This is a genomic window from Mesorhizobium sp. ZC-5 (assembly GCF_025753855.1).
Classification (GTDB): Bacteria; Pseudomonadota; Alphaproteobacteria; order Rhizobiales; family Rhizobiaceae; genus Neomesorhizobium.
On record NZ_JAOWPT010000013.1, the window covers coordinates 1 to 57671 of the forward strand.

The 57671-nt window shown below is 61.7% G+C and carries 46 protein-coding genes and 2 pseudogenes (1 of these 48 running past the window's edge); 23 read left to right on the forward strand and 25 right to left on the reverse strand.

The window, feature by feature from the left end:
* Window positions 1–96 (forward strand): annotated as a pseudogene (locus tag OHD58_RS24960) (IS110 family transposase); the annotation flags it as partial.
* Between the two features lie 184 nt (window positions 97–280).
* A complete protein-coding gene (locus tag OHD58_RS24965) occupies window positions 281–1132 on the forward strand; it encodes a sugar phosphate isomerase/epimerase family protein (RefSeq protein ID WP_263806360.1) in 852 nt (283 codons plus the stop codon).
* Between the two features lie 217 nt (window positions 1133–1349).
* Here the strand turns inward: OHD58_RS24965 and OHD58_RS24970 are convergent, their stop codons facing one another.
* The 6 genes from OHD58_RS24970 to OHD58_RS24995 all read right to left on the reverse strand — a co-directional run bounded on the left by OHD58_RS24970 (window position 1350) and on the right by OHD58_RS24995 (window position 8714).
* Window positions 1350–1637, reverse strand: coding sequence for a formate dehydrogenase subunit delta (locus tag OHD58_RS24970; protein ID WP_263806361.1), 288 nt, complete (start codon window positions 1635–1637; stop codon window positions 1350–1352).
* A complete protein-coding gene (gene fdhD / locus OHD58_RS24975; protein ID WP_263806363.1) occupies window positions 1627–2451 on the reverse strand; it encodes a formate dehydrogenase accessory sulfurtransferase FdhD in 825 nt (274 codons plus the stop codon). The genes OHD58_RS24970 and fdhD overlap by 11 nt, the downstream gene beginning before the upstream one ends.
* 159 nt (window positions 2452–2610) lie before the next feature.
* Window positions 2611–5487, reverse strand: a complete 2877-nt coding sequence (gene fdhF / locus OHD58_RS24980; protein ID WP_263806365.1) for a formate dehydrogenase subunit alpha — start codon at window positions 5485–5487, stop codon at window positions 2611–2613.
* Between the two features lie 23 nt (window positions 5488–5510).
* Entirely contained in the window at window positions 5511–7073 is a 1563-nt protein-coding gene (locus OHD58_RS24985) for a formate dehydrogenase beta subunit (protein ID WP_263806366.1), read from the reverse strand.
* A 148-nt stretch (window positions 7074–7221) separates the two neighbouring features.
* Entirely contained in the window at window positions 7222–7701 is a 480-nt protein-coding gene (locus OHD58_RS24990) for a formate dehydrogenase subunit gamma (protein ID WP_263806367.1), read from the reverse strand.
* A 113-nt stretch (window positions 7702–7814) separates the two neighbouring features.
* A complete protein-coding gene (locus OHD58_RS24995; RefSeq protein WP_263806369.1) occupies window positions 7815–8714 on the reverse strand; it encodes a LysR family transcriptional regulator in 900 nt (299 codons plus the stop codon).
* Window positions 8715–8909: 195 nt separating this feature from the next.
* Here OHD58_RS24995 and OHD58_RS25000 point away from each other — a divergent pair, with 195 nt between their 5' ends.
* The 4 genes from OHD58_RS25000 to paaG all read left to right on the forward strand — a co-directional run bounded on the left by OHD58_RS25000 (window position 8910) and on the right by paaG (window position 12814).
* Entirely contained in the window at window positions 8910–9554 is a 645-nt protein-coding gene (locus OHD58_RS25000) for a DUF47 domain-containing protein (protein WP_263806370.1), read from the forward strand.
* On the forward strand, window positions 9554–10558 hold the full coding sequence (locus OHD58_RS25005; protein WP_263806372.1) for an inorganic phosphate transporter: 1005 nt from the start codon (window positions 9554–9556) through the stop codon (window positions 10556–10558). Before OHD58_RS25000 ends, OHD58_RS25005 begins: the two co-directional genes overlap by 1 nt.
* 97 nt (window positions 10559–10655) lie before the next feature.
* On the forward strand, window positions 10656–11849 hold the full coding sequence (locus OHD58_RS25010; protein ID WP_263806373.1) for an Mrp/NBP35 family ATP-binding protein: 1194 nt from the start codon (window positions 10656–10658) through the stop codon (window positions 11847–11849).
* A 161-nt stretch (window positions 11850–12010) separates the two neighbouring features.
* Complete coding sequence (gene paaG / locus OHD58_RS25015; protein ID WP_263806374.1) at window positions 12011–12814, forward strand: 2-(1,2-epoxy-1,2-dihydrophenyl)acetyl-CoA isomerase PaaG; 804 nt, start codon at window positions 12011–12013, stop codon at window positions 12812–12814.
* 83 nt (window positions 12815–12897) lie between these two features.
* Here the strand turns inward: paaG and OHD58_RS25020 are convergent, their stop codons facing one another.
* A complete protein-coding gene (locus OHD58_RS25020) occupies window positions 12898–13347 on the reverse strand; it encodes an SRPBCC family protein (RefSeq protein ID WP_263806375.1) in 450 nt (149 codons plus the stop codon).
* Between the two features lie 88 nt (window positions 13348–13435).
* Complete coding sequence (locus OHD58_RS25025; RefSeq protein WP_263806376.1) at window positions 13436–14239, reverse strand: potassium channel family protein; 804 nt, start codon at window positions 14237–14239, stop codon at window positions 13436–13438.
* 832 nt (window positions 14240–15071) lie between these two features.
* Here OHD58_RS25025 and OHD58_RS25030 point away from each other — a divergent pair.
* The 3 genes from OHD58_RS25030 to OHD58_RS25040 all read left to right on the forward strand — a co-directional run bounded on the left by OHD58_RS25030 (window position 15072) and on the right by OHD58_RS25040 (window position 18035).
* The gene (locus OHD58_RS25030; protein WP_263806377.1) at window positions 15072–16877 is read left to right on the forward strand and encodes an IlvD/Edd family dehydratase; all 1806 of its coding nucleotides are present in this window, start codon (window positions 15072–15074) and stop codon (window positions 16875–16877) included.
* 171 nt (window positions 16878–17048) lie between these two features.
* A complete protein-coding gene (locus OHD58_RS25035; RefSeq protein WP_263806378.1) occupies window positions 17049–17456 on the forward strand; it encodes a hypothetical protein in 408 nt (135 codons plus the stop codon).
* A 78-nt stretch (window positions 17457–17534) separates the two neighbouring features.
* Complete coding sequence (locus tag OHD58_RS25040) at window positions 17535–18035, forward strand: GyrI-like domain-containing protein (protein WP_263806379.1); 501 nt, start codon at window positions 17535–17537, stop codon at window positions 18033–18035.
* 15 nt (window positions 18036–18050) lie between these two features.
* On the opposite strand, the gene OHD58_RS25045 is transcribed toward OHD58_RS25040, so the two are convergent.
* Window positions 18051–19640, reverse strand: a complete 1590-nt coding sequence (locus tag OHD58_RS25045; protein WP_263806381.1) for a trimethylamine methyltransferase family protein — start codon at window positions 19638–19640, stop codon at window positions 18051–18053.
* Between the two features lie 187 nt (window positions 19641–19827).
* A complete protein-coding gene (locus tag OHD58_RS25050) occupies window positions 19828–21321 on the reverse strand; it encodes a PLP-dependent aminotransferase family protein (protein ID WP_263806382.1) in 1494 nt (497 codons plus the stop codon).
* Window positions 21322–21552: 231 nt separating this feature from the next.
* On the opposite strand from OHD58_RS25050, the gene pgi reads away from it, so the two are divergent.
* Both pgi and OHD58_RS25060 read left to right on the forward strand, forming a co-directional pair.
* A complete protein-coding gene (gene pgi, locus OHD58_RS25055) occupies window positions 21553–23196 on the forward strand; it encodes a glucose-6-phosphate isomerase (RefSeq protein WP_263806383.1) in 1644 nt (547 codons plus the stop codon).
* Between the two features lie 4 nt (window positions 23197–23200).
* Window positions 23201–23908: an HAD family hydrolase gene (locus OHD58_RS25060; protein ID WP_263806384.1), complete on the forward strand. Its 708-nt coding sequence runs from the start codon at window positions 23201–23203 to the stop codon at window positions 23906–23908.
* Between the two features lie 45 nt (window positions 23909–23953).
* Here OHD58_RS25060 and OHD58_RS25065 read toward each other — a convergent pair whose 3' ends face one another.
* Complete coding sequence (locus tag OHD58_RS25065; RefSeq protein WP_263806385.1) at window positions 23954–25171, reverse strand: MFS transporter; 1218 nt, start codon at window positions 25169–25171, stop codon at window positions 23954–23956.
* 71 nt (window positions 25172–25242) lie between these two features.
* Here OHD58_RS25065 and OHD58_RS25070 point away from each other — a divergent pair, with 71 nt between their 5' ends.
* Together OHD58_RS25070 and OHD58_RS25075 are read left to right on the forward strand one after the other, a co-directional pair.
* Complete coding sequence (locus OHD58_RS25070; protein ID WP_263806388.1) at window positions 25243–26250, forward strand: AraC family transcriptional regulator; 1008 nt, start codon at window positions 25243–25245, stop codon at window positions 26248–26250.
* Window positions 26251–26452: 202 nt separating this feature from the next.
* Window positions 26453–27016, forward strand: a complete 564-nt coding sequence (locus tag OHD58_RS25075; protein WP_263806390.1) for a hypothetical protein — start codon at window positions 26453–26455, stop codon at window positions 27014–27016.
* Between the two features lie 51 nt (window positions 27017–27067).
* Here the strand turns inward: OHD58_RS25075 and OHD58_RS25080 are convergent, their stop codons facing one another.
* Window positions 27068–29146, reverse strand: coding sequence for a long-chain fatty acid--CoA ligase (locus tag OHD58_RS25080; RefSeq protein WP_263806391.1), 2079 nt, complete (start codon window positions 29144–29146; stop codon window positions 27068–27070).
* A gap of 194 nt (window positions 29147–29340) precedes the next feature.
* Window positions 29341–29892 (reverse strand): DUF924 family protein, encoded by a 552-nt coding sequence (locus OHD58_RS25085; protein ID WP_263806393.1) that lies wholly within the window; start codon window positions 29890–29892, stop codon window positions 29341–29343.
* A gap of 281 nt (window positions 29893–30173) precedes the next feature.
* Here OHD58_RS25085 and OHD58_RS25090 point away from each other — a divergent pair, with 281 nt between their 5' ends.
* The 8 genes from OHD58_RS25090 (at window position 30174) to OHD58_RS25125 (ending at window position 40999) form a co-directional block, all read left to right on the forward strand.
* On the forward strand, window positions 30174–31769 hold the full coding sequence (locus tag OHD58_RS25090) for an ABC transporter substrate-binding protein (protein WP_263806394.1): 1596 nt from the start codon (window positions 30174–30176) through the stop codon (window positions 31767–31769).
* A 107-nt stretch (window positions 31770–31876) separates the two neighbouring features.
* A complete protein-coding gene (locus OHD58_RS25095; RefSeq protein ID WP_263806395.1) occupies window positions 31877–32881 on the forward strand; it encodes an ABC transporter permease subunit in 1005 nt (334 codons plus the stop codon).
* Window positions 32882–32890: 9 nt separating this feature from the next.
* Window positions 32891–33814, forward strand: a complete 924-nt coding sequence (locus OHD58_RS25100) for an ABC transporter permease subunit (RefSeq protein WP_263806397.1) — start codon at window positions 32891–32893, stop codon at window positions 33812–33814.
* Between the two features lie 2 nt (window positions 33815–33816).
* On the forward strand, window positions 33817–34671 hold the full coding sequence (locus OHD58_RS25105) for an ABC transporter ATP-binding protein (RefSeq protein WP_263806398.1): 855 nt from the start codon (window positions 33817–33819) through the stop codon (window positions 34669–34671).
* Complete coding sequence (locus OHD58_RS25110) at window positions 34668–35498, forward strand: ABC transporter ATP-binding protein (RefSeq protein ID WP_263806399.1); 831 nt, start codon at window positions 34668–34670, stop codon at window positions 35496–35498. The genes OHD58_RS25105 and OHD58_RS25110 overlap by 4 nt, the downstream gene beginning before the upstream one ends.
* 114 nt (window positions 35499–35612) lie before the next feature.
* Window positions 35613–37004 (forward strand): sigma-54-dependent transcriptional regulator, encoded by a 1392-nt coding sequence (locus tag OHD58_RS25115; protein WP_263806400.1) that lies wholly within the window; start codon window positions 35613–35615, stop codon window positions 37002–37004.
* Entirely contained in the window at window positions 36997–39066 is a 2070-nt protein-coding gene (locus OHD58_RS25120) for a HAMP domain-containing sensor histidine kinase (protein ID WP_263806401.1), read from the forward strand. Before OHD58_RS25115 ends, OHD58_RS25120 begins: the two co-directional genes overlap by 8 nt.
* A gap of 280 nt (window positions 39067–39346) precedes the next feature.
* Window positions 39347–40999, forward strand: coding sequence for an OFA family MFS transporter (locus tag OHD58_RS25125; protein ID WP_263806403.1), 1653 nt, complete (start codon window positions 39347–39349; stop codon window positions 40997–40999).
* Window positions 41000–41083: 84 nt separating this feature from the next.
* Here the strand turns inward: OHD58_RS25125 and OHD58_RS25130 are convergent, their stop codons facing one another.
* The 4 genes from OHD58_RS25130 to modA form a co-directional block, all read right to left on the reverse strand.
* A complete protein-coding gene (locus OHD58_RS25130; protein WP_263806404.1) occupies window positions 41084–41425 on the reverse strand; it encodes a winged helix-turn-helix domain-containing protein in 342 nt (113 codons plus the stop codon).
* Window positions 41426–41497: 72 nt separating this feature from the next.
* Window positions 41498–42610 (reverse strand): molybdenum ABC transporter ATP-binding protein, encoded by a 1113-nt coding sequence (gene modC, locus OHD58_RS25135; RefSeq protein ID WP_263806406.1) that lies wholly within the window; start codon window positions 42608–42610, stop codon window positions 41498–41500.
* The gene (gene modB / locus OHD58_RS25140) at window positions 42607–43311 is read right to left on the reverse strand and encodes a molybdate ABC transporter permease subunit (protein WP_263806407.1); all 705 of its coding nucleotides are present in this window, start codon (window positions 43309–43311) and stop codon (window positions 42607–42609) included. The genes modC and modB overlap by 4 nt, the downstream gene beginning before the upstream one ends.
* A gap of 48 nt (window positions 43312–43359) precedes the next feature.
* Window positions 43360–44154 carry a molybdate ABC transporter substrate-binding protein gene (gene modA / locus OHD58_RS25145; RefSeq protein ID WP_263806409.1) on the reverse strand — a complete coding sequence of 265 codons (795 nt, stop codon included), beginning with the start codon at window positions 44152–44154 and terminating at the stop codon, window positions 43360–43362.
* Between the two features lie 332 nt (window positions 44155–44486).
* On the opposite strand from modA, the gene OHD58_RS25150 reads away from it, so the two are divergent.
* Together OHD58_RS25150 and OHD58_RS25155 are read left to right on the forward strand one after the other, a co-directional pair.
* A complete protein-coding gene (locus tag OHD58_RS25150; protein ID WP_263806411.1) occupies window positions 44487–45134 on the forward strand; it encodes a glutathione S-transferase family protein in 648 nt (215 codons plus the stop codon).
* A 975-nt stretch (window positions 45135–46109) separates the two neighbouring features.
* Window positions 46110–46316, forward strand: a pseudogene (locus OHD58_RS25155) (transposase); the annotation flags it as partial.
* A 190-nt stretch (window positions 46317–46506) separates the two neighbouring features.
* Here OHD58_RS25155 and OHD58_RS25160 read toward each other — a convergent pair.
* From OHD58_RS25160 to OHD58_RS25195, 8 genes are all read right to left on the reverse strand, one after another.
* A complete protein-coding gene (locus tag OHD58_RS25160) occupies window positions 46507–46800 on the reverse strand; it encodes a DUF982 domain-containing protein (protein WP_263806537.1) in 294 nt (97 codons plus the stop codon).
* 1448 nt (window positions 46801–48248) lie between these two features.
* On the reverse strand, window positions 48249–48986 hold the full coding sequence (locus OHD58_RS25165) for a M48 family metallopeptidase (RefSeq protein WP_263806412.1): 738 nt from the start codon (window positions 48984–48986) through the stop codon (window positions 48249–48251).
* Entirely contained in the window at window positions 48983–52186 is a 3204-nt protein-coding gene (locus OHD58_RS25170) for a type I restriction endonuclease subunit R (protein ID WP_263806413.1), read from the reverse strand. Before OHD58_RS25170 ends, OHD58_RS25165 begins: the two co-directional genes overlap by 4 nt.
* 3 nt (window positions 52187–52189) lie before the next feature.
* On the reverse strand, window positions 52190–53272 hold the full coding sequence (locus OHD58_RS25175; RefSeq protein WP_263806414.1) for a DUF4917 family protein: 1083 nt from the start codon (window positions 53270–53272) through the stop codon (window positions 52190–52192).
* Window positions 53269–54918, reverse strand: a complete 1650-nt coding sequence (locus OHD58_RS25180) for a DUF6119 family protein (RefSeq protein ID WP_263806415.1) — start codon at window positions 54916–54918, stop codon at window positions 53269–53271. The genes OHD58_RS25175 and OHD58_RS25180 overlap by 4 nt, the downstream gene beginning before the upstream one ends.
* Window positions 54915–56120, reverse strand: a complete 1206-nt coding sequence (locus OHD58_RS25185) for a restriction endonuclease subunit S (protein ID WP_263806416.1) — start codon at window positions 56118–56120, stop codon at window positions 54915–54917. The genes OHD58_RS25180 and OHD58_RS25185 overlap by 4 nt, the downstream gene beginning before the upstream one ends.
* Window positions 56117–57079, reverse strand: a complete 963-nt coding sequence (locus OHD58_RS25190; RefSeq protein ID WP_263806417.1) for a GIY-YIG nuclease family protein — start codon at window positions 57077–57079, stop codon at window positions 56117–56119. The genes OHD58_RS25185 and OHD58_RS25190 overlap by 4 nt, the downstream gene beginning before the upstream one ends.
* A protein-coding gene (locus OHD58_RS25195; RefSeq protein WP_263806418.1) for a type I restriction-modification system subunit M crosses the window boundary here: on the reverse strand, window positions 57072–57671 show its 3' end. It continues 969 nt past the right edge of the window; only the last 600 of its 1569 coding nucleotides appear in the window; its start codon lies off the right edge, out of view; the stop codon is at window positions 57072–57074. Before OHD58_RS25195 ends, OHD58_RS25190 begins: the two co-directional genes overlap by 8 nt.

Consider the following 57671-nt stretch of genomic DNA (forward strand, 5'->3'; position numbering starts at 1 on the left):
AAACCAAAAATCGTCGCTATCGTCGCAACCGCGCGCAAACTGCTCACCATCCTCAACGCAATAATCCGAGACCAAAAACCATGGCAAAACGCTTGACCGCCAAGACAGTCGCTCTCCCCTTGTGGGAGAGGTCGGATTGCTCCGAGCCGCGTAGCGGCGAGGTTGGCAATCCGGGTGAGGGGTAACGGCATCAACCTTGGCCAGATTCCGCAATCCCCATCTGGTCCTACCAGATTTTCCGCGCTAGTGTCCGCCCCGACAAAATCGGGGAGGGCACTTCATGAAAATCGGCTTCTGCATGTTCCTGTGGACCACCAGCGTCTCGAAAAAACACGAGGCGCTGCTCAGGGATTTGCGCGCGACCGGCTATGACGGCGTCGAGATACCGATTTTCGAAGGCATGCCCGACGATTACAAAAGGCTCGGCGCCATGCTCGACCGCATCGGTCTCGAGCGCACCGCGGTTTCGGCGATGGGCGATCCGAAGATGAACCTGATCGCGCCGGATGCTGCCACCCGCAAAGCCGGCATCGATTACATGAAATGGGCGATCGACTGTTCGGAAGCGCTCGGCGCGAAATTTCTGTCAGGTCCGCTTCACTCGACGCTCGGCCAATTCTCTGGCGTTGGTCCGACCAGCGCCGAGAAAAAGCGTTCGGTCTCCTCGCAGCGGACCATCGGCGACCATGCCGGCAAGCACGGCGTCACCATCGGGCTCGAGGCGCTGAACCGCTTCGAATGTTATCTCGTGAACACCATGGCCGACCTGTCGGGACATATCGATGAAATCGGCCACCCCAACATCAGGGCCATGTACGACACCTTCCATGCCAACATCGAGGAGGCTGACCCGATCAAGGCCTATACGAAGCACAGGAAGAATGTCGTCCACATCCACATTTCGGAAAACGACCGCGGCGTGCCGGGGCGCGGCAACATCCCCTGGCCGGAAACCTTCGCGGCGATCAGGAAGAGCGGCTACGACGGCTGGTTGACCATCGAATCCTTCGGCCGGGGCCTGAAGGACCTGGCCGCGGCGACAAAGGTGTGGCGCGATTTCGCAGAGAGCCCGGAAGCCGTGTACAAGGACGGCTACAAGCACATCCGGAATGGTTGGAAGAAGGCGGGGTAGGTCAGCGCTCCACCTCCGTTGTGGGGGTCTGGTGGCGGGCCAAACGATTCCATTGATCGTGCGCCCTTCGAGGCTCGCCGATCCCAGACTGCATGAAATCTCAAGCGACCGTGCGGGCTCGCACCTCAGGATGAGGACCGTTGGCGCAAACCTTCCTCATCCTGAGGTGCGAGCGCAGCGAGCCTCGAAGGACGCACCTTGCTCGCAGCAGCCTTGCTCAGCCGCTGACGTCGGCTTCGGCAGCCTGGGCACGCGTCATGTGCTCGTTCGGTCGCCTGATCTTCGCGGTCGCCTCCATCACGATCGGCAACAATCCTTCGCCGCCTGCATCGACGATCTCGAAGAATTGCCGCCGCATGCGCGGCTCCCAGAACTTGTTGATATGCTCGGCGGTGCCGGCAACGCCTTCGTCATGCGGCTTCGACATGAAGAACGTGCCGATCTGGTTGGCCATGCGCACCAGCTTTTCCTCGGTGCTCGATGTGTGCATTTCGTCATGCGACATTTTTGGCAACTCCGCTGGTCACCCGGTCGGGACCGGTGAAAATATCGAAATCCTCGCCGCGCACCAGGGCGACGAGCGTCATGCCGCTCTCGTCGGCCGTGCGGATGGCAAGTGCCGTCGGCGCCGACACCGCGATGATGAAGGAGGCGCCGATCGACGCCGTCTTCTGCACCATCTCGACGGACACCCGCGACGTCACCACCACCGCGCCACTGGCGCCGTCGATGCCCGCCCTGGCAAGCGCGCCGGCGAGCTTGTCGAGCGCATTGTGCCGGCCGACATCCTCGCGCGCCGCCACGATGCCCTTGCCTGGCACGCAAAACCCCGCCGCATGCACCGCCCCGGTTTCCGCGTGCAGCGGCTGCTGTCTTGAAAGCAGCTTCACTGCCTGCACGATGTCGTTGGCCGAAAGCGTAAGCGATGACTGACGGACGTCATCGACCGAGCGCATTGCCTCCTCAATGGATTCGATGCCGCAGAGGCCGCAGCCGACCGGGCCGGCAAGCCGCCGCCGCCGCGCCTCGAAGCGCGTGTTGGCCTTGTCCTTGAGCCGGATCTGGATGTCGATGCCGGCGCCGAGGTCCTCGACCTCGATCGCCTCGATCTCGTCAGGGGAGGCAACGATGCCTTCAGTCAGCGAGAAGCCGAGCGCGAAATCCTCGAAGTCGGCGGGCGACGCCATCATCACCGCGTGTGTCGTGCCTGCATAGGAAAACGCCACCGGCGTCTCTTCCGGCACCATGCGGGCGGCGGCCGTCGTTCCACTCGGACGGCGCGCGATGCGACTGGTCTGGGTGATGGCGGGGCGGGTCATGGCTTGGAAGCGCCCCCTCCACCGCCTTCGGCGGTCACCCTCCCCCGTAAACGGTGGAGGATCCAGGTCGTGCCGGCGATGCCGCTACCGATCCTCCCCTGCGAAGCGGGGGAGGGGGACCATGCGAAGCATGGTGGAGGGGGCGTCAGTTCGGCCAAACTATTCCGCCGCCTCGAGCCTGCCTTCGATCCGCCGGCTCTTCCGCGACAGTTCCTCGTATTCTTCCTGCCAGTCGCTCGGCCCGTTGGACGGGCTCACCTGCACCGCGGTCACCTTGTATTCCGGACAGTTGGTCGCCCAGTCGGAGAAGTCGGTGGTGATGACATTCGCCTGCGTGTCGGGGTGGTGGAAGGTGGTGTAGACGACGCCCGGTGCGACGCGCTCGGTGATCAGTGCGCGCAGCGTCGTCTCGCCGGCGCGGGATGCCAGCCGCACCCAGTCGCCGTCGCGCAGACCGCGGTTCTCGGCGTCGTGCGGATGGATCTCCAGCCGGTCCTCGTCGTGCCACATCACATTGTGCGTGCGCCTTGTCTGCGCGCCGACATTATACTGGCTGAGGATGCGCCCGGTGGTGAGCAGCAGCGGGAAGCGCGGCCCCGTCTTCTCGTCGGTGGCCACGTATTCGGTGCGGATGAACTTGCCCTTGCCGCGCACGAAGCCGTCGATATGCATGATCGGGGTGCCGGCGGGCGCCTTTTCGTTGCATGGCCACTGCACCGAGCCCATCTCCTCGAGCTTGGCGAAGGAGACGCCGGCGAAGCTCGGCGTGGTCGCCGCGATCTCGTCGAGGATTTCCGACGGATGCGTGTAGTTCCAGTCGAGCCCGATCGCCCGAGCGAGCAGCTGCGTGGCTTCCCAGTCGGCGTAGGTGGCCTTGGGTTCCAGCACCTTGCGCACAAGGTTCATGCGGCGCTCGGCATTGGTGAAGGTGCCGTCCTTCTCGAGGAAGGTCGAGCCGGGCAGGAAGACATGGGCGTAGCGCGCGGTCTCGTTGAGGAAGAGGTCGTGCACGACGACGCACTCCATCGCGGCAAGACCTGCCGAGACATGCTTGGTGTCGGGGTCGGACTGCAGGATGTCCTCGCCCTGGATGTAGATGCCCTTGAATGAGCCGTCGACGGCGGCGTCCAGCATGTTCGGGATGCGCAGGCCGGGCTCGTTGTCGAGCTTGACGCCCCACAGGCTTTCATAGATGTCGCGCACCGCATCGCCCGAAATGTGCCGGTAGCCCGGCAGTTCGTGCGGGAAAGAGCCCATGTCGCAGGAGCCCTGCACGTTGTTCTGGCCGCGCAGCGGGTTCACGCCGACGCCCGGCCGGCCGATATTGCCGGTTGCCATGGCCAGGTTGGCGATGGCGATGACGGCGGTCGAGCCCTGGCTGTGCTCGGTGACGCCGAGGCCGTAGTAGATCGCGCCGTTGCCGCCGCGTGCGTAGAGCCGGGCTGCGCCGCGGATTTCCTCCGGGTTGACGCCGGCGTAGCCGCCGACCGTCTCCGGACTGTTCTCGGGCAGCGCCACGAACGACGCCCAGTCCTGGAACTCGGCCCAGTCGCAGCGCTCGCGGATGAACGCTTCGTTGAACAGGCCCTCGGTGACGATGACATGCGCGAGCGCGGTCAGCATCGCGACATTGGTACCGGGCTTCAGCGGCAGGTGATGCGCCGCCTCGATGTGCGGCGAGCGCACCATCTCGGTCCGCCGGGGATCGATGACGATCAGCTTGGCGCCCTGGCGCAGCCGCTTCTTGAGGCGCGATGCGAACACGGGGTGCGCCGAGACCGGATTGGCGCCGATGACCACCACGACGTCGGTATGCTCGACCGAATCGAAATCCTGCGTGCCGGCCGAGGTGCCGAAGGTCTGGCCAAGCCCGTAGCCGGTCGGCGAATGGCAGACGCGCGCGCAGGTGTCGACATTGTTGTTGAGGAAGCCCTGCCGGACCATCTTCTGGACGAGATAGGTTTCCTCGTTGGTGCAGCGCGAGGAGGTTATGCCGCCGACCGCGCCACGCCCGTATTGATACTGGATGCGGCGGAACTCGCTGGCGGTATAGGCAATCGCCTCCTCCCACGAGACCTCGCGCCAGGGATCGGTGATCTTCTCGCGGAGCATCGGCTTGAGAATGCGGTCTTCGTGGGTCGCGTAGCCGTAGGCGAACCGCCCCTTGACGCAGGAATGGCCGTGATTTGCCTTGCCGCCCTTGTAGGGCATCATGCGGACGACCTCGTCGCCCTTGACCTCGGCCTTGAACGAGCAGCCGACGCCGCAATAGGCGCAGGTGGTGACCACCGAACGCTCCGGCAGCCCCTTTTCCAGCACCGTCTTTTCACGCAGCGCATCGGTCGGGCAGGCCTGCACGCAGGCGCCGCAGGAAACGCATTCGCTCTCGAGGAAGGACTGGTGCATGCCGGCCGACACGCGGCTCTCGAAGCCGCGGCCTTCGATGGTCAGCGCGAACGTGCCCTGCACCTCCTCGCAGGCGCGCACGCAGCGCGAGCAGACGATGCATTGCGCCGGGTCATAGGTGAAATAGGGGTTCGATTCGTCGCGCACCATGTAGTCGATGGTGAGCGAGCCGTTGCCCGGCGCCACATGGTTGCGGCCCTCGGTGCCGTAACGGTTCTCGGTGAGCCCGATCTCGGCTGCGACCTTGTCGAACTCGCTGGCGCCGGTTCCTGGGGTCTCGTTCCAGGCGCTCGGATGGTCGGAAACATAGAGTTCCATCACGCCGCGCCGGATCGCATTCAGCCGGTCCGTCTGCGTGTGCACCACCATGCCTTCGCCGACCGGCGTCGTGCAGGATGCCGGCGTGCCGCCGCGTCCGTCGATCTCGACCAGGCAGACCCGGCACGAACCGAAGGCGTCGACCATGTCGGTGGCGCACAGCTTCGGGATCTCGACGCCTGCCTCCATCGAGGCCCGCATGATCGACGTGCCCTCCGGCACGGTGATCGTCTTGCCGTCGACGGTGAGCGTCACCTGTTTCTCGGAGGTGGAAGCGGGGGTGCCGAAATCGATTTCGCGAACGAGATCCATGCTGCTTCTCCTACCAGGGGCCATCACTCCGCCGCCTCCTTCATCGGATGCGGCCCGAAATCCTCGGGGAAATGATTGATCGCGCTCATCACCGGATAGGGCGTGAAGCCGCCAAGCGCGCACAGTGAGCCGAATTTCATCGTGTTGCAGAGATCGGCGACCAGCGCGAGATTCTTGTCGCGCTCGACACCCTGCGCCACCTTGTCCAGCGTCTCGATGCCGCGAACCGAGCCGATGCGGCAGGGCGTGCACTTGCCGCAGCTTTCGACGGCGCAGAATTCCATGGCGAAACGCGCCTGCTTCAGCATGTCGGCGCTTTCGTCGAACACCGTGATGCCGGCGTGCCCGATCAGCCCGTCCTTCGCCGCGAAGGCTTCGTAGTCGAACGGCGTGTCGAACAATGCACGCGGGAAGTAGGCGCCCAGCGGTCCGCCCACCTGCGCCGCCTTCACCGGCCGGCCGGTCGCGGTGCCGCCGCCGATGTCGTCGATGATCTCGCCGAGCGACAGGCCGAAGGCTGCCTCGAACAGGCCGCCATGCTTGACGTTGCCGGCGATCTGGATCGGAATGGTGCCGCGCGAACGGCCCATGCCGAAATCTTTGTAGTGCTCGGCGCCCTTGTCCATGATGATCGGCACCGAAGCCAGGCTGATGACGTTGTTGATGACCGTCGGCTTGCCGAACAGCCCCTGGATCGCAGGCAGCGGCGGTTTGGCCCGCACCACGCCGCGCTTGCCCTCCAGGCTGTTGAGCAGCGAGGTTTCCTCGCCGCAGACATAGGCGCCGGCGCCGACCCGCACTTCCATGTCGAAGGCGTTGGGGGAGCCGAGCACATTGACGCCCAGCACGCCGGCCTGGCGCGCGATGCCGATCGCCGCATTCATCGTGGCGACGGCGTGCGGATATTCCAAGCGGATATAGATGTAACCCTTGGTCGCGCCGGTCGCGACGCCGGCGATCGCCATGCCTTCGATCAACACGAAGGGATCGCCCTCCATGATCATGCGGTCGGCAAAAGTGGCGCTGTCGCCCTCGTCGGCATTGCAGACGATGTATTTGCGGTCGTCGGTCTGGTCGAGCACCGTCTTCCATTTGATGCCGGTCGGGAAGCCGGCGCCGCCGCGGCCGCGCAGGCCGGACTCGGTGACCTGCTTGACGATGTCGGCAGGCGCCATCGCGACGGCGTTTTCGAGCCCTTTGAGGCCGCCGTGCGCCCGGTAGTCGTCTAGCGACAGCGGATCGGTGATGCCGCAGCGGGCGAAGGTGAGGCGGGTCTGTTTTGCCAGGAACGGGATTTTTTCGGGATCGCCGAGGAACAGCGGATGCGCGCTGTGCGTGGTGAGCCCAAGCCCGGCCTCGAACAGCGACGCCACGTCCTTGGCCTTGACCGGCCCGTAGGCGACACGGCCGGCGGGCGTCTCGACCTCGACCATCGGCTCCAGCCAGTAAAGGCCGCGCGAGCCGTTGCGCACGATTTTTGCGTCGAGACCGCGTTCGGAAATCTCGGTCTCGACCGCTTTGGCCACCTTTTCGGCGCCGAGCGCCAAAGCGCCGGAATCGCGGGGGATGTAGATGGTCACCGTCATGCGAGCACCTCGGCACTAGTGCCTTGCCCCTCACCCTTACCCTCTCCCCGCCAGCGGGGAGAGGGGGGCTTCGACGTTGGCGACCCCCTCTCCCCGTTCTTCACGGGGAGAGGGTAAGGGTGAGGGGCAGTCTGACGCACGAAGCAGCTCACCGCCGCACCTCCTCGACGATCTCGTCGATCTTTTCCGCGTCCAGCCGGCCGATCACCTCGCCGTCCAGCATGGCCGACGGCGAGCAGGCGCAGAGGCCGAGGCAATAGACCGGCTCCAGCGTCACCGAATTGTCCTTGGTGGTCTCGTGAAAGCCGATGCCCAGCCGCTGCTGGATCTGCGCGGCGATCGCATCGCCTCCCATCGACTGGCAGGCCTCGGCGCGGCAGACTTTCAGCACGTGGCGGCCGGCCGGATGAGCGCGGTAGTCGTGATAGAAGGTGACGACGCCGTGCACTTCCGCGTTGGAGATATTGAGCGCCTCGGCGATGACCGGCAGCGATTCCGCCGGCACATGGCCGAATTCTTCCTGGATTTCATGCAAAATGGGGAGAAGGGCTCCTTCGAGACCCTTGAGTTCCTCGATGATCGCCGTCGTTCGTGACGCGACCTGGGTACCTGCCGGCTGCATTGTCATGCAGCGCCCTCCCTATAACGGTCTTCAATTGAGCCGGCAGAAAATCAAACGAAACACCCGGAATCAATAAAGCTGTTTCGTCAGTTGATAGATTTTTTCTATCAATCGAGGGCTTAGCGGCCAGACTTGAAATCGTTCGCCAGCGCCATCGCCTCGTCAAGAAGCGCCTTGACGAGCGGCGTGTGCGGCTCGCGCTTGGCCGCGACCAGCCCAACCAGATGGCTGGCGTCGGGCTCGACGATCGGAATGGCACGGATCGGCTCGGCGAAGCCGAAGGTCTCGGCGAGATTGAGCGGCATGATCGATGACCATTTGCCGGTGCGAATATGCGAAAACAAGACGATCATTGAATTCGATTCGAGCGTCGGCCGTGCCACCGAGCCGGCTTCTGCCAGATGCTGGTCGATGATGCGCCTGTTCTGCATGTCGGGCGTCAGCAGGCAGAGAGGCTGGGTGCTCACTTCCGCCCAGGTGACCTGGTTGCGGTCGGCGAACACGTTGCCGGCCGCGGTGATGAGCTGGTAGCGCTCGGAATAGAGCGGTACGCTGGTCACCCGTCCCAGCGGCTCGTTGTCAAGATAGGTGATGCCGGCCTCGATATCGAAATTGCCGAGCAGCGACAGAACCTCGATCGAGGTGCGCGACAGCACCGAGAAGGTAACGCCCGGATGCTTGTCGCGGAACGGCGTGGTGAGCCGCGGCACCATGGCGAGCGCGGTCGGGATCGCGGCGATGCGGATGCGACCGGAAAGGCCGTGTCGCGCCGCCCGCATCTCCTCGCGCATCGTGCGGGTGTCGCCGGCGATGCGCCGCGCCCAGGTCAGCACCTGCTCGCCCTCCGGCGTCAGCCCCTGGAAGCGCGAGCCGCGCAGCACCAGCATGACGCCGAGCTGGTCCTCCAGCTGCTTGATCGCCGCCGAAAGCGTCGGCTGCGTGATACCCAACGTTTCTGCGGCGCGCCCGAAATGCTGTTCCTTGGCCAGCGCGATGAAGAATTCCAGTTTGTCGATCATGGCGGCAAGCTAACCTTCCGCCGGGATTTGCGCCAGCGCGGGGCTGACCGGGGCGTAACCAGCGCAACAAGGCCGCTTCTGACGGAACTCTGCCGTGGACAACGCCGTTTTGCCGGCTATGAAAAGGACGTCGCAGCCCGCGCAATGGGCTAAGTAACAACCGGTTGACCTGATTCCTGAAAGGAGTGCGCGGCCATGCTGGGTTGGTTCCGGGCTTTGCTGCCCCGCGAGGACAAGTTCTTCGATCTTTTCGCCGAGCATGCGCGTACCGTCGTCAGCGGCGCCGAGGCATTGCAGAAACTTCTGGCCGGCGGAGATGGCATCGAGCGCCATGGCCGCGAGATCATCGAACTGGAAGATAAGGCCGATGCGATCACCGCCAACGTGCTGATCGCCGTCCACAAGAGCTTCATCACGCCCTTCGACCGCGGCGACATCAAGGATCTCATCCAGTCGATGGACGACGCCATCGACATGATGCGCAAGGTGGTCAAGACGGTGACCCTGTTCGAGCAGAAAGAGTTCGACCCGAAGATGCAGGAGATGGGCGCGCTGATCGTCCAGGCCGCCAAGCTCAACGCCGAGGCCATTCCGCTGCTCAACAAGGTCGGTACTCACGCGGCGCGGCTGCAGGCACTGGCCGAGGAGGTGATGCGGGTCGAGGGACGCGCCGACGACCTTCACGAACAGGGCCTGAAGGATCTGTTCCACCGGTATGGCAAGACCGACCCCATGGCCTACATGATCGGCAGCGAGATCTACGGCGAGCTCGAAAAGGTGGTAGACCGCTTCGAGGACGTCGCCAACGAGATCAGCGGCATCGTGATCGAAAACGTCTGATGGACGCCTCGCTCGCCTTTCCAATTCTGATCGGCCTGATCGGCGTCGCGCTGTTCTTCGACTTCCTCAACGGCCTGCACGACGCCGCCAATTCGATCGCAACCATCGTCTCGACGCGGGTTCTGCGGCCGCAATATGCGGTGTTCTGGGCCGCGTTCTTCAATTTCATCGCCTTCATGTTCTTCGGCCTGCATGTCGCCGAAACGCTGGGCACCGGCATCATCGACGCCAGCATCGTCGACCCGCGCGTCATTTTCGCCGCCCTCGTCGGCGCCATTGTCTGGAACGTCGTCACCTGGATGTACGGCATTCCGTCGTCGAGCTCGCACGCGCTGATCGGCGGCATGATCGGCGCCGGCGTCGCCAAGGCCGGTGTCGGTGCCGTCGTCGTATGGGGCGTGCTGAAGACCACCGCCGCGATCGTGCTGTCGCCGCTCACCGGCTTTGTCCTCGCGCTGGCGCTGGTGCTTGCCGTCTCGTGGATATTCGTGCGCCAGTCGCCCTTCGCCGTCGACAGCACCTTCCGGGTGCTGCAATTCGTCTCCGCCTCGCTCTATTCGCTCGGCCACGGCGGCAACGACGCGCAGAAGACGATGGGCATCATCGCGGTGCTGCTCTATTCGCAGGGCCAGCTCGGCGACACGTTCTACGTGCCCTTCTGGGTGGTCATTTCCTGCCAGGCCGCGCTGGCGCTCGGCACTCTGTTTGGCGGCTGGCGCATCGTCCACACGATGGGCTCGAAGATCACCAAGCTCAATCCCATGCAGGGCTTCTGCGCCGAAACCGGCGGCGCCATCACCCTGTTCGCCGCGACGTGGCTCGGCATCCCCGTCTCGACCACCCACACCATCACCGGCGCGATCATCGGTGTCGGCGCTGCCCGCCGCGTCTCGGCGGTTCGCTGGGGCCTCGCCGGCAACATCGTCTGGGCCTGGATCATCACCCTGCCGGCAACCGCGCTGATCGCCGCGCTGACCTACGCGGTCGCCGGGATTTTCGCCTGAGCACACACCCCTGCACCGACAGCGATGGTCGCGCCTGCGCTTGGTTCTGCCGGCGATCTGCACTATCTGAAGCGCAACAGGGAGTTTGAAGCGCGAAATGTCCGTCACCAAGGAAGCCGTCATCGAGCGGCTGAAGACGATCAAGGGCCCGGATTTCGAGGGCGATATCGTCAGCCTCGGGCTGGTCTCCGACATCTTCATTGCCGACAGCAAGGTTTTCTTCTCGATCACCGTGCCGGCCGCCCGGGCGCAGGAACTCGAAGCCCTGCGCGCCGCGGCCGAACGGGTGGTCACCGCAATTCCAGGCGTCGCAGGCGCCATGGTGGCCTTGACCGCCGAAAAGAAGGGCGGCGGCATGGAGGCACCGGTTCCGCCGCGTCCCGCAGCACCCCGTCCGGCGCCGCCCGCGGCAAGACCCGCGACGCCTCCAGCCTCGCCGAGACCCGCCCCGCATGCACCTTCCGGCCAACAGCCCGCCAAACGTGGCGTGCCCGGCATCGAGGCGATCATCGCGGTGGCCAGCGGCAAGGGCGGCGTCGGCAAGTCGACCACCGCCGCCAATATCGCGCTCGGCCTTGCCGCCAATGGGCTGAAGGTCGGTGTGCTCGATGCCGACATCTACGGTCCGTCGATGCCGCGGCTTCTGAACATCCATGGCCGCCCCGAGACCGTTGACGGCAAGGTTCTGAAGCCGATGCAGAACTACGGCCTCAAGGTCATGTCGATGGGCTTCCTCGTCGACGAGGAGACGCCGATGATCTGGCGCGGTCCGATGGTGATGTCGGCGCTCACCCAGATGCTGCGCGAGGTCGAATGGGGCCTGCTCGACGTGCTGGTCGTCGACATGCCGCCCGGCACCGGCGACGCGCAGCTCACCATGGCCCAGTCCGTACCGCTTGCCGGCGCTGTCATCGTCTCGACGCCGCAGGATCTGGCCCTCATCGACGCCCGCAAGGGCCTCAACATGTTCAGGAAGGTCGAGGTGCCGCTGCTCGGCATTGTCGAGAACATGAGCTATTTCGTCGCCCCTGACACCGGCAAGCGTTACGACATCTTCGGCCATGGCGGCGCGCGCAGGGAGGCCGAGCGCCTTGGCGTCAGTTTCCTTGGAGAAGTGCCGCTGGAAATGGGCATCCGAGAAAGCTCCGACGCCGGCGCGCCGGTCGTCGTCTCGAAGCCGGACGGGGCGGAAGCGAAAATCTACCGCGACATCGCCACGAAAGTGTGGGAACGCCTCAACGAGGAGCGCGGCGCAGCGGAAGCGGCGGTGCCGTCGATTGTTTTTGAATGAGGTGAGTGAGTAGGGAATAGTGAGTAGGGAATAGTGAATCGAGCGTCGCCCGGAGAGCTTGCGCTCGTACGGGCCGAAAGCGAACACTACTCACTACTCACTACTCACTACTCACTACTCACTACTCACTACTCACTACTCGCTCGGAGGAGAGACCTCAATTGCCTACCGAATCCCCCGTCCTGCACGAGCGCCGCGACGGTTATGCCGTGCTCACCCTCAACCGCCCCGACCGGCTGAACGCCTTCAACGAGGCGCAGCACCTGGCGTTGCGGGCTGCGCTGAACGAGTGCGCCAAGGACGATGCCTGCCGTGCCGTGGTGCTGACCGGGGCAGGTCGCGGCTTCTGCGCGGGCCAGGACCTCTTCGACCGCGACCCGACGATTCTCGGCGAGAATCCCGATCTCGGCCGCACGCTCGAAACCTTCTACAATCCGCTGATCCTGCAGCTTCGCAATCTGGAGAAGCCGGTCATCTGCGCCGTCAACGGCGTCGCCGCCGGCGCCGGCGCCAACATCGCGCTTGCCTGCGACATCGTCATTGGAGCGAAATCGGCGAAATTCATCCAGGCCTTTTCGAAGATCGCGCTGATCCCCGATGCCGGCGGCACCTGGTGGCTGACCCGCCATCTCGGCGAGGCCCGCGCCAAGGCGCTGGCGCTGACGGCGCATCCGCTCTCCGCCGAAGACGCCGCGAACTGGGGCCTGATCTGGCGGGCTGTCGACGACGAAAAGTTGATGGACGAGGTGACTGCGCTTGCCGAAGCTTTCGCCAACGGCCCGACGCATGCCTATGCGCTGACCAAAAAGGCGATCCACGCCGCTTCCGGCAACACGCTGGAAGAACAGTTGCAGGTCGAGCGCAGGCTGCAGCACGAAGCCGGCCAGTCCGACAACTACAAGGAAGGCGTCGCGGCGTTCCTGGCGAAACGGCCGGCGGTGTTTACGGGGAAGAAGTCACGTTAGCAGGGCGTGGATCGAAAGCGTTTGCCGTAGCGCCAATCCGATCGAATTTACTCCCTACTCCCTACTCCCTACTCCCTACTCCCTTACCCACTCACCCGCTTGTTGAAGTTGGAGAAGAACTCGCCGGCGAGCTTCTTGGACGTGGACGTGATCAGCCGGCTGCCGAGCTGCGCGATCTTGCCGCCGACATCGGCCTTGGCCGCGTATTTGAGCAGCGTCGTGTCCGGCCCGTCTTCGTTGAGGATCACGTCGGCGCCGCCCTTCGCGAAACCGGCGATGCCGCCCTTGCCTTCACCGGCGATCGTGTAGGAATGCGGCGGCTTCAGGTTCTTCAGCGTCACCTCGCCGGCGAAGGTCGCCTTGATCGGCCCGATCTTCAGCACCACGGTCGCAGCCATGTCGGTCGGCGACTTCATCTCCAGGCTCTGGCAGCCGGGAATGCAATCCTTCAGCACGGCGGGGTCGTTCAGCGCCTCCCATACCTTCTGCACGGGTGCGGCAATCTTTTCCTCGCCTTCGATGATAAGGGCCATGTGAACTTCCTCCCGGCTGAAACTGCTGCGCGATGCGTAGCGAACACCGTCCGTCTTGTCCATCGCACGAAAGTGCATCAGCGCGCCGTCAATCGCCGTCGTCCGGGATCTTCAGGATGTGCCCGCAGGCCTTGCAGTGCACCGCGTCGGGATCATGCCGCTGCAGCGCGCATTGCGGGCAGGGGAAAAACACCTTGGCCGGCCGGAAGATGGACTGCGCCAGCCGCACGAACAGCGAGATGCCGATGATCATGGTGAGGATGGCCGTCAGCTTGCCCCACACGCCGGGCAGCACGATGTCGCCGAAGCCCGTCGTCGTCACCGTCGCCACCGTGAAATAGAGCGCGTCGACATAGGCATCGAGGCCGCCGGCGGAGCGGAAGAAGAAGGTGTAGACGAAGCCGGTGATGATGAAGAGGAAGGTCAAAAGATTCACCACCGCATGGGTGGTCTCACGCCATTCGCCCAGTCCGTAATGACCGAGCGGCCGCCACAGGAAGCCGGTGCGCGACAGCGACCACAGCCTCAAAATCCGCAGGAAGCCGAGATTGGCGAGTGTCGCGGGGAAGAGCAGCGTCAACAGGATGAAGATGTCGACCCAGACGGTCGGCTGCCGGAGTTGCCGCGGGATGTCGGCGGAGGCGTAGAGCCTTGCCACGATATCGGCGGCAAGCAAGGCCGCGACGGAATAGTCGAGCCACAGGAACGAGGCGGTCTCCTGCAGCAGCGGCGTCGCAATGAAGAATGCGAGGATGGCGAGATCGATGATGATGACCGCAAGCTGGAAGCGGACGGCGCCGGGCGTGCGCCCATGGTAGAGCCGGCGCAGCGTGTCGCGAAGCGTGGCCGTGTCGGCGGGTTCCTGAGCCTCGGTCTTTTTCTTCGCGGTCATAGCCAAGGCGATAGCGCTATGGGCGTTGTACGTCCAGTGGACCGCTGCATCTGGTGTCGCTGCCGCGATGACGCGAGAGAAGTGATATTTCTGATTTCTTTCTGGGTCGGCGATCTGCGACGGGATGCGCATGGAGGCCAACCGGCTGGAGCATGCCCATCATCCCTACCCGGCACCGGTCAACGCTGAATCGAAGTGCTTCGTCAGTCATCCATGGAGAAAGCTGCCCCGCAAGGGTGTGGATAGATTCCGCCCGTTTCCTGTGGTTTTACGCCTCGTTTGAAGATTCTTCTCCACGATTTCAATGACTTGTACGATTTCTGCAGAAATCGTCTGTCCACACCCTTCGCCGCCTCCCGCATAATGACCGTGTTGTTCTTTGTGGGGGTCTGGGTGGCCACCGGGTTGACCAGGGAGAACAGCGGCGTCGGGACTGGCCTCGCTCCGGGTGCGAGGCTGGGGGCGGTAATGCCTCCAAGGTTCCGGCCCTCGACGTACGGTGAGCCTACGGCCTTCTGGCACAGGGCGAGCCGGGCGGGGCAGCAACGCCGGCGGTGCGCGTCTTTCGGGCATCGTTACTGAAAACAGCGCTGTCGGTCCGTCCGGCAGGCGCGCACCGCCTCCCCCACACTTTTCACACGGGAGGCACCACAGCCTCCCAATGGCCAGGCCGGCAAAAACCGGAGCGTGGCAACGGAGAGGCGCGTGCTGGATGGCTCGAACGAGCAAAGCACGTGAATTCAACAAAGCACAGGCCGCTGGACCCTATCGAGGGCCTTGCCTGTCTTCGCGCGTTGCCATATCGATTTGTCCTACAAATACGGAGACATCGATGGCCGGCCCCGGTTCGCATAAAAAGAAATTTCGCTCGCAGGAATGGTTCGACAATCCCGACAATCCGGGCATGACCGCGCTCTATCTTGAGCGCTACCTGAATTTCGGCCTCACCCGCGAGGAGTTGCAATCCGGCAAGCCGCTGATCGGCATTGCCCAGACCGGCTCGGACCTGTCGCCCTGCAACCGCCATCACATCGAGCTTGCCAAGCGTGTGCGCGCCGGCATCGAGGCGATGGGCGGCGTCCCGTTTGAATTTCCCTGCCATCCGATCCAGGAAACCGGCAAGCGGCCGACCGCTTCGCTCGACCGCAACCTTGCTTATCTCTCGCTGGTCGAAGTGCTGTTCGGTTATCCGCTCGACGGCGTCGTGCTGACCATCGGCTGCGACAAGACCACGCCGGCACTGCTGATGGCGGCGGCCACCGTCAACATCCCGGCGATCGCCCTGTCGGTCGGACCGATGCTCAACGGCTGGCATCGCGGCGAACGCACGGGGTCGGGCACCATCGCCTGGAAGGCCCGCGAACTGCACGCCGCGGGCGAGATCGACTACGACGAATTCATGGATCTGGTGGCGTCGTCGGCCCCGTCGGTCGGCTACTGCAACACAATGGGCACCGCCACCACGATGAATTCGCTGGCCGAGGCGCTCGGCATGCAGTTGCCCGGCTCGGCGGCGATCCCCGCGCCGTACCGCGAGCGCGGCCAGATCGCCTACGAGACCGGCAAGCGCATCGTCGAAATGGTGCACCAGGACATCAAGCCTTCCGATATCATGACGCGCGAGGCCTTCGAAAACGCCATCGTCGTCAATTCGGCGATCGGCGGCTCCACCAATGCGCCGATCCACCTCAACGCCGTCGCCCGCCATCTCGACATCCAGCTCGACAATGACGACTGGCAGAAGCTCGGCCACCACGTGCCGCTGCTGGTCAATCTGCAGCCGGCCGGCGAATATCTCGGCGAGGACTATCACCGGGCCGGCGGTGTGCCGGCCGTCGTGATGGAATTGATGAGCGCCGGCCTGCTGCCGCACCCGGAGGCGCTGACCGTCAACGGCAAGTCGATGGGCGACAATTGCGAGGGCGTCGAGAATCTCAACACCGAGGTCATCCGCAAGGTGGCGAGCCCGCTCAAGGAACATGCCGGCTTCATCAACCTCAAGGGCAATCTGTTCGACAGCGCCATCATGAAGACCAGCGTCATTTCGCCGGAATTCCGCGACCGCTACCTCTCCAACCCGAAGGACCCGGAAGCCTTCGAAGGCAAGGCGATGGTGTTCGACGGGCCGGAGGATTATCACGCCCGCATCGACGATCCGGCGCTCGGCATCGACGAGTTTACCGTGCTGTTCATGCGCGGCGCCGGTCCGGTCGGCTATCCCGGTGGCGCCGAGGTGGTCAACATGCAGCCGCCGGCCTATCTCATCAAGAAGGGCGTCCACTCGCTGCCGTGCATCGGCGACGGCAGGCAATCCGGCACGTCTGGCTCCCCCTCCATCCTCAATGCTTCGCCTGAAGCCGCCGTCGGTGGCGGGCTGGCGCTGCTGAAAAGCGGCGACCGCGTCCGCATCGACCTGAAGAAGGGCACCGCCGACATTCTCGTCACCGATGAGGAGATCGTGCGCCGCCGCGCCGAGCTGCAGAACAATGGCGGTTACCAATTCCCCGTTCATCAGACGCCATGGCAGGAGATCCAGCGCGGCATGGTCGACCAGCTGGCGCAAGGCATGGTGCTGAAGCCGGCTGTCAAATACCAGCGCGTCGCCCAGACCAGGGGGATCCCACGCGACAACCACTAATGCATGTCGCCCGAAAGTGTCCTCGGTTTCGGGATAACGACATGCATCAAATCAAGGAATCTGAAACGCGGCCGCCGATCCTGTTCGGCGCGACGCGTTTCTGCGCGGCGCGGCGCGGTTTGTTTTCCCGCGCCGCTGCTCCTACATCCCGGAGATATCGGCAGGAGCATCATGGCCAGACGGCGCTCATCTCTCGGCTTCTTCGGCATGTTCGGCCGCTCGGGCGACCTGCGCCAGCTCGACCAGGCGCTGCGCGCCGTCGACCTGCACCCCGCTCTGGTGCCGGAAGGCGTCAAGCTCACCATCGTCAACCTGATGAAGGACCACTGGCCCGACGAACCGCCGCAGCAGGCCTATCCGCCGGTGGCCGAGCTGTTCGGCTATTGCATCGCCGGCGCCGCGGCGTTCGAGCGCATCAACGGGCATGCACGGCTGCTCGCTACGGAGCGCCGCATCGACACGGCGCTGGATGCCGGCGAAAGCTTCGACGCGCAGATTATCTTGCTCGCGTTGCACGCGAAGCTGATCAATCCGGAGGTCGTCGAGCGCTACGGCCTCAGCGCTGACCAGGGTCGCTGATCCGAAATATTTCGAAAAGATTGTCGGAATCGCTGCCGCTCATTCGTCCTCGTTCCGAAGAGAACGAGGAGATCGAAAATGCTGACATTGCCGACAATTATCGAACGCGCTGCGCGGCCTTATGTGGCGATCAGGAAGACGTTGGCCATGACCGACATCAAGTCGGCGGTCGACCGCTCGTTCGGCGAGCTGTTCGGCTGGATGGGCGACAACGAGATCGAACCGAAAGCAGCGCCGTTCCTGAAATACAACATCATCGACATGGCAGGAAAACTTGAGATCGAATTCGGCGCGCCGACATCCGCTCTGGTGAAGGGCGAGGGACGCTTCATCGCCGGCACATTGCCGGCGGGACGCTACGGCATGGTGCTTTACCACGGTCCCTACAGCAATCTTCTCGACGTCAACGCCGTGCTGATCGGCTGGGCGAAGGAGAAGGGCATCCGATGGGATGTCGAGGAAACCGCAGCCGGCGACCGCTTCGCCTGCCGGATCGAGACCTACATCACCGATCCGCGAACCGAGCCCGACCAGAAAAAATGGCAGACGGAAGTCGCGATCCGCATTGCCGATCAATAGACGGGCAAGCGGCGTTCAGCCGCCCATGCCGCTGCGCGGCAACTGGATGAGGTCGCCGAAACGCATGCGCAACTGGTCGTCGAGGTGCCTGGGTACATGGTGCGGAAAGCGCGACGCCAGGACCCTCTTCTTTTCCTCGATCGCCTTCCCCAAAAGATCGGGCTTGCCTTTCTCACCCCACTCCTTGGGGCTGAAACGGTCGGCGACGGCGGGATAGAAATACTCCGTCTGCATCAGCCGCAGCGTTTGTTCGTTGCCGAGGTAATGCCCAGGGCCGTTCAGGCAGACTTCGGCGATGGTGTCGATCGACAGTGCTTCGTCCGTGACCTCTATGCCCCGCACGCAGCGCAGGCACTGACCGAGCATGTCGTTGTCGATGATCAGGCTTTCGAGGCAGAAACCGAGCAGCGAGGCATGCATGCCGGCCGATTCATAAACGAGATTCAGGCCGGACAGTCCGGCCATCACATTGGTGATGCCTTTTTCGTAGCCCGATTGGATGTCCGGCAGCTTGGAATCCGCCATGCCGGCGGCCGAACCGCCCGGCAGGTCATAGAATTGCGCCATCTGCGCGCAGGCCGACGTCAGCAACGCCTGCTCTGCCGAGCCGCCCGACATCGCCCCGGTCCTAAGGTCCGAAACGAACGGCCAGGTGCCGAATATCGCCGGATGGCCGGGCTTCAGCGCGTTGACATAGACGAGGCCGGCGAGCACTTCGGCCACCGCCTGGACGACAGCCCCGGCAATCGCAGCCGGAGCCGTCGCGCCGGCCTGGCCGGCCGAAAGCAGGAGGATCGGGATGCCGCCTTCCACGCAGGCCTCGAGCACGCCGCAGGCGTCCTCGGCGAATTTCATCGGCGGCACGACGAAGCAGTTGGAGTTCGACACGAACGGCCGGGCACGGAAATTCTCCTCGCCGCCAGCGATCGTGTAAAGCAGTTCCAGCGCCGGGGCGACATTCTCGCGTACCGTGAACGAGGTGCCGACATGTTTCGTCGTTCCCATCACGCAGGCATAGAGCGTGTTGAAATCCATATCGAGCGGATCGGGAATGTCGCGTGGCACCATCGGCCGCTGGAAGAAGTGGATGTTGTCCAGTCCTTCGACGAGCCGCGCCGCGTCATAGATATCCTGCAGCAGGGATTCGCGGTATTCGCGCTTCTCCACGTCGACGACATGCACGGCGGCGCCCGCCGTGCCGTAATGCACGCGTTTGCCCTGCACCTGCATGTCGTGTTTGGGATCCTGGCCGTGCAGCGTGAAGTGTCGCGCCGCGTTCCTGACCGTCGCCATGACGAGCTCGCGCGGGAAGCGGATGCGGCCGTCGTCACCGTAACGCGCCCCGACCCGGGTCAGCGCCTCGATGCAACTCGGAATTGCGTTGGCGAAACCGACCGTCTCAAGGAGTGTGAGAACCGCTTCATGGATACGCTCGAGATCATTCTGGCCCAATGCCTTGTACCTGCCGCCCTCAAGACCGGCACGTACAGGGCGGATGTCGTCGGCCAGGGGCGCCGCGCGCATGGCGCGCCGCGCTTCCCTGCCGCCCGAGCGCCGCGAACGGCTATCGCTGGTTGATTCCGGCTGCTCGACAACCACGGACATGCATTTAGCTCCGCTTTTTTGAGCAGCCTCGCGCCGTTTGATCGCGGTCGTCGGTGCTGCTCCATTCCCCATTTCGGGAAACTATGCAGCGGAGTTGGTCCGAGAGGTTTGTGCCACGAAATGCGGTCGAATGTACCAGGTTGGGCCAGCGCGATGCTGGCCGGATGGCAGTTAGTCAGTGGATGATTCAGGCTGCTGCCGGACGCCGCCCCGCCGCAGTCGCCAGTTCGCGGATGCCGGGCTCGATATGCTGGAGCGCAATCGAGGAAATGCCCAGCCGCATGAAGCGCGACGACTTTTCCATCTCGTCGAAGAAGCGGTCGCCGGGCTCGATGATCACGCTGCGCGCCGCGGCCGCCTCGGCCAGCGAGCGCGAGTCCGTGCCGCGCGGGCCTTCGAGCCAGAGAGACGTTCCGCCGGCGGAGTCGGTCGAGCGCCATTCCGGCAGGAAGGCCGAGATCGCGTGGACCAACCGTTTGCGGCGTTCGTCGAATGCGGCCGACATGCGGCGCACCAGCGCCTCGTGGTGGCCGAGCGACAGGAACAGCGCCACCGCGCGCTGGTTGTTTGCCGGCGGGTGGCGCAGCATGAAGCGGCGCAGCGCCCGCAACTCGGCGATCAGGTCGGCGGACGCCACGATGTAGCCGAGCCGCAGGCCCGGAGCCAGGGTCTTGGACATCGAGCCGACATAGATGACACGGCCGGAGCGGTCGAGGCTCTTCAACGCCTGCTGCGGCGCCTCATCGAGAAGTTGGCTGTCGTAGCCGTCCTCGATGATGATCTGGTTGTGGCGGCTGGCGCGCGCCAGCAGGTCCTGCCGGCGCTCGGCGCTCAGCGGCACCATCGTCGGGCAATGGTGGCTGGGCGTCACGAAGACGAAGCCGGAATCCGACGGAATGGAAGCCGTAACAATGCCTTGGCTGTCGACCGGTGTCGGGAAGATATCGGCGCCGGCCAGCCTGAAGATGCTGCGTGCATCCGGGTAGCCTGGGTCTTCCATCGCCACCTTGGAGCCTTTGCCCATCAGCAGCGTCGCCAGCATGTAGAGCGCATTCTGCGCGCCGAGCGTCACGATGATCTCGTCCGGGTTGGCAAAGATGCCGCGACGCGGCAGCAGGCGCGCCTGGATCTGTTCGATCAGCAGCGGGTCGTCGCGGTCGACCATGTCGGCTGCCCAGTTGCGGATTTCGAGCACGGCCAGCGCCATGCGGTTGCACTCGCGCCACTCGGCGGTCGGAAACAGCCCCGGATCGAACTGGCCGTAGACGAACGGGTAGGAGGATTTGATCCAGTTGTCCTGCTTCAGAGGCCGCGGCATTTCGCTGGCGGCGATGCGCCGGCGGGATTTCCAGTCGATCTGGTCCGTGTTGTCGGCGGTCTTCTGTGCCGGCTTCGCCGGCGTCGCCAGAACCTCGGGGTTGACGAAATGCCCGCGCCGTTCGCGCGCAATGAGAAAACCCTGATCGACCAGTTGCTGGAATGCCAGCACGACGGTGCCGCGCGCAACGCCGAGCTTTTCCGCCAGGATGCGGCAGGACGGCAGCGGCATCGACGCGGCGATCTGGCGGTCGAGGATGGCGGCCACGATGGCCTGGCGGATCTGCGCTTGCAGGGTTTGCCCGGACTCGGCGGAAATCCGGAACAGTCCGGACCAGATCGCTGTGTCGTTTCTCTGTGGCATAATGCGTTTCCTAGCTTGCGACGAAGAATCCCGCTGGCCCACAAATTTGTATTCCTGGTCCAAACCGTTGCACCAATGAATTTTTCTAATCGAAAGGATTTATGCCAGTGAACCATTCGCTTGGGCCACTGCATTGCGGAAATTTTCGAATGGTGGGTGATGCCGTCGCTTCAAAGTGCGGCAGGTCTGGTATGGTCGCGCGGATTACGGATTCTGCAAGGAGTTTTGAACGTGGCTGAACACCCCTTGAGCGCTGCGATTTCCGCACTGCGCGACCACCGTGCTTCGTCGACGATGGACATGCGTGCCGCATTCGCCGCTGATCCAAACCGCTTTGCCGAATTCTCCTTGGGGCTCGACGACCTTCTCTTCGACTGGTCGAAATGCGCGGTGACCGGGGAAACGATGAAGCTGCTGGAAAATCTCGCGGAAAAGGCCCATGTCGCCGGGCGCCGAGACGTCATGCTGCGCGGCGACAAGATCAACGCCACCGAACATCGGGCCGTGCTCCACACGGCGCTGCGCAATCCCACCGACAAGGGCGTCGTTGTCGACGGCGTCGATGTGATGCCCGAAGTCCACGCCGTGCTCAACGCGATGGCGGAGTTTGCCGATGCGGTGCGCGATGGCCGCGCTGCCGGTGCCACCGGCGAGAAGATCACCGATATCGTAAACATCGGCATCGGCGGCTCGGACCTCGGTCCGGCCATGGCGACGCTGGCGCTGGCGCCCTATCACGACGGGCCGCGCGCGCACTACGTCTCCAATGTGGACGGCGCCCACATTGCCGACACGCTGAAAGGCCTGAAGCCGGAGACGACACTTTTCATCATAGCCTCCAAGACCTTCACCACCGTCGAGACGATGACCAATGCCGAGACGGCCCGCAAATGGATCGAGGCCGCACTCGGCAAGGCGGCCGTGGCGAAGCATTTCGCGGCGGTGTCGACAGCGCTCGACAAGGTTGCAGGCTTCGGCATCGCGCCGGACCGCGTCTTCGGCTTCTGGGATTGGGTCGGCGGCCGCTACTCCCTGTGGGGAGCCATTGGCCTGCCGATCATGATCGCCGTCGGCCCGGAGGATTTTCGCGGGTTCCTCGCCGGCGCGCATGAAATGGACACGCATTTCGCCTCGACGCCGCTGTTGCAGAACATCCCGGCGGTCATGGGATTGATCGGCTACTGGCACCGGGTCATCTGCAAATACCCGGCGCGCGCAATCATTCCCTATGACCAGCGGCTGTCGCGGTTTCCGGCTTATTTGCAGCAACTCGACATGGAATCGAACGGCAAGCGCGTCACCATCGACGGCACGCCGATTGCGACTCCCACCGGCCCGCTGGTCTGGGGTGAACCGGGCACCAACGGCCAGCACGCATTCTTCCAACTGCTGCACCAGGGCACCGACGTGATCCCGATCGAGTTCCTCGCCGCAGCCGAGGGCCACGAGCCGGAACTGAAGCACCACCACGATCTGCTGCTGGCCAATTGCCTGGCCCAGTCGGAAGCCTTGATGAAAGGGCGGACGCTCGAGGAGGCGCGCCGCCAGATGCTGACCAAAGGTATGAGCGAGGCCGATGTGAACGCGATCGCCCCGCATCGCGTCTTCCCTGGCAACCGTCCGTCGGTCACCATCCTCTACCGCAAGCTCGACCCGAAAACGCTCGGCCGGCTGATCGCGCTCTACGAGCATCGCGTCTTCGTCGAGGCGCAACTGTTCGGCATCAATGCCTTCGACCAGTGGGGCGTCGAACTCGGCAAGGAACTGGCGACCAATCTTTTGCCTGTCGTCGAGGGCAAAGCCGATGCCGCCCAGAGCGATGCCTCCACCGCGGGTTTGGTGCGCCATATCCACCAATTGCGGGCAGGAGAGTAGGCGGGTGCCGGTAATCAAGGGAATCCTGTTCGACAAGGATGGAACGCTGGTCGATTTCCAGGCGACGTGGTTTGCAGTGGGCGACCTCATGGCGTTGCAGGCCGCCGGCGGCGACCGCGACCGCGCCGACCGGCTGATGGAAGCGGCCGGTTATGATTTCGAGCAACATTGCTTCAAGGCGGATTCGGTGTTCGCCGCGGGCACCAATGCCGATATCGTGGCGCTCTGGTATCCCAATGTGCCGGCAGCCGAACGGCAGGCCATGGTTATCGGCTTCGACGCGTTCACGGCAGACCACGGCGCCGCAAAGTCGGTTCCCTTGCCGGGAAGCCGGGAGGCGATCACCAGCCTGCACGGACAAGGCTTCCGCATCGGCCTTGCCACCAACGATTCGACGGGCGGCGCGGAGAAGACCCTGCTCGCGCTCGGCATCGCACAGATGTTCGACGCCGCTTACGGATATGACGCTGTCGCCAATCCGAAGCCGGCGCCGGATTCGATCTATGCGTTCTCCGACCTGACCGGATTGAAGCCGTCCGAGATCGCCATGGTCGGCGACAATCGGCACGACCTCGAAATGGCAAAGGCGGGCGGCGCCTTCGCCATCGGCGTGCTCAGCGGCACGGGAACACGCGAAAGCCTGATGCCGCTGGCCGATGTGGTGCTTAATTCGATCGCTGACCTGCCGGCCTATCTGACGGATCGAACATAAGCCACCCTCGCTGCGATTCTGTCGCTTGCGCAGCGAGGCATGATCCTATGGATTCCGCGGCAATCCCCTGTGGCCGAGCGTGAAGACGAGCGCCGCACCGAGCACCGCCGCCAGTCCGGCATAAGTCACGGCGCCGAGCGGGCCGAAGCCGTCGACAAGCAGCCCGCCGAACACTGCGCCCGCGGTGATTGCGATCTGGAAGGCTGCCACCAGCAAGCCGCCGGCCGCTTCCGCCTGGTCCGGCGCCGCGCGCAGCGTCCAGCTCTGGAATCCGACCGGCAGGAAGCCGAAGAAGAAGCCCCAGACCGCGATTGCCGTGCCGGCCAGAATTCCCGATGAGCCGAACAGGATCATCAGCAAGGCCATGACGGCGATCGCCAGCGCCCCCAGGCTTACCGCGGCCTTGATGCTGCGTTCGGCGACGAAACCGCCGGCAAGGTTGCCGAAGAAGCCACCGACGCCATAGGCGAGCAGCACCAGCGAGATCGCCTCGATCTGCAAGGCGGGGACCTGCTCCAGGAACGGTCGTACATAGGTGAAGCCGGCGAAGTGGCCGGAGATCACCAGTAGCAGGGTGACAAGCCCGATCCTCAGCGAGGGTCGCTTCAGCAACTCGAACAGTGTGCGGAAGCTGGAGGCGCCAACCGGCGGCAGTTTCGGCATGGTCAGCATCTGCACCGTGAGCGCCACCACGCCGACGGCGGCGGAAAGGACGAAAGCCGCGCGCCAGCCCCACAAGTCGCCGATATAGGCGCCGATCGGGGCCGCGCAAACGGTGGCGAGGGAAACGCCCGTCAGCACGATCGACATCGCGCGCGGCACCAGCCGCGCCGGCACGAGCCGCATGGTCAGGGCGCCGGCCATGGACCAGAAGCCGCCCAGCCCGATCCCCAGCAGCACGCGTGCGACGAGAAGCGTGGTGAGCCCGGTGGCCGTGGCGGCCAGAAGGCTCGACAGGACGAGCAGCAGTGTCAGCGTCCACAGCACAAGCCTGCGGTCGATCTTCCTGGTGAAGATCGCGAGCGTCAGTCCGGCGATGGCGCCGACCACTGCGGTTGCGGTCACCGTCTGGCCGGCAGCGCCATCGGTGATGTTGAGATCGCTCGCCATTCGGGTGAGCAGACTGGCAGGCAGGAACTCGGCCGTGACCAGGCCGAACACGCCCAGTGAAAGGGAAACGACGGCCGCCCAGAGCGGCTCTGTTCGCTCGTCTGAATTTGCGGGCGCCTCAAGCTCGGCAATGGCAGCTGTAGTGTCGGACATGCGGATTCTCCAGATGGTCCGGACCAAGATAGGGAGTGACCCTTTGGAGTTTCCATGTTAGAAAAGCCACAATGCTTGACCGTTCGTCCAAACCGCTGATGCTCGCAACCGGCGACCCGCTGACGGAAATGATGCGCGGCCTGAGGCTCGACGGTGTCGACTATGGCCGCTGCGTGATGGCCGAGCCTTGGGGCATCCTATTCCCGGCGCAGCAAGCCGCGCGCTTCCACTTCATCGGTGCCGGCAGGTGCTTCCTGCTGATGCCCTCGCAGGAATGGGTCGAAATGAAGCCCGGCGACGCCGTTCTGGTGCCGCGCGGCGCCGAGCACATTCTGGCAAGCACGCCCGGCGTGCCGGCCACGCCGCTCGAGCGCTTCGAGATCAAGCCGCTCTGCGGCAACAACATCTTCGACATATCCTGCTTTGGCGACGGGCCGACGACGCTGCTTTTCTGTGGCAGCATGCTGTTCAATATCGACAATTTGCACCCTTTGCTGACGCTGATGCCAGACGTGATGCGCGCCCACGAATTGGCGAAAAACGAGCCAAGCGTTCCACATCTGCTGGAGGCGATGATGCGCGAAGTCTCGACCGACCGCGTCGGTTCTGGCGGCATGCTCGCGCGCTTGGCGGACGTGCTCGCGGCGACGATTGTCAGGGCCTGGGTCGAGAGCGGCTGCGGTGATGCCACCGGATGGATCGCGGCGGTCAGGGATCCGCAGATTGGTCGTGTGCTGGCGGCGATCCATCTCGATCCCAGCCGCGATTGGACGGTCGTGGCGCTCGCCAGGGCCATGGGCGCGTCGCGCTCCGGCTTCGCTCAGCGTTTTGCCGAGATCGTCGGCGAAACCCCAGCACGCTATGTCACCCGCGTCCGCATGCACCAGGCACGCCGATGGCTGTCCCGGGATCGACTGATGATCGCGGTTATTGCGAAGCGACTCGGCTACGATTCGGAGGCGTCGTTCAGTCGCGCCTTCAAACGGGTTCTGGGCTTTGCCCCGAGCCATTTTCGGACCAGGTCGGAAAACGAACCGGTCGGCGAGGGATTGCTGCTACGTGCTTCTCTCGGGGATTGACGCATGTTACGGTTGTATTTCTGCAACCAGGAATGTGCGGCAATCGATACCGACGAAAACCGGAACTTCATCCCGATCCAATCATTTTGACAAACACCGACAATGAATGGGGCGCCTGTCGTCCTCGATTGTATTGTCACGAACGGAGTGGCGGCTGTTCGCTTGAAGATTACGCCTTGGGCCGGCGCATGTGGAGGGAAACATGCGGACACTGGCAGTCGTCGCGGTCGTGGTAGCGCCGTTCCATTTCGCCAACGCGCAGGAAAATACGGGGCCGGCCCCGCGGATTCCCAAGGATTACGACGGCACCGTCATTGTCGACCCAGGACCGATCGTGGAGGACATGATCCTTCCAGACCTGTCGATTTCGAAGGTCTATCTGGTCGATGATCGTGCCGACAAGGAGGAACTTCCGCCACCTCGGAAAGACAATGTTTACGGGGCCGATGACAGGATCTGGATCCGCGCGGTTCTCGACAACGCCGGTGTCAGGGGCACGATCGACGGCTTGCGCGAATATGAGATTGTTGCCGATCTTCGGATTTCCGACGAGAGCGGCAAGGTCCTGTTCGAGCAAGCCGATGTTCAGAAATTTTCAGGCAAGGGCAAACTCGAAATCAGTGCGGATACCCGCAAGGTGTACCTCAACATGGGCCTGAAAGCGCCCCTCGATCCGGGCAAGTACACGTTCGACATTGTCTTTCGCGATCTCGCACGCAGCAAGAAGGTGCAAGCTTCGCAGCAACTCAAGATCGTCTACAAATAGACCGGCGCGCAAACGCTTGCCGACCATGCGGTCGGCAAGCCGAAAGTGCCGCTAGCCCCTCAGTTCCCGCCGTAGGATCTTTCCCACCGGGGTCTTCGGCAGTTCGGTACGGAACTCGATGTGCCTCGGGCGTTTGTATCCGGTCAGATTCTGCTTGCAGTAGGCCAGCAGGATTTCCGCCGTGAGCGAGGGATCCTTCTTGACCACGAACAGTTTCGGCACTTCGCCGGAATGCTCGTCCGGCACACCGATCGCGGCGACCTCCAGGACGCCCGGGTGTTGTGCGGCCACTTCTTCCAGCTCATTGGGATAGACGTTGAAGCCGGAGACCAGGATCATGTCCTTCTTGCGGTCGACGATCTTGGTGAAACCCTTCTCGTCCATGACGCCCATGTCGCCGGAGCGGAAGAAGCCGTCGCCGGTCATCACCTTGGCGGTCTCGTCCGGACGGTTCCAGTAGCCGGCCATCACCTGCGGGCCCTTGATGCAGATTTCGCCGACCTCGCCGAGCGGCATCTCGTTGCCATCATCATCACGGATGGAGATTTCGGTCGACGGGATCGGCAGTCCGATCGTTCCGGAAAAGTCGTCGGCGTCGAAGCGGTTAGTGGTGGCGACGGGCGATGTTTCCGAAAGGCCGAAACCTTCCGACATCACGCAGCCGGTTACCTGCTTCCAGCGCTCGGCGACGGGGCGCTGCGCGGCCATGCCGCCGGCGAAGGTGAGAAGCAGCGGCTTGAAGTCGATCTTGCGGAAGTCCTCATTGTTGAGCAACGCGTTGAACAGCGTGTTGAGGCCCGGGAAAACATTCACCGGATATTTCTGCAACTCCTTCACGAAGGCCGGGATGTCGCGCGGATTGGGGATGAGGATGTTGTGCGAGCCGAGATACATGCCCATCAGCGCGTTCACGGTCAGCGCGTAGATGTGATAGAGCGGCAGCGGGCATACATAGACCAGTTCCGCCGGCTTCGGCCGCTTGATGTAGGCAGTTTCGACCCACAGCGCGTTCTGCGCAACGTTGGCGAGCACGTTGCGGTGAAGCAGGGTCGCGCCCTTGGAAACGCCGGTCGTGCCTCCCGTATATTGCAGGAAGGCGATATCGTCCGGCGAGACTTTCACCGGCTTCAAGCTTTTGGTGGACCCTTCCTTCATGGCGGCCGGGAATTTCACATGACCGGGCAATGACCACGCCGGCACCATCTTCTTCACCCGGCGCACGACCAGGTTGACGATCATGCCCTTCAGCGTGCCGAGCATGTCGCCCATGGATGCGACGATCACATGCTTGACCGGCGTCTTCGCCAGCACCGCCTGCAAGGTGACGGCGAAGTTTTCCAGGATGACGATCGCTTCGGCGCCGGAATCCTTGAGCTGGTGCTCGAGTTCACGCGGCGTGTAGAGCGGGTTCACATTGACGACGGTATAGCCGGCCCGCAGCACACCCATCATGGCGACCGGATACTGCAGCACGTTCGGCATCATGATGGCGACGCGCGCGCCTTTCTTCAGCCCCCTGGACTGCAGATAGGCACCGAACTCTGCCGAGTGTCTTTCGACCTCCGCATAGGTCATCGTCTTGTCCATGCAGGTGAACGCCGGGCGTCCCGCATATTGCTTGCACGCGGCCACAAGCAGATCGCCGATCGAGTCCGAGGGCAGGGCTCCGATCGTCTCGGGCATTCCTGGCGGGTAGCTTGCGAGCCAGGGCTTATTTGCGCTGGTGCGGGCAACGGCCTTTGCCGGTGCTTTCGTTTCCGCCTTGGCGATCCTGGCCGCTGGCTTCGCCGCGGCTTTCGGCTTGGCGGGTGCCGCTGCTGGCTTGGCTGCTGCTGCTGTGGGTTTCGCAGTCGCCTTCGGTTTGATAACCGCTTTTGCACTAGTCTTGGCAGCCGTTGCCGGGGTTTTCGATTTTGCGGGTGCTGCTGCCGGCTTGGCAGCCGCGGGCTTCGCAACTGCCTTCGGTTTGGCCGATGCTTTTGCAGCGACCTTGGCAGCGGTTGCGCCGGCTGCTTTTGCCGAGGCTGTCTTCTTGCTCGAGCTTGTCGCGGCCGCTGCTTTCACCGACGGTGCTTTCGCTGCCGGTTTGGCGGTTGTCTTCGCTGCGGGTTTGCCGGTTGCCTTCGCCACTTTTTCCTCCTCGTTGCCCGAATGCAGGCCTGGTTCCTCGTCGGCTGTTCGGAAGTGTCCGGTTCTCGATGCCGGATTGTGATCCCGGGAAATTAGCCGCCCAAGTCCTTATCTATGGACACAATTTAGACGCGCGCAAGCCGTGCCGCTGCGTAACGGCACGGATCGACAATCGGGGCTGGTGTGGAAGCGGTCTATTGGCCGAAACCTTCGTGGTTCGCCAGGAATGCGCGTTCCTCTTCCGTCGTCTCCCGCCCGAGAGCACGGTTGCGGTGAGGGAAGCGACCGAACCGTTCGATGATGTCGCGATGTTCCACCGCGTATTTGACGCTGTCGCCGCCGAGCGCTTCGAACAAAGCCACGCAGCGCTTCTGGTCGGCCAGGTTTTCCGAGTGCATGAAGGGCATGTATAGAAAGTGCTTCCGCTCAACCGGCAGCTGTGTGTCGAACTTGCTTGCCAGCGCATTGGCCGCTACCGCGACGGCCAGCCGATCCGAGGCGAAGGCCTTGGCGGTGCCGCGGAAGATATTGCGCGAAAACTGGTCGAAAACGATCGTTGCAGCGAGCGCGGAGTCCGGCGTCAGGAAAGCCTCGGTGGGAATGGCGACGCTGAAGTCTTTGTGGAGCGCCTCGAAACGCTCGCGAATCGTATCGTCGAGATCCTTTCTGACAGTGAACCAGTCGTCGGCGGTCAGTTCCTCGAACCAGAATCGCAGCACATCCTTCTGCCACTCCCTGCCTGTCATCTGGTCCTCCTCGATGTGGTTGCCGCCAGCATATCCATTGGAGACCGGAAGCCCAACGGGGGATACTCTCGGAATGTGTCGAATGGAAATATTTGCTGACATAAGATAGAAAACGACGGCATTGTCGCGGGTTTATACCCTGGATACGGAATTCGATGGAACATTTTTCTCGTTACCGTGCGGTACGCAAACGAGGAGTTCCAAACCAGGTCAATCTTTGCTTATATGCGCGCTTCTCGAGCCTGCTAGAGGGGCTTCGAAATAACGTCAGGGAGTGCTCAATGAAATTCAAAACAAGTTTCGCGGCCGCGTTGCTGGCCGCCACGATGATGTCTGGCGCGGCCAGCGCCAAGACATTCGTCTATTGCTCCGAAGCATCGCCTGAGGGTTTCGACCCCGGCCTTTACACCGGCGGCAACACGTTCGACGCGGCTGCCCACACCGTCTACAACCGCCTGCTCGAGTTCAAGAAGGGCACCACCGAAACCGAGCCGGGTCTGGCGGAAAGCTACGAAGTTTCCGATGACGGCCTGCAGTACACGTTCAAGCTGCGTCCGGGCGTCAAGTTCCAGACCACCGAGTTCTTCACGCCGACGCGCGAGCTGAATGCCGACGACGTGATCTTCAGCTATGAGCGCATGTGGAAAGCGGACAATCCGTGGAACAAGTATGTCGAGGGTGCGTCCTGGGAATACTTTGCCGGCATGGGCTTCCCGGACCTGCTCGCTTCGATCGAAAAGGTCGACGACATGACCGTGAAGTTCACGTTGAAGCGGAAGGAAGCGCCTTTCCTCGCCAACGTGGCAATGCCTTTCGCTTCGATCCTGTCGAAGGAATATGCCGACAAGCTGCAGGCTGACGGCAAGATGAACCAGATGAACCAGATGCCGCTCGGCACCGGCCCCTTCGCGTTCGTCGCCTACCAGCAGGACGCAGTCATCCGTTACAAGGCGAACCCGGATTATTGGGGCGGCAAGCAGAAGATCGACGATCTCGTTTTCGCGATCACCACCGACGCGTCGGTTCGCTACCAGAAGCTGAAGGCTGGCGAATGCCACCTGATGCCTTACCCGAACGCGGCCGATGTCGAGGCAATGAAGGCGGATCCGAATCTCAAGATCGCCGAGCAGGAAGGCCTGAACGTCGCTTACCTCGCCTTTAACACGACGCAGCCGCCGTTCGACAAGGTGGAAGTCCGCAAGGCGCTCAGCATGGCGATCAACAAGCAGGCGATCGTCGACGGTGTCTTCCAGGGCTTCGCGACGCCGGCCAAGAATCCGATCCCGCCGACCATGTGGTCCTACAACGACGCCGTCGAGGACGACAAATACGATCCGGAAGCGGCGAAGGCTGCCCTTGAGGCTGCCGGCGTGAAGGATCTGTCGATGAAGATCTGGGCCATGCCGGTCGCGCGCCCGTACATGCTCAACGCACGCCGCGCCGCCGAACTGATGCAGTCCGACCTCGACAAGATCGGCGTCAAGGCTGAGATCGTCTCCTACGAATGGGCCGAGTATCTCGACAAGTCGCGTGCCAAGGACCGCGACGGCGCCGTCATCCTCGGCTGGACCGGCGACAATGGCGATCCGGACAACTTCCTCGACACCTTGCTCGGTTGCGATGCCGTCGGCGGCAACAACCGTGCGATGTGGTGCGACAAGGAGTTCGACGATCTGGTCACCAAGGCAAAGGAAGCCAGCGACCAGGCCGAGCGCACGAAGCTTTATGAAGAGGCGCAGGTCGTCTTCAAGAAGCAGGCGCCCTGGGTGACGATCGACCACTCGCTGTCAATCGTTCCGATGCGCAAGAATGTCGAAGGCTTCGTGCAGAGCCCGCTCGGCGACTTCGCCTTCGACGGCGTCGATATCGTAGAGTGATGCTTTAAAGGCAAGAAGTGGGGCGTTCGCCACGGCGGGCGCCCCTTTTTGCTATCCGTGCCCGCCGGCAATATAGTCGGCGCTGGGAACGCGGAACGAGGGTAAAAATGTTTCGATTTCTGTTGGGGCGTATCGCCGTCCTCATTCCGACGTTCATCGGGGTGTCCATCATCGCGTTTTCGTTTATCCGGATGCTGCCGGGCGATCCCGTCGCGCTGCTTTCCGGCGAGCGCGTGATGTCTGCGGAGCGCCACGCCGAAATCTCGCATCAGCTCGGGTTCGACCGGCCGATCGTCATCCAGTATCTCGATTATCTGTGGGGCGTGCTTCGGGGTGATTTCGGCACCTCGATCTCGACCAAGAGTCCGGTGCTCGATCAATTTTTCCAGCTGTTTCCGGCGACGCTCGAATTGTCGCTGTGCGCCATCATCTTCGCGGTCGTGATCGGCATCCCCGCCGGCGTTTTCGCCGCCATCAAACGCGGCTCGTTCTTCGACCAGCTGACCATGGGCACCGCGCTGATCGGCTTTTCGATGCCGATCTTCTGGTGGGGGCTGCTGCTCATCATCCTGTTTTCCGGCGTGTTGCAGTGGACGCCAGTGTCCGGCCGTATCTCGCTGATGTATTTTTTCCCTAACGTCACCGGCTTCATGCTGATCGATTCGCTGATCTCCGGTGAGCCGGGTGCCTTCAAGTCTGCGGTCAGCCACCTGATCCTGCCGACGATCGTGCTCGGAACCATCCCGCTCGCGGTCATCGCGCGGCAGACCCGGTCGGCCATGCTGGAAGTGTTGTCCGAGGACTATGTCCGCACGGCACGTGCCAAGGGTCTGTCCACCTTGCGCGTCGTCGGCGTGCACGCGCTGCGCAACGCCATGATCCCCGTTATCACCACCATCGGCCTGCAGGTCGGCGTGATGTTGGCCGGCGCCATCCTGACCGAGACGATTTTCTCCTGGCCAGGCATCGGCAAGTGGATGGTCGATTCGGTATTTCGGCGGGACTACCCGGTCATCCAGGGAGGGCTGCTCATCATCGCCGGCTTGATCATGCTGGTGAACCTGATCGTCGACCTGCTTTATGGTCTCGTCAACCCACGCATCCGCCACTAGGAGGCGAACATGGCAGGCACATCAGCGCCATCAACCGAATTTACCGGTTCTGTCTCGGTCGACCCCTCCCGCCGGGCCCGTTTTGCAGAGTTCTGGTATTATTTCTCCGAGAATCGCGGCGCCGTCATCGGTTTCTGGTTCTTTGTGTTCCTCGTTCTGGTGGCAATTTTTGCGCCTCTGATCGCTCCGCATGCCCCCAATGCGCAATACAGGGACGCCGTACTCGTCCCACCGTTCTGGCAGGAAGGCGGTCGCGTCTCCTATCTGCTAGGCACGGACCCGGTCGGTCGCGACATCCTCTCTCGCCTCATCTATGGTACGCGATACTCACTGTTCATCGGCGTCATCGTCACCACCATCGCCCTGGTAGGCGGTATCTTTATCGGTGTCATTGCCGGCTATTTCCGTGGCTGGGTCGACATCGTCATCATGCGCTTGATGGACATCATTCTGGCATTCCCTTCGCTGCTTCTGGCACTTGTCCTTGTTGCTGTGCTAGGCCCCGGCCTAACCAACGCGATGATCGCCATCGCGCTCGTCTTCCAGCCGCATTTCGTACGCCTGACACGCGCTGCGGTCATGAGCGAAAAATCCCGTGACTATGTCGTCGGAGCGAAGGTAGCAGGCGCCGGCCATCTGAGGCTGATGTTCAGGACGATCCTCCCCAACTGCATGGCGCCGTTGATCGTTCAGGCGACCCTTTCATTCTCCAACGCCATCCTCGATGCGGCTGCATTGGGTTTCCTGGGCATGGGGGCGCAGCCGCCGACCCCCGAGTGGGGCACGATGCTGGCTGAAGCGCGCGAGTTCATCCTCCGCGCCTGGTGGGTGGTGACGCTGCCCGGTCTGGCGATCCTCATCACCGTGCTGGCGATCAATCTGATGGGCGACGGTTTGCGCGATGCGCTCGATCCCAAGCTGAAGAGGTCGTGAAAATGGCGTTGCTTGAGATCGAAAACCTCGTCGTTGAGTTCCAGACTGCTTCTGGCCCGTTCCGTGCGGTGGACGGGGTTTCGCTGAAGGTGCATGAGCGCGAGGTGCTGGCGATCGTCGGCGAGAGCGGCTCGGGCAAGTCGGTGTCGATGCTTGCGGTGATGGGGCTGTTGCCGTGGACGGCCAAGGTGACGGCCGACACGATGACCTTCAACGGCCGCGACCTCCTGAAGCTGTCGCATTCGGAGCGCCGCAAGATCGTCGGCAAGGACATGGCGATGATCTTCCAGGAGCCGATGGCTAGCCTCAACCCGTGCTTTACCGTCGGCTTCCAGATCGAGGAGGTGTTGCGCATCCACCTCAACATGGACCGCGCGAAGCGGCGCGCCCGCGCCATCGAGCTTCTGCAACTGGTCGGCATTCCCGATCCGCGCGATCGGCTCGGCCACTACCCGCACCAGATGTCGGGCGGCCAGTGCCAGCGCGTCATGATCGCCATTGCGATTGCCTGCAATCCGAAGCTTTTGATCGCCGACGAGCCGACCACCGCGCTCGATGTCACCATCCAGAAGCAGATCCTCGATCTTCTGATGAAACTGCAGGCCGAGCATGGCATGGGGCTGATCATGATCACCCACAATATGGGCGTGGTGGCCGAGACGGCCGACCGTGTCATCGTCCAGTACAAGGGCCGCAAGATGGAGGAGGCTGACGTTCTGTCGCTGTTCGAGAGCCCGAAGAGCAACTACACCAAGGCGCTGTTGTCGGCGCTGCCGGAGAATGCCGTCGGCGACCGGCTGCCGACCATTGCCGGCTTCATGGCCGACGAGGCCGCCGCCGCGGGAGTTGCGTCATGAACCCGGTGGTGCTCGAAGCCAAAAACATCGTCCGCGACTACCATCTGTCTGGCGGGCTGTTCAACAAGGCCAGGACGGTGCACGCGGTGAAGGGTGTCTCCTTCTCGGTGGAGAAGGGCAAGACGCTGGCGATCGTCGGCGAGAGCGGTTGCGGTAAGTCCACGCTTGCCCGCATCATCACGCTGATCGACCCGGCGACCTCCGGCGACCTCTTGATCGACGGCAACAAGATCGACATCGGCAAGACCGCACTGACGCCGGAGATGCGGCGCAAGGTGCAGATCGTCTTCCAGAACCCCTACGGCTCGCTCAATCCGCGTCAGAAGATCGGCGATGTGCTCGGTGAGCCGTTGTTGATCAACACCGGCGTGCCCGCCGACGAGCGGCGCGAGCGTGCCATGCAGATGTTGCTGAAGGTCGGGCTGGAGGAAAAACACTACAACCGCTACCCGCACATGTTCTCGGGCGGCCAACGCCAGCGCATCGCGATAGCCCGCGCGCTGATGCTGAACCCTAGCCTGCTGGTACTCGACGAGCCGGTGTCGGCACTCGATCTTTCGGTCCAGGCCCAGGTGCTCAATCTTCTGGCCGATCTGCAGGACGAGTTCCAGCTGACCTACGTCTTTATCAGTCACGACCTCTCGGTGGTGCGTTACATCGCCGACGAGGTGATGGTGATGTATTACGGCGAGGCGGTCGAATACGGCCCGCGCGACACGGTCTTCTCCGACCCGCAGCACAGCTACACAAAGACGCTGTTCGCAGCCACGCCCCGCGCCGACGTTGCAAGCATCAAGGCCAGGCTCGAAAAGAAAAAAGCCGCCTGACAAACGGACGAGACGCCGCGCCGCCATGCCGGTTGAACGCTCGGCGGTTGCTTTCGCGCGTGTGTCCGATAATCATTGCGACGGCAGGGGCAGCGCTTAGCTGGGAGGAAGACTATGCCGGCCGAGGCGATGCGCAGGCCCAGGGAGATCGTTAGCGATCCGGAATTCGGTCCATGGCTTGCACAGGCCTCAATTCTTGTCGTGGACGACGAACCCGGCATGCGCAATTTCCTGATGCGCACGCTTGGGCCGCGTTGCAAACGCCTTGAAGAGGCGGCCGACACCGGGGAAGCATCACGCAAGCTCGACGAATTCCACTTCGACGTTGTCATCCTCGACAACATCATGCCGGGCAAGAACGGCGTCGACTGGTTGGCCGAGCAGCGTGCGATTGGCTTCTTCGCCGACGCGATCCTGATGACGGCCTATGCGGATCTCGACACCGCGATCCAGGCATTGCGCGCCGGGGCGGTCGATTTCGTGCTCAAGCCGTTCCGCTCCAACCAGCTTCTCAACGCGGTCGCCCGCTGCCTCGACCGCGTTCGCCTGCAGCGCGAGAACTACGTGTTGCATTACGAACTGCGGTCGCATTCGGACCACATCCTGCTGCGCGACAAGCTGATCGGCGAATCGCCCGCCGTCAGGCAGGTGCGCGATGCGCTCGCCCGTGTCGCGCCGCTGCCCACCTCGGTACTGCTGACCGGCCAGTCCGGAACCGGCAAGGAGGTCGCGGCCCGATCGCTTCACTCCCTCTCGGATCGGGCCGACAAGCCGTTCGTTCCGGTGAACTGTGCCGCTATCCCGCCTGACATGATCGAGAGCGAACTCTTCGGCCACCTGAAAGGTGCATTCACCGGTGCCGAAACAATGCGTGAGGGCCTGTTCATGCATGCCCAGGGCGGCACGTTGTTTCTCGACGAGATCGGCGAACTGCCGTTGGCGACCCAAAGCAAGCTGTTGCGCGCTCTCGAAGACAGGCGCGTGCGGCCCGTCGGCTCGGAGCGCGAGATCCCGGTCGATCTGCGTTTCGTTTTCGCGACCAACGCGGAACTGGAAAAGGAGGTCCAGAAGGGACGGTTCAGGGCCGACCTTTTCTTCCGCATCAATGTCATGCAAATCCACCTTCCGCCGCTGAAAGACCGTGGCGACGACGTGCAGGAACTTGCAACGCTCTTCATGCGCAAGCTGTCGCAGCAGCTTGGCATGCCGCCGGTGCCGATCCCGGATAAGATGCGGGCTGCGTTCGCACGCTACGACTGGCCCGGCAATGTGCGCGAACTGCGCAATCTTATCGAGCGCACGCTGATCCTGGGGCGTTTCCCCGACGGGTTGGGGCTGGACAGCCGGACGCCTGAAGTGCCGGGCGACGCCAGTCTTGCCGATGTCGAACGGAGGCACATCCTTTCGGTGTTGAAGGAAACCGGCGGCAATCGCGATGAGGCAGCGCGGCGTCTCGGCATCTCGCGCAAGACCATCGACCGCAAATTCGCTTCCCGGGATGGCTGACACCGTTTCTCCAGTTGCCGGTATAGGCGTTCGTCCGAATGCCGGGACCCAAACCGTCCCCGTCGGGAGCGGCAGGTCCGTCCGCTTCAGGCTCCTGGCGATCGCTCTTTTGCCCACCCTCGTCATCCTGCCGCTGCTGCTTGGCGTAACCATCGTCCGCTGGAACGCCAAGTTCGATGCGACGCTGATCTCCAAGGTCAACGGCGACCTGACCATCGCGCATCAGTATCTGGCGCGCATCCTGGAGAATACCGGCGAGAAGGTGCAGGCGCTGGGCGCCTCGGCGCGTTTTCGCGATGTGATCGCGGGCGGTGCGGGCGATGCGCAAGCGATGGATCTATTGCTCGAGCACAGCCGGACTGCGCTCGGTTTCGACTTCCTTTTCCTAGTCGATGCCGATCGAAAGATCGAGGCGTCCGCCCGTGAACACCCCGCCACAACGCCCAGGACGGACTGGCCTATTGTCGCCTCCGCGCTTGGTGGCGCGCCCTCTACCGCGATCGACATCTTCGCCAATGAGGAATTGGCTCATGTGGCGCCGGACCTGGCCGAACGGGCGCGCATCGATCTGGTGCCGACACCGAACGCTGTTCCAACCAGTCGCACACAGGAAACACGCGGCATGGTCGTCCACTCGGCCAGTCCCGTCACTCTGGCGGATGGCCGGTTGGCAGCGTTGGTCGGCGGCATCCTGCTCAACCAGAACCTGGTTTTCATCGACACCATAAACGATCTGGTTTATCGCGAAGCAAGCCTGCCCGAGGGCAGCCAGGGAACCGCGACGCTGTTCCTCGACGACGTCCGCATCTCCACGAATGTCCGTCTGTTCGAGGGGCGTCGGGCACTCGGAACGCGGGTCTCGGCGGTTGTCCGCTCAACGGTCCTCGACATGGGCCGCACCTGGCTGGACAGCGCCTTCGTGGTCAACGATTGGTACATTTCCGCCTACGAGCCGATCGTGGACAGCTACGGCACGCGCGTCGGCATGCTCTATGTAGGCTTCCTCGAGGCGCCGTTCACGGCTGCGAAATACCAGACGCTGCTCCTGATCGCGCTTGCCTTCCTGGCGATCACGGCCGCCAGCATCCCGATCTTCCTGCGCTGGGCGCGCGCCATCTTCCAGCCGCTGGAGCGGATGACCGGCACCATCGCCAAGGTGGAAAGCGGTGATCTCGGCGCGAGGACCCGCCATGGCGATGGCAAGGACGAGATCGGCCGGGTGGCGCTGCACCTCGACCATCTGCTCGATCAGTTGCAGGAGCGGGATCGCGAATTGCGTGACTGGAACGAAGAGTTGAACGCGCGCGTCGAGGAACGTACGCGCGAATTGCAGCTTGCCAACCGCCAGTTGGAGGCGACGACCAAGCAGCTCATCATGTCGGAGAAACTGGCGGCGATCGGCGAGATCACCGCCGGCGTCGCGCATGAGATCAACAATCCGATCGCGGTGATGCAGGGTAATCTCGAGGTCGTGCGCAATGTCATGGGCAAGAAAGCGCAACTGGCGACCACCGAGTTTCGCCTGCTCGACGAACAGATCCACCGCATCAGCCAGATCGTCACCAAGTTGCTGCAGTTCGCCAAGCCCGAAGAATATGCGGGCTATGTCGAGCGTCATGCACCTGCCGACGTCATTTCCGATTGCCTGCCGCTGGTCCAGCACCTTCTCAACAAGGCGAAGATCGAGGTCGTGCGCGAGAGCAAGGCAGTTCGGCTGGTGTTGATGAACCGCACCGAATTGCAGCAGGTGCTGGTCAACCTGATCGTCAACGCCATACATGCGATGCCGGACGGCGGCGTGCTCACCCTGCGCACTGCCGATCGGAACCTCGAAGGCCGCCCGGGACTGGTCGTGGAGGTTGCCGATACCGGGGTCGGTATGACGCCCGAGGTCATGCGGAAGGTGTTCGATCCATTCTTCACCACCAAGCGCCGCGAGGGAACCGGCCTCGGTCTCTCGATCAGCCAGACCCTTGTGACCCGTCAGGGCGGTCGGATTTCAGCCGACAGTGAATCGGGCAAAGGAACCACCTTCGCCATCTGGCTGCCCGAAGCGGCCTGACCGCGCCGGACAATTTGTCCGGCTCTATGGACAAATTGTCCATAGGAATTTCCCATCGGCCCATAAGCATTTGAAATCGTTGCTTTCGCCTTCTGGCATGCGAGTTGCTTATTCGAAGAAGCAACCGACTGGGAGGACGGCCATGCAGACAATGCGACCAAGCGAATAGTCGATCGGGCACGACCGAGGCCGTGACGGCGGATCGGTTGTGGTCGGAGCAATCAAGGTAACCAGCTGGACAAGACCGCCGGGAAACTCTGGCGGAACGGAGGAGAATTGCATGTCCACAGCAAGTGATACCATTTCCGGCGGCCTGAGCGGCGGCGGAATTCTCGATCGTGAAAAGATCATCGCCAAACCGGGCTTCAACCGATGGCTTGTACCCCCGGCGGCGCTCGCCATCCATCTGTGCATCGGCATGGCATATGGTTTCAGCGTCTTCTGGCTGCCGCTTTCGCGAGCCATCGGCATCGACCAGCCGGTCGCCTGCGCCGACCTCAACCTCATCTCAGCACTCTTTACCACGACCTGCGACTGGCGCGTCGCCGATCTCGGCTGGATGTACACTCTGTTCTTCGTCTTGCTGGGCTCCGCGGCCGCCATCTGGGGCGGTTGGCTTGAACGGGCCGGGCCGCGCAAGGCGGGTCTGGCCTCGATGATATGCTGGTGCGGCGGCATGGTCATCGCGGCCTTCGGCATCCTCACCCATCAGCTCTGGGTCATGTGGCTCGGCGCCGGCGTGATTGGCGGCATCGGCCTCGGCCTTGGCTATATCTCGCCGGTTTCGACGCTGATCAAGTGGTTCCCGGATCGGCGCGGCATGGCAACGGGCATGGCCATCATGGGCTTCGGCGGCGGCGCCATGATCGGCGCTCCACTCGCCAATTTCCTGATGAACTACTTCAAGACGCCGGATTCGGTCGGTGTCTGGCAGACCTTGCTTGTCATGGCCGCGCTCTACGCCGTGTCGATGACGTGTGGCGCTTTCGGCTACCGCATTCCGCCGGCGGGCTGGCGTCCGGACGGCTGGACTCCTCCCGCCACCGCAAAGAGCATGATAACGACACGTCACGTCCATCTGCGCGACGCCCACAAGACAACCCAGTTCTGGCTGATCTGGGCGGTGCTGACGCTCAACGTTTCGGCCGGCATCGGCGTCATAGGCATGGCGTCGCCAATGCTGCAGGAGATCTTCGCGGGCAAGCTGATCGGCTTGCCTGATCTCACCTTCAACCAACTCGATGCCTCTCAGAAGACCGCGATTGCCGGCATTGCAGCCGGTTTCGCCGGGCTGCTTTCGCTGTTCAACATCCTGGGCCGCTTCTTCTGGGCCTCGCTGTCGGACTATATCGGCCGGAAGAATACCTACTACACGTTCCTGCTGCTCGGCATCGCGCTCTACGCGCTCGCCCCCGCGGCAGCGCACATGGGCAGCCAGCTGCTGTTCGTGCTGATGTTCGGTGTCATCCTCTCGATGTATGGCGGCGGCTTCTCCACCATTCCGGCCTACCTCGCCGATATTTTCGGGACGCAATTCGTCGGGGCGATCCATGGCCGTCTGCTGACGGCATGGTCCACCGCCGGCATCATCGGGCCCGTCGTCGTCAATTACATCCGCGAGTTCCAGCTCGCTGCGGGAATCGAGCGGGCACAGGTCTATGACTTCACGATGTACATCCTGGCCGGCATGCTGGCGCTGGGCGTCATCGCCAACTTCTTCGTCAAGCCGCTGGATGACAAATGGTTCATGTCGGACGAGGAAGTTGCCGCCATGCAGGCAAAGACCACGGCTTCACAATCGGGGCACACCGGATCTTTCGGCATCGGCAAGGGCGGGCTCGACACCAAGGCGGCGTTGGCCTGGGCTGCTGTCGGCATCCCGATTCTCTGGGGCGTATGGATCACGCTGCAGACGACGGCGAAAATGTTCTAGCCTCGTTTGGGCTAGCGGATCAAACCCTTCGGCACCGCGTGCCGGAGGGTTTTCTTTAGGTGGAAGAACTCGCCGTGGACGGCGTCAAGCGGCTTCGATTTCAGCCTGCAGCGCGATGATGTGCTGCTCGGCAACCGAAGCCGCCGCCCGCTCGATGGCTCGAAAACGGCTGATGACCGCGAGCCCGACGGGGGTGAGCTGTGCGCCGCCGCCGCGTTTGCCGCCGGTCTGCGCAGAAACCACCGGCTTGCCGAATAGCTTGTTCATCTCCTCGACGAGATCCCACGCGTGCTTGTAGGACATGTTCATGCCGCGCGCCGCAGCGGAAATCGATCCGAATGCCGCAATCTGCTCGAGCAGTTCGATCTTGCCGGGTCCGATGCGTCCGTCCGGATCGAGATTTATCCTCAAGCTGAGCGATGGCATCGACAAAACTCCCGATTCCTGGCGAAACATCTGCCTTTTCGGTGTTCTAGCAGAACAGCGTTGTCCATGTCGTCATCGCTTCGTTCCACCCTCGACGCGTGAGGCGGTGTTGGCTTTGTCGAACGTCACCGCCTTGACCACCGCGAATACGCTCTTGCCGGTTTCGAGCCCCAGAGCCCGCACGGAGTGGCGGGTGACGCGGGAGACCAGGATATCGCCGCCGCAGTCGATTTTCACGCGCGCTTCCGTCCCGTCGTCGGTGGTGATCTCCGAGATTTTCCCGGCCAGGATGTTCATTGCGCTGAGCCCGTGCGGTCGCTCCGTCGCGATCATCACATCGCGGGCTCGAACCCTCACACGGACAAGGCTGCCTGCTGGCGCATCCATCCGGGGCAGCCGCCACTCGCTCTCGCCCGAGCGCAGGATGCTCAACCCAAATGCGTCGTCGTGTGCCTTGATCTCGAGCTCGAGCACCGCGCCGCCTTCCGCCCGCTCTTCCTCCGGCAGCAGATCGAGCCGCTGCATGATCTCTCGTGTAGAGCCCGATGCGGTGACCTTGCCGTCTGCGAGCACGACGATGTCGCTGGCCAGCCGCGCCACCTCCGAAATCGAATGGCTGACATAGACGATCGGGATCTTCGTCTCGTCGCGCAGCCGCTCGATGTAGGGCATGATCTCGGCCTTGCGTGCCTCGTCGAGCGAAGCGAGCGGCTCGTCCATCAGGATGAGTTGTGGACTGGCAATCAGCGCACGGCCGATCGCGACGCGCTGCTTTTCGCCCCCTGACAGAAGATTTGGCCTGCGGTCGAGAAGGCCGCCGATGCCGAGGAGTTCCACCACGGCGTCCAGGTCGGCGTAGCGTTCCTGCCTTGGCCGGAAGAAGCGGCCATAGCGCAGGTTTTGACCTACGGTCATGTGAGGGAAAAGTCGCGCGTCCTGGAACACATAGCCGATGCGCCGTTTGTGCTTGGGCAGGAAGGTTCGGGCAGCCGTGTCGGCCAGAACGCGTCCGTCGACTGCGATACGGCCCCTGTCCGGCCGGATCAGTCCGCCGATCAGGTTGACGAGCGACGTCTTGCCCGAGCCTGACGGCCCGAACAGCGCCGTCAGGCGGCCGTTCGATTCGAAGGCGGCGTCGAGTTCGAAAGCACCCAGCTGGTGACGGATATCGACCGAGAGCGTCATTCGATTTCCATGGTTCTGCCGACGCGGCGGGCGAGCACCTCCGACGCGATCAGCGCCAGCATGGCAATGGCGATGGAGATCAGCGTCAACCTGAGCGCACCGGCATCGCCGCCCGGCACCTGGGTGAAGGTATAGATCGCCGAGGGCAAGGTTTGCGTTTCGCCCGGGATGTTGGAAACGAAGGTGATGGTCGCGCCGAATTCGCCCATCGCCTTGGCGAAGGAGAGGATCATACCGGCGATGATGCCGGGCAGGATCAGCGGCAAGGTGATCGTGGCGAAGACCCAGAGCGGATTGGCGCCGAGCGTGCCGGCCGCCGCTTCAAGCCGCCGGTCGACCGCTTCGATCGACAGCCGGATGGCGCGTACCATCAGCGGAAACGCCATGACGCCGCAGGCAAGTGCCGCGCCTGTCCATCGGAAGGAAAACACAATGCCGAAATATTCGGCCAGAAACGAACCGATCGGTCCGCGCTTGCCGAAGCTCAGGAGGAGCAGGTAGCCGGTCACCACCGGCGGCAGGATCAGCGGCAAATGCACGATGCCGTTGAGGATGGATTTACCCCAGAATCGGCCCCGCGCGAGGATAAGAGCGACCAGGATGCCGAAGGGCAGACTGGCCACCATCGCCCAGGTGGCGACCTTGATGGAAAGCCGGACCGCATTCCATTCGTCGGGTGTGAGGTCCAGCAGCCATTCCATGCGTCAGGCCATGATGCGGATCGTCGGAATCATGGCCTGAAGTCTATCTTAGTTCGAAGCGGCCGGCGCAAGCACCGTGAAGCCCTGCTCCTCGAAAAGCGGCTTGGCCTTGGCTGACTGCAGGCATTTCAGGAAAGCCGCCGTGTCGTCGTCCTTGGAGGCTTCGGTCTGCGCGATCGGATAGATGATCGGCGGGTGCGTGTCTTCCGGGAAGGTGCCGACGACACTGACGCCCGGCTCGGCATTGGCATCGGTCTGGTAGACGATGCCGAGCGCGGCCTCGCCGGTCGACACGAGCTTGAGTGCTGCGCGCACATTTTCAGCCTGCGCCACCTTGCCTTCGACGGATGGCCAGACCCCGAGTTTCTCCAGCGCGGCCTGGCCATATTTTCCGGCCGGCACCGCCTTGATATCACCCATGGCGAGCTTGCCGTCACCGACGAGGCCGGCAAGGTCGAAATTGGGGGCGATCGTCGCCTCGACCTTGGAATCGGCGGGGGCCACCAGCACGATCCTGTTGCCGAGAAGCTTCACTTCCGTGTCCGCCTTGGTCAGTTTCTTGTCGGAGAGATATTTCATCCAGTCGAGATCTGCCGAAATGAAGACGTCGGCCGGCGCGCCTTCCTCGATCTGCTTCGCCAGCGCGGAGCTTGCCGCGTAGGAAATCGTCGCCTGTTCGCCGACATCGGCCTCGCAGGCGGCGTTCACGGCGTCGAGGGCATTCTTCAGGCTGGCCGCGGCAAAGACGACGACCTTTTCCTGCGCGGCGGACGGGGTAGCTGAAAGCAGCGCAGCCGCTACGCCGCCGACGGCCAAGGCAAGCACCGTCCCGAAATTTCTCATGATGTGAACTCCCTGTTGTCTTGATGACTATTCCGAAGGCTGGCTTCTTGCCATCGATATATTCAGTGAAACATAACAGTGAAAATATGTCTATCAGCCCTTTCGAGATTACCGCACAGGTTTCGAGAGGGTCTCGCTTGGCCCCGTTTATCGCTGTTGTACCGCTTTCGGTCATTGCAAGAGAATATAGCGGATCGGCATACGGCAAGGGCCGTCGTGCCATCAGCCGGATCGATTCGAGACTGCATCGACTGCTCCGTGCGCGCACGAGATAGGGAGACGAAAATTTTCGTGCGATAAGACGCCCGGCGCTCATCAAGGACCGAGATGGAATGAAACTGCTGTTCAGCCGCAATCCCAATCCCCGCCTCGCCGTCGCGGTGGCGCGCTATCTCGACGCGAAGGTCGAGTTTGAATTCGCCTCTCCCTTCGCGCCAGGGCAGGCGGAGTTATACCGCCCGCTCAATCCAAATCTTTCGCTTCCGATACTTGTAGGCTCCGGAAGAGCGCTGTGGGAGACCGATGCCATTGCCTGCCGGCTTTCCCGCGACGCGCGTTCGGATTTCTGGCGCGTCGGCGACGATGAACCCGAGATGATCCGATGGCTGAGCTGGGGCAAGGAGAACTTCACCAGGGCTTGCGACATCGTGCATTTCGAGCGGGGGACCAAACTGCGCTATGGGCTTGGTCCGCTCGACCGTCAGCGCGTCGAGGAGGGGCTAGGACAATTCCGGACGGCCGCCGGGATACTTGACGCCGAGCTTTCCGGGCGGGAATGGCTGGTTGGGCGTTCGGTTTCCTATGCCGACTTCCGCATGGCGACGTTGCTGCCGTTCAACGATGTCGCCGGATTGCCGCTCGAGGATTATCCTTCCATCGTCCGCTGGTATGGCCAGTTCGGCGAAATCGACGCGTGGCGCGATCCTTTCAAGGGACTGGACGCGCCCGAATTGCCGCCGGTTCCAAGGTTAGTGGAGTGATAACGCATTGAAATTTTTGGTGCCGCTTGCGGCTCGGCTGTCTAAGGAAGATCTGGAGGCGCTCACTCCCGTCTCTCAGCGTCCGCATCGCTATTCTGCCGTAGTATCGCTGGAGGCATCCGGGGCGAGGAAGAACTGATCTCGCTGTCGCGGAATCCGCTGGGACGCTAGGGTCAGAGAAACTCGGCAGCTGACCTGTCATCCGCACCCGCTGGAATGATGTCTGTCCGGCGGCTGTGTAAGGTGCTCCGGTCGGACATCAGGCCCCTCACAACCGGAGCACCCCTGCCTCCTGCGTGGGGGGTGGGCGGAGGCAGCGGCCCTATCTGTCAGTCCGTGACGAGGATCTGGCAATACACTTGGGGTCATAGATGGCAGAGCGGCGCGACATCAAAAGAGAGATGCTCCAGTCGGATAGGGCCTGTTCTATCGCGACCGGAGCACCTTCGAGTGCCCCCGCACGGAATTACGAGAGATTATTATTGTTGGAAGCACTGCCCTATCTGACGCCCACATCGAACAACTGGAAATACAACTGTGGGTATAGGGTGCAGGTGTAAGCCCTTAGTGAACTTCAGCCGAGCCAACCGGCAAGACCGACGAACAAATAGGCCGAAAGTGCCAGCCCGGCCGTAACTGAGATCATCGCAAAAATTGTCAGATCCTCGTACTCATGAACCTTCCTGCGACGCCCGACCCACGGTGCTACCTAGGACTGGGGAGGTCTTAAGCGCCCAATGAACAGCGCGCGCAGGATCAACCAAATCACTACGATACAGAAGATCGAAATCGGCCACGTGTAGTAGATCAATTCAAAAAGGAATACTCCGTACATCGGATCGATGGCCGACGCCACGACAAGCCCGAACGCGTAGAGGATGATTGCGAGAATGAAGTACATTGTGTGACCTTTTAGCGGATGATGATTGACATGAAAACGACGAACGTGACGCCGAAGATCAGGTCAAAGAGCGCGGCGCTTTCGCCAACATCCCGCCGAAGGCAAACCGGAAGTGGAAGAACTGCTTCTCGCCGCACCTCTACCGGAACCGCAACGCCATTGAGCGCATGTTTTGCAGGCTCAAGGACTTCCGCCGTATCGCCACTCGATACGATCGACTAGCTACAAACTTCCTCGCAGCGGTCTGCATCGCAGCAACCGTCCTCAGTTACTGGTTATGAGTCCGGACCCTAAGCTTCACGCCGGGCCATGAGGAGCTTCGAAAAGGTTTGCCATAGCTCTGTTTCGTCGACGATACCGTTGGCGAAAGTTTCCACAACTTGCAGGGCGAGCCATTCCCTCTGGTCCTGGTCGCTGCGGTTACATCAGCGGGCAGGCAGCGGAACCTTTCGTTAACCAAATCAGCGCAGGCTAATATTTATCGGGGACGGGGTTGCGTATTGCCCCCGATCGGTGACCCGGCAGGAAAGGCGGAAACCACTGCCCGCCGATCAGGCAACACCCTGTCGGGGAGCTGACACTGGTATCCTTTAGACGGGGAGCCGCCACGACCAGCATTGGGGGGATCATCCATGCGGGGAGTGCGGAAGTCTCCTCCAGGATGTTTGCTGATATCGCAAAGCCGACGAACGCGTCTTTTGCCGCCGATCTAGGATAGCCGCCTTCAAAGGCGCGTTGGCAGGCCCGAAGGGCCGTATCGTAGATCGGCCCCCGACGACTTTCGGGCCACTCTCTTGAATGAGGGCCCCGTTCTTAACAAAAACCGGGCTGTCAAACATCCGAACGTTCATCAGAGGATTGGCACAATGTGCGTAGGCGCCGATTTTCGCTTTATGCATAATTGCAACCGGGCGCGGTGGTACCGTCCCGGGCCGCAACTCGGACGAGATATCCAGGCAATCGCTGCCGCGTCCACCCATCGATGTGTGGCCTAGTGTCATTGCCGAGGATCGATAGCTACCCATGCTTTTGATGAAGGGCGCTCTCAATCCGGCCGAGTAGATCCAGCGCATCCGTCTGCTACCACGGCTCGAGCTTCTCGTGCATTAACAGGATCGTCAGTTCGTGGGCACTTTCCGCGGCATCGGACCAGGTCGGAAATGTTTCTCGGAGCACTTGGTCAAGCGGACAGCTTCGGCAGTCGGGATAGCGGTGCCTGCGGAAATATATGCCCGAAGTTCGATCAGGGCGACGGTCGGGAGGGGGCGGGGTGACCAGTTGTCGGAACCGCCCCTCCACAATATTACCAGATCATGGGCATCGTCGAGCGGGACAATCTGCCCAATCGCCGTAGAGCCTACATGAACCGAATGACATCCAGCCGCCATCTCTCAGGCAAGTCCTAGTCTGGCAGGTGCCCTGGACGCAACGCGTATAGCACTGATCCCCAGTTCCGAAACCTTGAGTCTGACAGCTCAGCGTTCCAACGTCACCGCTCTGCAGCGGATCGGCCGTCTTGGACGGTGAGGTTTGAGCCAGAAAAGCGGCCGAGAAAACAATCGTGGCAATAGCAAGGCTGGCTTTGGCTTGATAACTAATTCGCATTGCACTCCTCCCGTTGAAAACCCAAAGGTAATCTTGGCGCGCGTCACACGAGTGTGACTCCCCGTACCTCCAAATGCAGACCCTGGGCTGCGCCCCGTCAGCTCCGCCTGGCGTTTTTTGCATTTCAGGGAGTAGCATGCCGGCAGCTGGGGGGCGACTAAGGAGTTCCAAGCAAGCTCGTCGGTGACGACCGGGAAGCGCCACCATGCCGTCATCCAAGAGGCCGGATGGGTGTAACTTTATGATACGGCTGAGATTTTTGGTGCCGCTTGCGTGACTCGAACACGCGACCCCATCATTACGAATTGTTTTTCGTAACAATATCAGAGATTTAGACGCTCTACGAAATCGTTGGACCCTACTGGACAAGCCATTGGCCGGAATCCACTTTCGGGAGTTGAGAGGTAGCACAGGGTATCACCCGGTTGCCACCCCTTTGATCCCGCGACACTACTAGCAGCCTACAGTTCGCGGTTGGCCCTACTAATCGGCACGGCACCAGCCGGACCTCCCCCTATCAACGGCGCTCACAGTTTGGGGCGGGGGCGGGAGTCCGTGGACGTCGGGATGTCCTGGTTGCCCCGGATTCTTGGTAACGATCGCGTTCGTCATCTGAGAAATTCTTCCAGTCGGGCTTTTCGGCTTTCCCAATCCGGCATGACCGCGTCCAATAAGCTGTGCCATTCCTTTCCATGATTGGGGTGGAATGCATGGGCAAGTTCGTGGCAAATTACGTAGTCAATCAATAAAGGACTGGCCCTAACCAGATCGACATTGAGGACAATGCGCCCTTTCGGTGTGTAGCTACCCCACCGCTTCGACATTCGACGCACGACCAATATTGGCGTTCGTAAGCCCTTTCTGGTGAATGGAGGAATGGCCGCCGCTAGTCTCTCCCGAAAAACGGCACGTGCGGTAAGCGTATAGAAGGCGGAAAGCAGACGACGACAATGAACCTGATCGTCCACACGTCGCGCCGAGATGTTCAATCTTGAGCCTTCGACGCGGACATACGCGTCATCGGATTCTTCGATTGATAGCCTGTATTGCCTGCCAAGAAGCAGGTGCGTTTCGCCAGAAACCAATCGTCTCTCGGGCGTGGTGACCGGCCTAGCGGCAATCCGATCGAGTTCACGGAATATCCACGCGCCCTTCCGGCTCAGCCGTTCATATATCGCATCGATAGGTTCGCCGGACGGAGCAAAGACGACCACTCCTCCCGATGGCTGAACCTCTATGCGTAGGACGCGCCGGTCAGTGCGCCTTAAATCTGCGACGGTGCGTCGTTCACCCCAGCCAATCTCAATCTGCTCGTGTTTAGCTGATATCGGAGCCAATGACCTCATTGGGCCAATCTCACCCGCGCTGAGGCAAGAACATCATCAATGACTGCATCAAGGATCGATGGGTCAATTAGCAAGCTTCGCCGACCGCGTAACTCTTCGAAAAAGAAATCGTCGATGTCGTTACGGATCAGGTTTTCGACGTCACGGTCATTTTGCCAACCAATCTTGCGGCGACTCTGAACAATCCTGCTCACCTCAAGGGCGATGTCCGCAGCCAGTTCAACGTCACCAACTCCAGCCTTTTCCAAATTGCGCTTTGCCAGTCCCCAGAATGCTTGCGCATGGCTGTCATCGCGGAGGCGGGAAGGCGTCGGATCGGCTTCATCCTGTCGGTGCTGGACCTTCTCCCGAAGCTCCTTGACCTTGCTGAGGTAAGTGAGTTCGTTGATCCGTCCCTTATGGAAGTCGGCAATGGTGTCACTGACCAGCTTGGAAAACTTCTCGAAAAAGACGGGGTCTTCATCCCACTTCTCTTCGATGGACCGCGTCAACTGATGCGCAATCGTATCTGCAATCGAGGCATCCGTTTCCGTCTTTTCGCTCCTGCGGGCCTCGATCGCGATATCGTCAAAAATGTTCAGTGGCTCTACCAGTGTTACGACATCGCGCGCGACCACGTGTCTATCGAGAAGCTGACGAACGCGCTTTTCGTAAACTCGCCAATCAACTCTGTCGGCGTAGCGAAGGCTTACTGAGGCTCGCAACGACGTGAAACGACCTAGATCGTCCTTCCAGCGCTTCAGCAGCTCAGGCTTTGTATTCTCGACAAAAGACGGGGACGCCAGTGCCACGGTGAACGCTCGAGAGAACTCGGAAAGCCGCCGATAGAATTCTTCGCGGGTTTCTTCGTCTGCCAGCAATCGGGCATAGGCTTCGGCATCGTAGGTGTTGGATACGGACTTAAAAATATCCAGGAGCGCCGCATGCGCTCCCGGCACTTTGTTCGCTTCGTCTCGGATCGCTACTATGCTCTGGGCAATATCTTCAGCGCTGAATCCTTGCAGCGCGTCATAGCTCGCCAGCGCTTCGCCAAGGTTCTTCAGAACTCCGGTATAGTCGATGATGAACCCGAAGGGTTTTTCGGGAGCACCCTCCTCATCAAAGACCCGGTTCACGCGCGCTATGGCTTGCAAAAGCCCATGCTCCTTGAGCCTACGGGCCACGTAAAGAACTGTGTTTCGCGGCGCATCGAAGCCCGTCAGCAGCTTATCAACGACAATGATGATATCGGGATAAGACGGCCCTTGGAATTGCTCGACAATAGTCTTGTTGTAGGCCTCCTCGCCGCCGTAGCGCTCCATCATCCTTCGCCAGAAGGTGCGAACGAGATCGTCGTCAGACTCATCGACCTCGTCTTCACTTTCACGCATCTCAGGGGCAGAGATTACGACTTCGGTGCTGACCACCCCGAACGTGTCAAACAGCTTCTTGAGCTGGATGGCAGCGCGCTTGGATGACGCCGCAAGCTGTCCTTTTAGGCCAGTGCCTTTGAAGTTGGTGGCGAAATGCTGCCCGACATCGAACGCGATGGATTGAAGTCGCGACTCGATCCCCTCCACCTCACGCGCCCGGCTCATCTTCCGCTTTAGGTCTGCTCGCTGATCGTCTGATAGACCGCGCGTGTGTACTTCAAACCATCGGTCGATTTGGCCTTCGTCTACGTCGGTAACGACTTCTCGCCCTTCGTAGAGGAGCGGCACCACTGCCTTGTCGGTGACCGCGTCCCGCATCGAGTACGACGGCTGCACGAGATCGCCGAACTTGGCGAAGGTGCTCTTTTCCTTCTTGGCAATGGGGGTGCCGGTAAAGGCGATGAAGCAAGCGTTGGGCAGCACTTCCCGCATTCGAGCGTGGAGGCTATCCAGATTGCCGTACTGGCTACGGTGACTCTCGTCCACGAGCACGAAAATCTCAGAGGACTGGTCGACAACCCGCCGCTTGTTGAGGCCCGCCCTGAATTTGTGAATCAAAGTCGTGACGACGGGGGTCTTGTCCTCAATCAGCGCCAGAAGGTTCTCGCCAGTCGCGGCACGCTTGGGTTCCTGCCCTGTGGCACGGAACGTCTTTGAAATCTGATCGTCCAGATCGGTTCTGTCAGTGACGATCACAATCCGGGCCAAAGCATTGGTCATGACAATGGCTTTGGCGAGCATCACCATCGTCAAGCTCTTGCCCGAACCCTGCGTGTGCCAAACAACGCCTCCTCGCCGCTTGCCGCCGGGATCGCGTTCCTCGGTGCGCTTAAGCAACGTCTCGATGGTCGCGACCTGCTGATAGCGGGCTACCTTCTTGTGCGGACCGTCGAACAGCATGTAACGCCGGACAAGCCGCATGAAACGTTCGGGCCGGCATAGGCCCACAAGTGTCTCGTCCAGCGGCGTGACGAAGCGATGATCCTCCATCAGCCCGTTGTGACGTTTCATGTATGAGGCGAAATCCAGTGCCACCCGTTTGCCCTCAACGGTGTCGAGGGGCCGATTCACGACTTGTACGGCGAAGTCGGCAGGGTCTTCTCGCTCCTTCCAGACGCTCCATAGCTTGCGCGGCGTGCCGACAGTGCCATAACGCGGGTCATGGCTGTTTGCCGAAAGCAGCAACTGCGCCGAATAGAAGAGCGCAGGCACGCCTTCTCCTGCCTTCTGGTTGCGGATCTGCTGACCCACACCCTGATCCGATGAGACATGAGAGGCCTTCACCTCGATCACGCCAAGCGGGATGCCATTGACGAACAGTACAAGGTCAACGCGGATCGTCGGCCCACCCGCTTCGCTGACCGTATACTCGGCGGCGACTTGAAATGTGTTAGCGCGCCAGTCGGACCAGTCGATGAACTTGAAGGGCCATTCCCGGGATGTCGCTCCAATGGATTGCGGCAGGGCGATACCGAGAAACAGGTCGTCGGTCATACGCTCATTAGCGCGGACGACGCCTTCGGGAATCCTGTCGCTCAGGCGGCGAATGGCAGCATCGATATTGGCTTCTGAGAAGGAGTGCGCTCGACCATCAAGCTGAATACGATTGATCCGTGCGAGATCAGCGCGCGTCTGCGTTTCCAGGAACGGTAGCGTTCGCCGGCCGTCACGCCACTGGTCGGTCTCCGCCTTTGTGACATAGCGCCAGCCACAATTGATCAGCGTGTTGAGCGCCTGAAGCTGCGCGCCACCTGCCTCGGATGTGGTGAACTCGGGGGATTGGCTCATGTTCTACCCCCAGACCTTGGCCGAAGCCGCGTCAAAATAATCGACCTTCGGTGCGGGGTAAGCCTGCGGTCGCAGCCCGACGATGTGATCAACATTGGCACGGATTATCTGGTTCGCCTTGCTGGAAGGATCGCCATAAAGACTGACAAACAGGTGAGCGATCTTTCCATACCCAATCATGTTCAGCACGTGAGCGTCATTCTTCGCGAACGAATGGCCATAGACGAAAAGAGCCGTGCCTTCCCTCGACTTCGTCTGACACACGCCGGCGAAGCTTTTGAAATTGTGGTGTAGGTAGGCGCTATGCTGAATCTTCGTCAGCTTACTCTTGCTGTCGCCTTCCGCCACGAACACAGGGAACAAGTTCTTCTTGAGAGCTTCATTCGCTTGATCGACCAGCGCCTTGCCGGTGTTCACCCATGTGTATTTTTGAAGCTGGTGACCAGCATCGAACAGGTGAAGCGCGCCGTGCAGATAGTGGATGTTTTGGCCATGCGCGGCTCCTTCTCCCTGCCATTCGACATAAGGCGCGTCATAGTCCTCTTGATCTTTTCGGAAGCCATCATCGTGGGTCAGCGCAATGCGCGCTAACACATCCTCTTCTTCGTGCATCAGTGCCCAATAGAGCAGCAGGTCGTAGTTCATCGTATAGATTTTGCCGTTCGCTCCCTCGCCCACGAAGTTTGAGAGGAAGGTTCGGCAAGCGGTATAGCGCTCATCGGAGATGTCGTTTGGCCGCGCCGGATGACGGCCCGCGACCGCCTGGATAAGGTCCGTCTTCAGCTTCTCGGCATCGGCCAACAGGAGGCGCTTGGTTGTCACGAACTTTGGCCGATAGACACTGACAATTGCAGCGGCGTGCTGAAGCGCACGAATGACTTCCTCGAAGTCCTGTGTGCCCATCGCCGCAAAGATGGCGGCCAGCTCTTTGGACATCGTCTTCTTCGCCTCTTCAAAGAGAGACCCATAGGCAAAGATGTCCGGTTTGCATGCGATGCTGAAGCCATTTCCAAGTAGGAGGTGCTTCTTGCCGTAGGTGTCGGCTTTGCGCAGTGCTTGATCAAAACCGAGGAGTTTGACAGTCATGCTGCCACTGCTTTCTTCGGCTTACGCTTCGCCTTGGTGGTAGTCGGCGCGGGCTTGGCGATCCAGGCAAACGCGCACTTGTAGCCAAGCGCGCGCAACTCATTCGCAGCTTGCCGGAACGTCACAAGGCTAAAGAATGGCAATCGGTTTGCGCCTGTACCTGTGCCGCTGCACAACACCGCATAAACGATGAGATGTGCTGCTTCGCTATACGGGCCAGCAGAGTTGACAACGAGGGCCTGATAGCCCGTCAGCCCAAGCGTGGCCTCCTGCGCGGCGATCTGCGCTCGCAGCAAGTCGCGAAATGCGCCATCCATTTTCATGACGCGGGCCGAAACTGTACCCTGATTGAACAGATGGCTGAGACGCGATGATGAAGTCTGATCCTTCACATGAATCATCGCCCCGGCATTGCTGAGAAAATCGCAGGCCTCGATAGCGTATGACGCACCTGTTGGCTTCACTAGCTTCCGGTCGAGGCAAAGCATGTCATGCCCGCCTGCCGCCACGCGATTATTGTATTTCTCCTCGTTGTCATCGGCCTGTGCCGCTGGCATGACGTGGGAGGTCACAGCAGCAAAGAAGTTCGTGACCTCGGTCGCTAGGTTCGTGTCAATCCGATACCAGCGGTCCGCCGAGAGAACGTACTTCTCGCCGTTGAAATCGGTCTCGAAAACGAGGCATTCCTTGATGCGCCAGCTCTGCCCGTCGTCTTTGCCGAGATCGTTGCACTCATGGACCTTATGTCCAGACAGATGCTCGGGGAGGTAGGCTGCAACGGCTTTCTCCTTCAGGTCCGCAACATAGCCCCCGATTTCGAGGTCGGTGTGGACGTTCGTGCTGCTGAACCCCTTGTAGCGGATATGCCGCGCCTTCTCGGGATCGTAGATCACGGGATATGCGAGATGCAGCGTGTCCGGAATCGCGGCCGTTAGGCAAGTGTTCAAAGCAGCGACCAAGGCGGTGTCGAGCTGGTCGATGGTTGCCTTGTCGCGGACATGCTTGATCTGGTCGATCCAAGCGAAATTGGTCTTGTAGTCACTCTTGCCGAAGGCTGCGTAGGCATCGGCGCACACCTGCGGCAAGTCGGCAACGTCCATTTCTTTGGTGAGCGTCAGACCGTCGCTACCAGCTACGCGCGTGGCGAAGGTTGCATCCTTCGGCTCTCCGGCAAGCCCGCGCACGATGTCGCGTTCAATATCGATGCTGAAGGCGGTCTGGTCAGATCGGCGGGCCGTTTGAGTTCGGCGGGACGTGGTGTTCTCATCGGGGGTGCGTATATCTGCGCTGCGCAGCTTATCAGGATCAACCGTGTTCAAGACCACCCGTAAACCGAAGTCCTGCTCAAAGGCATCTGGATCGAGCTTCACATGCCCAAGTCCGAAGGAAACGGCAAACCAGCGACCTGACGCCTGTACGAAAACGAGGCCATACGCGGTGGAGTTGGTGAGCTTGGTCTTTTCCGCTTCGGTCAGATCAAGAAACTTCGCCCATTTCGGCGTGCCGCCACCAATAGTGTCGAGTGCGATTTGCGCGCCCTCGAGTTTGCCCCACGCCGAAAGATCGACACCAGCGCGAACACTATCTGCCGGCTGCTTGCCGTCCCGCAGAAGGCGGATGGAAACCGTGTGGGTTTTCTTGGTCATGCCACGCCTCCTGCGGCTATTCGAATTGCCGAAGCGAAGTCGTTGAAGCGCCTATCTAGTGGCTTCTCGTCGGCCAGCAGCTTTTGCATCAGGCCTTGCCGTTGATTTATCGTTTTCGCCCGTGCTGATTGCAAAAGCTGTAATGAAATTACTAAGGCCGTCGCGACCCGTGCAATTTTGATCTGGTCATCTATAGAAGGGACAAGGATTTTCTCTTCTTTGATTATACCTGCACTCAAATTCGGCTGACCCGACCCTTGAACTTTTCGCAAAAGAGAGGGGATGGCGTTTATGACGGAATGGTACAAATAGTCAGGGGTAACTAAGTCGCCGCGCGGAACCACCGCGAGTATGGCTTGGTTGGTCGTAGCGTCCACTCTGAGCCTGCCCACCTGTCCGGCGTTGGCTCCATACATGGCAATTAGCGTGCTGCCTGCAGGCACCCACTTCGCGCTTGAAGCCGCCAAGCCCCGTTCGCTGAGAGTTTCCTCCGTAGCGAGGATGTCTGACGACGCTATTTCGCCCGACTTCACCCAAGGAATGCCGCCCCCGAAGGATTCAGCATCTCCTCGATCGGGCGTCCCACCGGAATAGCAGTGGGATATCTCACCAAGCGGAATTTGTTGATAGGGCTTTCCTTCCGACCGCCCAAATTGCCGACCGGCAAATAGATGCTCCAGCAATACCGATTGCCGTGCTGACTCGGCGCGGATCAATCTGCCGCTCTGGTCAATGGCTTGGTCCCAGGCATCAAGAAAAGCAGCGATGCGCTTTTGCTGCTCAAGCGGAGGCGGTGCGGCCGGAATTTCACAAAAGGCGTCGAAATAGAGCCGCAAGCGGTCTTCCGTGAGTCCGTGAGAATAGGCCCAAAAAAGATGGATCATGCGCGCAGACTTGAACCAGTGATAGGCAAAGCGGCTATCGATGCCCGGCTTTGGCGCGAGCACAACGTAGGCCGGACTGACAACGCCATCTGCCTCTGCGAGACCGCAGGCTCCCTGCCACATCCGCATCATGTTGTAGGCGATGTCACCCTTGCGGACGAGCAAATGCTGATCAGGCCTGAGCGCGGATTCGGTTCGTCGATCCAGGTCGTCCCGAAGTACTAGGCTGTCGTTCATAGTGACCGACATAACCGGCAAGCCCGGTCTGCCCGGCTCCTGACGATTGTCGAAATAATCTCCGAGATGGGGGCCACTCATGCCGCGCCCTCTGCGCCAATGCGTTGCTTACGCCACTCGCCATAGGTTTGGCCGGTTGTCGCATGCTTCCAGTACCGCGGACCGCTCACGTTGCCGCCGTAAACGACACGGGCAGCGCCCGAAGGCGTGTCGAATGGGGTATCGGCGGTGAAACGCAGGAACCTGTCGTCGTCACCAGGCACAAGAACGCCTTCTGCAATGAGCTGTTGCCTGCGACGCTTCAGGCCATCATCGCAACTTGGCACCTCCTGCCGTTTTGCGATGGACCCGGCCAAAACGACAAACTCGTCGCCCGCTTCACGCGCTTTCGCCGCTGCTCCCGCTTCGGAGAATGTGAACAGTGCATCACCGTCTGCCGGGGGTGCATATGGGGTCGTTGCCGTCGTGGTTGTTCTGTCCTGTGCGCCCGCCTCGTGACCCGCGGGGCGCAAGACGTCGAAACCCAGAACCGGCAACAGGATTTCGATCTCGTCGAGCACCCGTTCCATGTCGGCGATTTCCGGCTCGGGCAGTCCGCGAAACGGCGGCTCTGTGCCGTTGACAAGTTTTGCCCGGCCCGCATTGCGAATTGCGGCGATGATCCTGCTTTCCAAATATCGACCATGCGCCTTCGTGAGGTTTTCGTCTTTCGAGACAATCAGCACCGCGCGGGTAAAGAACTCCTTGGCCTCGTCGGCATCGTGATAGGCAAGGCGCGTTCGCACTTGATCACCTTCGCCGACATAGACAAGCTGACGGCCCGGCAAATCCGGGTCAGGCCCAACGAGCAAATAGACGCCCGTGCGAGTCGCTTCTTCTCTGCGGATAAGTTCGGGTAACGCCGTACGAGAGGCCACAGCCGCCCGCACCGACGAAACGCCAAGTTCCGCGGTAATGACGCCCGATGGCGTGCCATCAACGAGATAAAGCTTGAGCGTGCGGCCTCGACGGGCAGCGGAACGGGAAGGGGCCTCAGACATCAATGCCAAGCTCCTTGAGGTAGAAGTTCATTTTCTCACGCGTCTGCGCAAGCTGGTTTTCGAGATCTCGGATTTCGTTCTGCACGGCCTGGAGGTCCACTTCAGGCTCAGGCTCGAACGTGTCGACATAGCGCGGAATGTTGAGGTTGAAGCCATTCGCTTCTATCTCTTCAAACGTCGCCTTATGGGAATACCGGTCGCGCTCACTGCGAGCGCGGTAGGTGTCGACGATCTTGGAAACATCGTCATCGCGGAGGCGGTTCTGCTTCTTGCCTGTCTCGAAATCCCGGCTTGCATCGATGAACAAAATATCGCGCTCATGCGCCCGCAAGCCGTTGGTCTCGCGCGACCGGTCGAAGACCATGATGCAGACGGGAATACCCGTTGTTGGGAAGAGTTGGCCCGGAAGACCGATGACCGCATCAAGGCTATTGTCGCGGATCAGCTTTTCGCGGATTTTCCCCTCAGTACCAGAGCGGAACAGAACACCATGCGGCGCGACCACAGCCATGCGGCCGACATCGGGACGCGTGATAGCCAGCATGTGGAGAATGAAGGCGTAGTCGCCCCGGCTCTTGGGGGGCATATGTGG

Bases quoted from the DNA above. Each gene is read 5' to 3' on its own strand.
- OHD58_RS24965 (WP_263806360.1), top strand. From the start codon at position 281: ATGAAAATCGGCTTCTGCATGTTCCTGTGGACCACCAGCGTCTCGAAA.
- OHD58_RS24970 (WP_263806361.1), bottom strand. From the start codon at position 1,637: ATGTCGCATGACGAAATGCACACATCGAGCACCGAGGAAAAGCTGGTG.
- fdhD (WP_263806363.1), bottom strand. From the start codon at position 2,451: ATGACCCGCCCCGCCATCACCCAGACCAGTCGCATCGCGCGCCGTCCG.
- fdhF (WP_263806365.1), bottom strand. From the start codon at position 5,487: ATGGATCTCGTTCGCGAAATCGATTTCGGCACCCCCGCTTCCACCTCC.
- OHD58_RS24985 (WP_263806366.1), bottom strand. From the start codon at position 7,073: ATGACGGTGACCATCTACATCCCCCGCGATTCCGGCGCTTTGGCGCTC.
- OHD58_RS24990 (WP_263806367.1), bottom strand. From the start codon at position 7,701: ATGACAATGCAGCCGGCAGGTACCCAGGTCGCGTCACGAACGACGGCG.
- OHD58_RS24995 (WP_263806369.1), bottom strand. From the start codon at position 8,714: ATGATCGACAAACTGGAATTCTTCATCGCGCTGGCCAAGGAACAGCAT.
- OHD58_RS25000 (WP_263806370.1), top strand. From the start codon at position 8,910: ATGCTGGGTTGGTTCCGGGCTTTGCTGCCCCGCGAGGACAAGTTCTTC.
- OHD58_RS25005 (WP_263806372.1), top strand. From the start codon at position 9,554: ATGGACGCCTCGCTCGCCTTTCCAATTCTGATCGGCCTGATCGGCGTC.
- OHD58_RS25010 (WP_263806373.1), top strand. From the start codon at position 10,656: ATGTCCGTCACCAAGGAAGCCGTCATCGAGCGGCTGAAGACGATCAAG.
- OHD58_RS25020 (WP_263806375.1), bottom strand. From the start codon at position 13,347: ATGGCCCTTATCATCGAAGGCGAGGAAAAGATTGCCGCACCCGTGCAG.
- OHD58_RS25025 (WP_263806376.1), bottom strand. From the start codon at position 14,239: ATGACCGCGAAGAAAAAGACCGAGGCTCAGGAACCCGCCGACACGGCC.
- OHD58_RS25030 (WP_263806377.1), top strand. From the start codon at position 15,072: ATGGCCGGCCCCGGTTCGCATAAAAAGAAATTTCGCTCGCAGGAATGG.
- OHD58_RS25035 (WP_263806378.1), top strand. From the start codon at position 17,049: ATGGCCAGACGGCGCTCATCTCTCGGCTTCTTCGGCATGTTCGGCCGC.
- OHD58_RS25040 (WP_263806379.1), top strand. From the start codon at position 17,535: ATGCTGACATTGCCGACAATTATCGAACGCGCTGCGCGGCCTTATGTG.
- OHD58_RS25045 (WP_263806381.1), bottom strand. From the start codon at position 19,640: ATGTCCGTGGTTGTCGAGCAGCCGGAATCAACCAGCGATAGCCGTTCG.
- OHD58_RS25050 (WP_263806382.1), bottom strand. From the start codon at position 21,321: ATGCCACAGAGAAACGACACAGCGATCTGGTCCGGACTGTTCCGGATT.
- OHD58_RS25065 (WP_263806385.1), bottom strand. From the start codon at position 25,171: ATGTCCGACACTACAGCTGCCATTGCCGAGCTTGAGGCGCCCGCAAAT.
- OHD58_RS25070 (WP_263806388.1), top strand. From the start codon at position 25,243: ATGCTTGACCGTTCGTCCAAACCGCTGATGCTCGCAACCGGCGACCCG.
- OHD58_RS25075 (WP_263806390.1), top strand. From the start codon at position 26,453: ATGCGGACACTGGCAGTCGTCGCGGTCGTGGTAGCGCCGTTCCATTTC.
- OHD58_RS25085 (WP_263806393.1), bottom strand. From the start codon at position 29,892: ATGACAGGCAGGGAGTGGCAGAAGGATGTGCTGCGATTCTGGTTCGAG.
- OHD58_RS25090 (WP_263806394.1), top strand. From the start codon at position 30,174: ATGAAATTCAAAACAAGTTTCGCGGCCGCGTTGCTGGCCGCCACGATG.
- OHD58_RS25095 (WP_263806395.1), top strand. From the start codon at position 31,877: ATGTTTCGATTTCTGTTGGGGCGTATCGCCGTCCTCATTCCGACGTTC.
- OHD58_RS25100 (WP_263806397.1), top strand. From the start codon at position 32,891: ATGGCAGGCACATCAGCGCCATCAACCGAATTTACCGGTTCTGTCTCG.
- OHD58_RS25105 (WP_263806398.1), top strand. From the start codon at position 33,817: ATGGCGTTGCTTGAGATCGAAAACCTCGTCGTTGAGTTCCAGACTGCT.
- OHD58_RS25110 (WP_263806399.1), top strand. From the start codon at position 34,668: ATGAACCCGGTGGTGCTCGAAGCCAAAAACATCGTCCGCGACTACCAT.
- OHD58_RS25115 (WP_263806400.1), top strand. From the start codon at position 35,613: ATGCCGGCCGAGGCGATGCGCAGGCCCAGGGAGATCGTTAGCGATCCG.
- OHD58_RS25120 (WP_263806401.1), top strand. From the start codon at position 36,997: ATGGCTGACACCGTTTCTCCAGTTGCCGGTATAGGCGTTCGTCCGAAT.
- OHD58_RS25125 (WP_263806403.1), top strand. From the start codon at position 39,347: ATGTCCACAGCAAGTGATACCATTTCCGGCGGCCTGAGCGGCGGCGGA.
- OHD58_RS25130 (WP_263806404.1), bottom strand. From the start codon at position 41,425: ATGCCATCGCTCAGCTTGAGGATAAATCTCGATCCGGACGGACGCATC.
- modC (WP_263806406.1), bottom strand. From the start codon at position 42,610: ATGACGCTCTCGGTCGATATCCGTCACCAGCTGGGTGCTTTCGAACTC.
- modB (WP_263806407.1), bottom strand. From the start codon at position 43,311: ATGGAATGGCTGCTGGACCTCACACCCGACGAATGGAATGCGGTCCGG.
- modA (WP_263806409.1), bottom strand. From the start codon at position 44,154: ATGAGAAATTTCGGGACGGTGCTTGCCTTGGCCGTCGGCGGCGTAGCG.
- OHD58_RS25150 (WP_263806411.1), top strand. From the start codon at position 44,487: ATGAAACTGCTGTTCAGCCGCAATCCCAATCCCCGCCTCGCCGTCGCG.
- OHD58_RS25165 (WP_263806412.1), bottom strand. From the start codon at position 48,986: ATGAGGTCATTGGCTCCGATATCAGCTAAACACGAGCAGATTGAGATT.
- OHD58_RS25170 (WP_263806413.1), bottom strand. From the start codon at position 52,186: ATGAGCCAATCCCCCGAGTTCACCACATCCGAGGCAGGTGGCGCGCAG.
- OHD58_RS25175 (WP_263806414.1), bottom strand. From the start codon at position 53,272: ATGACTGTCAAACTCCTCGGTTTTGATCAAGCACTGCGCAAAGCCGAC.
- OHD58_RS25180 (WP_263806415.1), bottom strand. From the start codon at position 54,918: ATGACCAAGAAAACCCACACGGTTTCCATCCGCCTTCTGCGGGACGGC.
- OHD58_RS25185 (WP_263806416.1), bottom strand. From the start codon at position 56,120: ATGAGTGGCCCCCATCTCGGAGATTATTTCGACAATCGTCAGGAGCCG.
- OHD58_RS25190 (WP_263806417.1), bottom strand. From the start codon at position 57,079: ATGTCTGAGGCCCCTTCCCGTTCCGCTGCCCGTCGAGGCCGCACGCTC.